45 protein-coding genes (2 of these 45 cut by a window edge) are annotated in these 57,671 nt (G+C 52.7%); 9 read left to right on the top strand and 36 right to left on the bottom strand.

Annotated features, from left to right (window positions below; all coding sequences use genetic code 11):
- Positions 1-1,327: the 3' portion of an aminomethyl-transferring glycine dehydrogenase subunit GcvPB gene (gene gcvPB, locus BLR64_RS09935; protein ID WP_090713958.1), read on the top strand. 134 nt of this gene lie to the left of the window's left edge; 1,327 of the gene's 1,461 nt are visible here — the last part of the coding sequence; its start codon lies off the left edge, out of view; it ends in the stop codon at positions 1,325-1,327.
- A gap of 268 nt (positions 1,328-1,595) precedes the next feature.
- Here the strand turns inward: gcvPB and BLR64_RS09930 are convergent, their stop codons facing one another.
- The gene (locus tag BLR64_RS09930; protein ID WP_090713957.1) at positions 1,596-2,393 is read right to left on the bottom strand and encodes a helix-turn-helix domain-containing protein; all 798 of its coding nucleotides are present in this window, start codon (positions 2,391-2,393) and stop codon (positions 1,596-1,598) included.
- A gap of 172 nt (positions 2,394-2,565) precedes the next feature.
- Here BLR64_RS09930 and BLR64_RS09925 point away from each other — a divergent pair, with 172 nt between their 5' ends.
- From BLR64_RS09925 to BLR64_RS09915, 3 genes are read left to right on the top strand one after another with little or no spacing between them, the layout of a single operon-like run.
- Positions 2,566-3,582: an ABC transporter ATP-binding protein gene (locus BLR64_RS09925; protein WP_090713956.1), complete on the top strand. Its 1,017-nt coding sequence runs from the start codon at positions 2,566-2,568 to the stop codon at positions 3,580-3,582.
- A 21-nt stretch (positions 3,583-3,603) separates the two neighbouring features.
- Positions 3,604-4,410 (top strand): ABC transporter permease, encoded by an 807-nt coding sequence (locus tag BLR64_RS09920; protein WP_090713955.1) that lies wholly within the window; start codon positions 3,604-3,606, stop codon positions 4,408-4,410.
- A 20-nt stretch (positions 4,411-4,430) separates the two neighbouring features.
- On the top strand, positions 4,431-5,228 hold the full coding sequence (locus BLR64_RS09915; protein WP_090713954.1) for an ABC transporter permease: 798 nt from the start codon (positions 4,431-4,433) through the stop codon (positions 5,226-5,228).
- A 75-nt stretch (positions 5,229-5,303) separates the two neighbouring features.
- On the opposite strand, the gene BLR64_RS09910 is transcribed toward BLR64_RS09915, so the two are convergent.
- The 4 genes from BLR64_RS09910 to BLR64_RS09895 all read right to left on the bottom strand — a co-directional run bounded on the left by BLR64_RS09910 (position 5,304) and on the right by BLR64_RS09895 (position 11,897).
- On the bottom strand, positions 5,304-8,312 hold the full coding sequence (locus BLR64_RS09910; protein ID WP_090713953.1) for an efflux RND transporter permease subunit: 3,009 nt from the start codon (positions 8,310-8,312) through the stop codon (positions 5,304-5,306).
- Between the two features lie 309 nt (positions 8,313-8,621).
- The gene (locus BLR64_RS09905; RefSeq protein WP_090713952.1) at positions 8,622-9,779 is read right to left on the bottom strand and encodes an ABC transporter permease; all 1,158 of its coding nucleotides are present in this window, start codon (positions 9,777-9,779) and stop codon (positions 8,622-8,624) included.
- The gene (locus BLR64_RS09900) at positions 9,772-10,941 is read right to left on the bottom strand and encodes an ABC transporter permease (RefSeq protein ID WP_090713951.1); all 1,170 of its coding nucleotides are present in this window, start codon (positions 10,939-10,941) and stop codon (positions 9,772-9,774) included. The genes BLR64_RS09905 and BLR64_RS09900 overlap by 8 nt, the downstream gene beginning before the upstream one ends.
- Before the next feature lie 20 nt (positions 10,942-10,961).
- A complete protein-coding gene (locus BLR64_RS09895) occupies positions 10,962-11,897 on the bottom strand; it encodes an ABC transporter ATP-binding protein (protein ID WP_090713950.1) in 936 nt (311 codons plus the stop codon).
- A gap of 183 nt (positions 11,898-12,080) precedes the next feature.
- On the opposite strand from BLR64_RS09895, the gene BLR64_RS09890 reads away from it, so the two are divergent.
- The gene (locus BLR64_RS09890; protein ID WP_244157657.1) at positions 12,081-13,238 is read left to right on the top strand and encodes a sensor histidine kinase; all 1,158 of its coding nucleotides are present in this window, start codon (positions 12,081-12,083) and stop codon (positions 13,236-13,238) included.
- 110 nt (positions 13,239-13,348) lie between these two features.
- Positions 13,349-14,011 carry a response regulator transcription factor gene (locus tag BLR64_RS09885; RefSeq protein WP_090713948.1) on the top strand — a complete coding sequence of 221 codons (663 nt, stop codon included), beginning with the start codon at positions 13,349-13,351 and terminating at the stop codon, positions 14,009-14,011.
- A gap of 126 nt (positions 14,012-14,137) precedes the next feature.
- On the opposite strand, the gene BLR64_RS09880 is transcribed toward BLR64_RS09885, so the two are convergent.
- From BLR64_RS09880 to ftsE, 5 genes are all read right to left on the bottom strand, one after another.
- Positions 14,138-15,493, bottom strand: a complete 1,356-nt coding sequence (locus BLR64_RS09880) for a PDZ domain-containing protein (protein WP_167360640.1) — start codon at positions 15,491-15,493, stop codon at positions 14,138-14,140.
- Between the two features lie 94 nt (positions 15,494-15,587).
- Positions 15,588-17,057: a S41 family peptidase gene (locus tag BLR64_RS09875; RefSeq protein WP_090713947.1), complete on the bottom strand. Its 1,470-nt coding sequence runs from the start codon at positions 17,055-17,057 to the stop codon at positions 15,588-15,590.
- Positions 17,058-17,170: 113 nt separating this feature from the next.
- A complete protein-coding gene (locus tag BLR64_RS09870) occupies positions 17,171-18,469 on the bottom strand; it encodes a murein hydrolase activator EnvC family protein (protein WP_090713946.1) in 1,299 nt (432 codons plus the stop codon).
- A 61-nt stretch (positions 18,470-18,530) separates the two neighbouring features.
- Entirely contained in the window at positions 18,531-19,445 is a 915-nt protein-coding gene (ftsX, locus tag BLR64_RS09865; RefSeq protein WP_090713945.1) for a permease-like cell division protein FtsX, read from the bottom strand.
- On the bottom strand, positions 19,435-20,121 hold the full coding sequence (ftsE, locus tag BLR64_RS09860) for a cell division ATP-binding protein FtsE (RefSeq protein ID WP_090713944.1): 687 nt from the start codon (positions 20,119-20,121) through the stop codon (positions 19,435-19,437). Before ftsE ends, ftsX begins: the two co-directional genes overlap by 11 nt.
- A 346-nt stretch (positions 20,122-20,467) precedes the next feature.
- Between ftsE and BLR64_RS09855 the strand changes: the two genes are divergently transcribed.
- On the top strand, positions 20,468-21,898 hold the full coding sequence (locus BLR64_RS09855) for a VanW family protein (protein WP_090713943.1): 1,431 nt from the start codon (positions 20,468-20,470) through the stop codon (positions 21,896-21,898).
- A gap of 65 nt (positions 21,899-21,963) precedes the next feature.
- Here BLR64_RS09855 and BLR64_RS09850 read toward each other — a convergent pair whose 3' ends face one another.
- The 8 genes from BLR64_RS09850 to BLR64_RS09815 all read right to left on the bottom strand — a co-directional run bounded on the left by BLR64_RS09850 (position 21,964) and on the right by BLR64_RS09815 (position 30,502).
- On the bottom strand, positions 21,964-22,566 hold the full coding sequence (locus tag BLR64_RS09850) for a DL-endopeptidase inhibitor IseA family protein (protein ID WP_167360637.1): 603 nt from the start codon (positions 22,564-22,566) through the stop codon (positions 21,964-21,966).
- Positions 22,567-22,785: 219 nt separating this feature from the next.
- Entirely contained in the window at positions 22,786-23,385 is a 600-nt protein-coding gene (gene pilO / locus BLR64_RS09845; protein ID WP_090713941.1) for a type 4a pilus biogenesis protein PilO, read from the bottom strand.
- A complete protein-coding gene (pilM, locus tag BLR64_RS09840) occupies positions 23,372-25,018 on the bottom strand; it encodes a pilus assembly protein PilM (protein WP_090713940.1) in 1,647 nt (548 codons plus the stop codon). Before pilM ends, pilO begins: the two co-directional genes overlap by 14 nt.
- A 15-nt stretch (positions 25,019-25,033) precedes the next feature.
- Complete coding sequence (locus BLR64_RS09835) at positions 25,034-25,783, bottom strand: prepilin peptidase (RefSeq protein WP_090713939.1); 750 nt, start codon at positions 25,781-25,783, stop codon at positions 25,034-25,036.
- A 90-nt stretch (positions 25,784-25,873) separates the two neighbouring features.
- Complete coding sequence (locus BLR64_RS09830) at positions 25,874-26,377, bottom strand: type II secretion system protein (protein WP_090713938.1); 504 nt, start codon at positions 26,375-26,377, stop codon at positions 25,874-25,876.
- Between the two features lie 186 nt (positions 26,378-26,563).
- Positions 26,564-27,769, bottom strand: coding sequence for a type II secretion system F family protein (locus tag BLR64_RS09825; protein ID WP_090713937.1), 1,206 nt, complete (start codon positions 27,767-27,769; stop codon positions 26,564-26,566).
- Positions 27,769-28,818, bottom strand: a complete 1,050-nt coding sequence (locus BLR64_RS09820; RefSeq protein WP_279615458.1) for a type IV pilus twitching motility protein PilT — start codon at positions 28,816-28,818, stop codon at positions 27,769-27,771. The genes BLR64_RS09825 and BLR64_RS09820 overlap by 1 nt, the downstream gene beginning before the upstream one ends.
- A 19-nt stretch (positions 28,819-28,837) precedes the next feature.
- The gene (locus BLR64_RS09815; protein ID WP_090713936.1) at positions 28,838-30,502 is read right to left on the bottom strand and encodes a GspE/PulE family protein; all 1,665 of its coding nucleotides are present in this window, start codon (positions 30,500-30,502) and stop codon (positions 28,838-28,840) included.
- Between the two features lie 310 nt (positions 30,503-30,812).
- Here BLR64_RS09815 and BLR64_RS09810 point away from each other — a divergent pair, with 310 nt between their 5' ends.
- Positions 30,813-35,594 carry a choice-of-anchor A family protein gene (locus BLR64_RS09810; RefSeq protein ID WP_167360636.1) on the top strand — a complete coding sequence of 1,594 codons (4,782 nt, stop codon included), beginning with the start codon at positions 30,813-30,815 and terminating at the stop codon, positions 35,592-35,594.
- A 74-nt stretch (positions 35,595-35,668) separates the two neighbouring features.
- Here the strand turns inward: BLR64_RS09810 and BLR64_RS09805 are convergent, their stop codons facing one another.
- Genes BLR64_RS09805 through BLR64_RS09795 form a run of 3 tightly spaced genes read right to left on the bottom strand, consistent with a single transcriptional unit; the run spans position 35,669 to position 38,636 of the window.
- A complete protein-coding gene (locus tag BLR64_RS09805) occupies positions 35,669-37,468 on the bottom strand; it encodes a hypothetical protein (RefSeq protein ID WP_090713934.1) in 1,800 nt (599 codons plus the stop codon).
- Between the two features lie 12 nt (positions 37,469-37,480).
- Positions 37,481-38,062, bottom strand: coding sequence for a PulJ/GspJ family protein (locus BLR64_RS09800; protein WP_090713933.1), 582 nt, complete (start codon positions 38,060-38,062; stop codon positions 37,481-37,483).
- The gene (locus tag BLR64_RS09795) at positions 38,046-38,636 is read right to left on the bottom strand and encodes a prepilin-type N-terminal cleavage/methylation domain-containing protein (protein ID WP_090713932.1); all 591 of its coding nucleotides are present in this window, start codon (positions 38,634-38,636) and stop codon (positions 38,046-38,048) included. Before BLR64_RS09795 ends, BLR64_RS09800 begins: the two co-directional genes overlap by 17 nt.
- Before the next feature lie 166 nt (positions 38,637-38,802).
- Between BLR64_RS09795 and BLR64_RS09790 the strand changes: the two genes are divergently transcribed.
- On the top strand, positions 38,803-39,612 hold the full coding sequence (locus tag BLR64_RS09790) for an alpha/beta hydrolase (RefSeq protein WP_090713931.1): 810 nt from the start codon (positions 38,803-38,805) through the stop codon (positions 39,610-39,612).
- Between the two features lie 184 nt (positions 39,613-39,796).
- Here BLR64_RS09790 and argH read toward each other — a convergent pair whose 3' ends face one another.
- The 15 genes from argH to fliS form a co-directional block, all read right to left on the bottom strand.
- A complete protein-coding gene (argH, locus tag BLR64_RS09785) occupies positions 39,797-41,212 on the bottom strand; it encodes an argininosuccinate lyase (protein WP_090713930.1) in 1,416 nt (471 codons plus the stop codon).
- A gap of 300 nt (positions 41,213-41,512) precedes the next feature.
- The gene (locus BLR64_RS09780; RefSeq protein ID WP_068724664.1) at positions 41,513-42,748 is read right to left on the bottom strand and encodes an argininosuccinate synthase; all 1,236 of its coding nucleotides are present in this window, start codon (positions 42,746-42,748) and stop codon (positions 41,513-41,515) included.
- Between the two features lie 384 nt (positions 42,749-43,132).
- On the bottom strand, positions 43,133-44,101 hold the full coding sequence (gene argF, locus BLR64_RS09775) for an ornithine carbamoyltransferase (protein WP_090713929.1): 969 nt from the start codon (positions 44,099-44,101) through the stop codon (positions 43,133-43,135).
- Entirely contained in the window at positions 44,098-45,384 is a 1,287-nt protein-coding gene (locus BLR64_RS09770; protein WP_244157656.1) for an aspartate aminotransferase family protein, read from the bottom strand. The genes argF and BLR64_RS09770 overlap by 4 nt, the downstream gene beginning before the upstream one ends.
- Before the next feature lie 99 nt (positions 45,385-45,483).
- Positions 45,484-46,287 carry an acetylglutamate kinase gene (gene argB, locus BLR64_RS09765; RefSeq protein WP_090713928.1) on the bottom strand — a complete coding sequence of 268 codons (804 nt, stop codon included), beginning with the start codon at positions 46,285-46,287 and terminating at the stop codon, positions 45,484-45,486.
- Positions 46,288-46,326: 39 nt separating this feature from the next.
- Positions 46,327-47,562, bottom strand: a complete 1,236-nt coding sequence (gene argJ / locus BLR64_RS09760) for a bifunctional ornithine acetyltransferase/N-acetylglutamate synthase (RefSeq protein WP_090713927.1) — start codon at positions 47,560-47,562, stop codon at positions 46,327-46,329.
- A 21-nt stretch (positions 47,563-47,583) separates the two neighbouring features.
- Positions 47,584-48,639, bottom strand: a complete 1,056-nt coding sequence (gene argC / locus BLR64_RS09755; RefSeq protein WP_090713926.1) for an N-acetyl-gamma-glutamyl-phosphate reductase — start codon at positions 48,637-48,639, stop codon at positions 47,584-47,586.
- Positions 48,640-48,791: 152 nt separating this feature from the next.
- Positions 48,792-49,676 carry a YitT family protein gene (locus BLR64_RS09750; RefSeq protein ID WP_090713925.1) on the bottom strand — a complete coding sequence of 295 codons (885 nt, stop codon included), beginning with the start codon at positions 49,674-49,676 and terminating at the stop codon, positions 48,792-48,794.
- 54 nt (positions 49,677-49,730) lie between these two features.
- A protein-coding gene (prfB, locus tag BLR64_RS09745) for a peptide chain release factor 2 (RefSeq protein ID WP_139171941.1) occupies positions 49,731-50,844 on the bottom strand; the annotation gives its coding sequence in 2 pieces (ribosomal slippage) (positions 49,731-50,771 and positions 50,773-50,844; 1,113 coding nt in all).
- Positions 50,845-51,301: 457 nt separating this feature from the next.
- Complete coding sequence (secA, locus tag BLR64_RS09735) at positions 51,302-53,809, bottom strand: preprotein translocase subunit SecA (RefSeq protein WP_090713923.1); 2,508 nt, start codon at positions 53,807-53,809, stop codon at positions 51,302-51,304.
- Between the two features lie 297 nt (positions 53,810-54,106).
- Entirely contained in the window at positions 54,107-54,658 is a 552-nt protein-coding gene (hpf, locus tag BLR64_RS09730) for a ribosome hibernation-promoting factor, HPF/YfiA family (RefSeq protein WP_068724651.1), read from the bottom strand.
- A 253-nt stretch (positions 54,659-54,911) separates the two neighbouring features.
- Positions 54,912-56,348 (bottom strand): S-layer homology domain-containing protein, encoded by a 1,437-nt coding sequence (locus tag BLR64_RS09725; RefSeq protein ID WP_167360635.1) that lies wholly within the window; start codon positions 56,346-56,348, stop codon positions 54,912-54,914.
- Positions 56,349-56,864: 516 nt separating this feature from the next.
- Positions 56,865-57,062 carry a cold shock domain-containing protein gene (locus BLR64_RS09720; protein ID WP_068724647.1) on the bottom strand — a complete coding sequence of 66 codons (198 nt, stop codon included), beginning with the start codon at positions 57,060-57,062 and terminating at the stop codon, positions 56,865-56,867.
- A 222-nt stretch (positions 57,063-57,284) separates the two neighbouring features.
- The gene (gene fliT / locus BLR64_RS09715) at positions 57,285-57,620 is read right to left on the bottom strand and encodes a flagellar protein FliT (protein ID WP_090713921.1); all 336 of its coding nucleotides are present in this window, start codon (positions 57,618-57,620) and stop codon (positions 57,285-57,287) included.
- Positions 57,613-57,671, bottom strand: partial view of a flagellar export chaperone FliS gene (fliS, locus tag BLR64_RS09710; RefSeq protein WP_341833377.1) — the 3' portion only. 334 nt of this gene lie beyond the right edge of the window; only the last 59 of its 393 coding nucleotides appear in the window; its start codon lies off the right edge, out of view — the gene reads right to left on this strand; the stop codon is at positions 57,613-57,615. The genes fliT and fliS overlap by 8 nt, the downstream gene beginning before the upstream one ends.

The following is a 57,671-nucleotide window of genomic DNA, read 5'->3' as shown; positions in this document are numbered from 1 at the left end:
TGTGCTTCTGCCGGAAGTGTCTGAAGTGGATGTCATCCGCCACTACACTGCCCTCTCCCGCCGCAACTTCGGTGTCGATAACGGCTTCTACCCGCTCGGCTCCTGTACGATGAAATACAATCCGAAGATTAATGAGGATGTTGCCCGCTTCCCGGGTCTGGCCAAGATTCATCCGTACCAGCCGGAAGAGAGCATTCAGGGTGCCCTTGAATTAATGTATACTCTGCAAAAAGATCTGGCCGCCCTGACCGGCATGGATGCCGTCTCCCTTCAGCCTGCTGCCGGCGCTCACGGGGAATGGACCGGCCTGATGATGATCCGCGCCTACCACGAGAGCCGCGGCGAGAAACGCACGAAGGTTATTGTGCCGGACTCTTCGCACGGCACCAACCCGGCCAGCGCCGCAGCTGCCGGACTTGAAACCGTAACGATCCCGTCCAACGCCAAAGGCATGGTGGATCTGGAAGCCCTGAAGGCTGCAGTCGGCAGCGACACGGCTGCACTGATGCTCACTAACCCGAGTACGCTCGGCCTGTTCGAGACGCAGATTGTCGAGATCGCCGAGATTGTTCACGAAGCAGGCGGCCTGCTGTATTACGATGGCGCAAACTCCAATGCGATTATGGGCATTACCCGTCCGGGCGATATGGGCTTCGACGTGGTCCACTTGAATCTGCACAAAACAATGAGCACCCCGCACGGCGGCGGCGGCCCGGGAGCCGGACCTGTCGGTGTGAAGTCGATCCTGATCCCGTTCCTCCCGCAGCCAACTGTTGTCCAGAACGAAGACAACAGCTTCTCGCTGAACTACGGGGGACCGGAATCCATCGGCCGGGTCAAAGCTTTTTACGGCAACTTCGGCATTCTCGTCCGTGCCTACGCCTACATCCGCACCTACGGTCCGGACGGCCTGCGCGAGGTATCCGAGAACGCCGTGCTGAACGCCAATTATATGATGCACCGGCTGGCGCCGTATTTTGAAATCCCGTACCCTGGCGTCTGCAAGCATGAGTTCGTCATGTCCGGCCGCAATCTCAAGCAATACGGGGTGCGTACGCTGGATGTAGCCAAACGGCTGCTCGACTTCGGCTACCACCCGCCTACTGTCTACTTCCCGCTCACCGTCGAAGAGTGCATGATGATTGAGCCGACCGAGACCGAAAGCAAGGAAACGCTCGACGGCTTCATCGAAACGATGATTAGAATCGTCAAGGAAGCCCAGGAGACACCGGAGATCGTCATCAACGCTCCGCACACGACCGAAATCAGCCGTCTGGATGAAACCCAGGCTGCGCGCAAGCCGGTGCTGAACTGCTCTTGCGGTTAACCCAATAATAAAAAAAGGCGGCCCGGATATTCACATATCCGGGCCTTTTTATATGCCATCCCACTTACCTAAATGGATAGAACTTGATATAAACAATTAAGGAAAAGTGGCGGAGGGGAATTTTGGAACTGTAGGAGCGGATGCGTCCGCCTTTGTCTGCGGATTTCAACCGCGAACAGCGGTACAAATCAAGAAATCTGCAGACAACAGCGGCCGGAAGTCCAAACATTCTTCGTAGTCACGACCAGACTTAATTTAAAATATCACTTCAATCTATATCGCCTGTAAGCTTCTTAATAAACTGCAATCTATCGCTCACCCGCATTTTACTGTAAATATTCTTCAGTACGTTTCTGACCGTACCTTCGCTGATCCCCAGCTCATTGGATATGTGCAGCGCGCTACGCTCCAGCAGCCACTGCCGGGCTACATCCTGCTCACGCGCACTCAGCTTATAATGCTGCAGTCTGGACTCCAGCCGGTATTCACGGATTGCCGGATTGCGCTCCATCCACTTCCCCGTGATGTTCTCCGCAATCTGCTGTACAAAGGGAATGGCGAATTCGATCTGCTCTTTTTTATGAAAAGAAATATCGACATAGCCATAGGTACGGCCGTCTGCCTGCAGCGGTGCACAGATGCAGTTCCATTCTGCAAAGGCCGGATCGGAATGCTCATCGCCGCGTACGACACCGATGCAGTCCATCTCCATCGCCAGCGACACCGCATTCAGACCCGAATGCTGCCTGCACAGGCTGACCCCTGTACCAAACTCCGTCCTGATCAGCTCCTCACGAAGCTCCGGCGAAGAGCATACCAGTTCCAGAATGACCCCAGCCCGGTCTGTCAGAAATACGGCATACGGAATGGAGATAAAGCTCCCGATCCTGTTCATCTCGCTGCGGATGGAAGCGATCATGGCCTCATGGTAGATCTGTTCCTCCGGCTTCCTATCTGAACCCTTCCTGGTCAGGCCACCGCTCAACCTTTGGCGGAATAATGCAAGCCGTTCTTCCGGCAGGTCAGCAGGCCGGCACCAGGCTCTGGTCTTTTCGTAGGTACTCAAAACAATCCCCCCAGTCGCACCCTATTCTACCTATTATAGTACGTAAAAAACTATTTTTCAGTTTCTGATCTATTCCGCCAGTTTTCGACACCGGTCAAGTGCTATATTTGAACATGGCTTTTGTCAGAGAATCATAATCATCACAATCATGAAGAGTAAAGGAGGAATCGCCTTGAGTATTATAGAAGCCCGTGGACTCACCAAGTCCTTTGTGCAGGCTGTGAAAGAGCCGGGTCTGAAAGGCGCGCTCAAGCATCTCGTCACCCCCAGAAATATTACAAAAGTGGCTGTTCATCCACTGGATCTCAGTATCGAAACCGGAGAAACTGTCGCGTATGTAGGACCAAACGGTGCCGGGAAGTCTACAACAATCAAGATGCTGAGCGGCATCCTGAAGCCGTCCGGGGGCAGCATTTCTGTAAACGGTATCAATCCGTACAAAAAAAGAATGGAGAACGCCGCAAGAATCGGCGCCGTCTTCGGCCAGCGCACCCAGCTGTGGTGGGACATCCCGATTGTCGAATCCTTTTCGCTGCTGAAGGATATTTACCAGATCCCTGATCCGGTCTACCGGAATAATCTGGAGCAGTTTATTGAACTCCTGGGCATGAATGAATTTATTCACTTATCCGCCCGGAAGCTCTCGCTGGGGCAGCGCATGCGCGCCGATCTGGCCGCAGCCCTCTTACATAACCCGCCCATTGTCTATCTCGACGAGCCGACGATCGGGCTTGATGTGTCCGTAAAGCAGAAGATCCGCGAATTCATCAAAAAAATCAACCACGAGCAGCAGACAACCGTCATGCTCACCACCCACGATCTCGGCGACATTGAGGATCTCTGCAGACGGCTGATTATCATCGACCACGGCAGGATTATTTATGACGGCAGCCTGAGCGAGGTGAAGTCGCGTTTTGCCCGCAGCCGGATTATCTTTTTCCAGGTTGGCTCGCCAATGCCGGAGCTGTTCGCAGAGCTGAACCGGACTCCCGGGATCAGGTTTACGCTGCAGAATGATCAGGAATTCTCCGTTGCCTTTGACCGGTATGAATATACTGCAAGCGATGTGGTCAGCCGGGTGATGCGCCATGGCGAGGTGATTGACTTCCGGATGGAGGACGCCAACATTGAGCAGGTGATCAAGGCTGTATATGACGGTAATCTCGACCTCAATCAGCAGGCCCAATAAGAAAGGAGGACCCTCACAGCCATGTCTGCCATTTCACTAAAAAAATACAGAAGCATCGCAAACCGCTCCCTGCAAAATGTGCTGGCCTACCGGACCTCCTACGTGATCGGCTTTTTGGCTAATACCGTGAACCTGCTGGCGATCTACTTTTTGTGGCAGGGCATTTACAGCGGCCGCAGCGATGTCGCCGGGTATAGCTGGGATCAGATGAAGACCTACCTGCTGGTCACCTTTCTGGCCAACTCTGTGCTCTCCTGGTATTCCGAGACATCCATCTCCGGCAAAATCCTGGACGGCAGCGTAGCGATGGATCTGCTGAAGCCGCTTGACTTTCAAAGTGCACGCTTCTCGGAGACGCTGGGGGCCAGTCTGCTGGAGGGCGGAATGAGCGCGGTTCTGCTGACGCTTTTTGCTTCCTTTCTGTCCGGCATTACCCTGCCGCATTCGCCGCTCGTCTATGTGCTGTTTATCCTGAGCCTGATTTGCGCAATCCTGGTTAAATTCGGCGTTGTGTACCTGGCGGCCCTGCTCTGCTTCTGGTCAACAGGATCGCTGGGCATCGTCTGGACACGGATTGCCGTTACCAACCTGCTGTCCGGTGCGCTTGTGCCGCTGGCTTTTTTCCCGGACTGGCTGGAGCGGCTCGCTTTGTGGCTGCCCTTTCAGAGCATCATCCACACGCCGACGATGATCTTTCTGCAGCAGGCCGGTACGGCCGAAAGTCTGAATCTGATCGCTTTGCAGGCCTTTTGGGGACTCGTCCTGTGGTTCGCCGGCAAGGCGATGTGGAACTGGGCAGTCCGCCAGGTAACGATTCATGGAGGTTAGAGTGAAAGGAGTGAGAACCGGTGCGGGTTTCACAGATGTTCTATCTGTACAGGCGGCTGTACGTGCAGCAGCTCAAAGCTATTCTCGAATATAATAAGGATTTCTACATATTAATGTGTTCCGCTGCGTTAACGCAGGTGCTCGGCTTTGTGTTCCTCTGGGTAATCTATGACCGGATTCCTGACATCAACGGCTGGCAGTTTTGGGAAGTGACGTTTATGTATGCGATGATTTTTGTAACGGAGGGGATCGGCTCCCTGTTCTTTGAAGGCACCTGGCGGATGAGCCGGCTGGTTAATCTGGGCGAAATGGACCGCTATCTGCTGCGGCCGGTTCCAGTTGTGCTGCAGGTCTTCTGCACAGGGATCGGGATCAATGGTCTCGGCAATCTGCTGATCGGCGGAGTCATCATCGGGCAGTCGCTCGTTCACGGAAATGTGCACTGGACTCCGGGGAAAATCCTCATTATCCTCCTGCTGCTGATTACCGCGGTCATTATCCGCGTAGCAATTAATCTGGCTGCCAATTCAGCCGCCTTCTGGATCAAAAATGCCGGCAACGCCTTTCCGCTGATGGTCCACAATCTGGCTGATCTGGCCAAATATCCGCTGTCGCTTTTTCCGCAGGCCGTTCGCGTATTTGTATCTACCGTGCTGCCTTACGCCTTTATCAGCTTCTACCCGGCTACTTATATTTTCGGCAAAAGCGGCTGGTCCGGCTGGTGGATGTTGGCTCCGGTAGCCGCACTGGGAAGCATGGCCGCTGCGTACGGCATCTTCCGCTTCGGACTGTCACGTTATGAGAGTACGGGCAATTAAATCAGCCAAAAAAAGCAGGAGCAATGCGGAATTCCGCACGGCTCCTGCTTTTTATACCCTCTTAGTCAGCCATCCTTATAACGCTGCTTCAGCCCTTGTTCCCGCTTCCTTCCGCTCCTTAGCCGATCTGCGGAAATACAGCAGTTCATATACCGCCGGTACAACCAGCAGCGTCAGAACGGTTGCTGCGGTCAGGCCGCCGATTACGACAATCGCCAGGCTCTGGGAGACGATGCTGCCCTGCTCGGAATGTCCGAACAGAAGCGGCAGCATGGCGCAGACGGTGGCAATCGCAGTCATCAGAATCGGCCGCATCCGTGTTCCCGCCGCTTCAAGAATGGCTGCACGGATGGTCATATGCTCTTCATTCTGCTTGATCCGGTCTATCAGCACAACCGCATTAGTAACAACAATACCTATAAGCATCAGGGCACCGAACAGTGCGGTAAAGTCAGGCGTTATGCCCGAGATGATCAAGGCCACAATGGCTCCGATTGCCGCCAGCGGCAGCGAGAACATGATCGCCAGCGGGGCACGCAGTGTCTTGAAGGTCAGCACCATGATCAGGTAGACCAGACCGATCGAGATCAGAGCTGTTATCCCAAGGTCGCCGAAGTCGCCGGCCTGATCAGCAGAGGCTCCCCCGGCAAACAGGGTTACGCCTTCCGGCAGGGTAAGACCGTCCGTCTGCTTTTTGATCTCTGCCCCGATTGCCGACACCTTCTTCGCATCCACCTCTGCAGTAATCCGCACATAAGGCTTGCCGTCCTTATGGTAGAGCATCGCAGGCTGCTCCGTTACTTCAAGCGAAGCCACAGCCGAGAGCGGCTGAGGCCCTCCGGAGGTCATTACCGTAATCTGCTTGAGGTCCTCCTGTGACTGCGGCTGCAGCACCGGCTCCAGCATAACCGCCGCCGGTGAGCCTTCAAGCTCGATCTGGCCTAGCGGAACCGGATTAAGCATGGCTGCAAGCTGCATGGAGATTTCCTGGGCATTTGCTGCTGCAGGATCAACGTTGAAGGCAAATACCGGCTTCGTATCCTCCATATTGCTGCTGACTTTTTGTACACCGTCTACAGCCTCGATCTTAACAATCGCTTCTTCCGCAACCGTCCGGATTGCCGCAAGGTTATCACCGGAAATATCCACATACTCACTTGTAGAAGCAGATCCCATCATACTGGCTTCATTTGCCGTTAGTGTGGCTCCTTCATAGCTGTCCTGCAGACCGCGGACATGATCGAGGAACTGCTGGGCGTCGGCATCCTCCTTCATCAGCACAGTGTAGTCTACCTGAGTCAGCGAGCTCACTGTCCCCCATCTGGCCATATCGGCACTATTCCCGGATTGCATAACAACTGTCTCTGCCTCGGGCCGGCTGATCATCTCCTGTTCCAGCTGTTTGCCCTTCTCCAGCACCTCGGCTACCGGCACATCATTCGGGTATACGAGCTGGACGCTGACCATACTGGCATCCGCTGCATCAAGCGCCCCCTTGGGCATGGCAACGTAAGCGGCGATGGAGCCGGCAAGCAGCACCAGGCCTGCCGTCAGCGTAATCCACTTGCGGTGCAGATTCCAGTCGAGGAAGCGGGAAAACCACTTGGCAGGCTCATGCTCCTTCATGGATGTTCCGCGCAACAGCCATGCGCTCAGCAGCGGCACGACCGTTAGGGCTACAACCAGCGAGGTCAGCAGCGAATAGGTTACCGTCAGCGCAAACGGAAGCAGGAAATCCTGCAGGCTTCCGCGCAGCAGACCCATCGGCAGGAACACCGCAACGGTGGCAATCGTCGATGTGGTGATGGCTCTGGCGACCTCACCAGTTGCGCTGATTACCATATCACGGGACAGCGGCTCCTTTTGCAGCCGGCGGTATATATTCTCAATTACAACGATGCTGTCGTCGACCAGCCGTCCTACCGCAACGGCAACACCGCCGAGAGTAACAATGTTCAGCGTGATGCCGGAAATCTTGAGCAGATACAGCGTCACAGCTAGAGACAGCGGAATAGATACTGCCGTTATCAGTGTAGCCCGGATGTTGCGCAGGAACAGCAGAATGACAACTGTAGCGAACAAGGCTCCCAGCAGCACCTCACGCATCATGCTGTTGACCGAGGTGACGACCATGTCAGAGGTGCTGAAGATAACGGAAAGCTCGGCACCCGGCACACTTTTATTGATCTCATCCGCGGCGTCCCGCACCTTCTCACCGACATCAACCGCATTCGCCCCGGCTTCCTTGGTAATAATCGCGAACAGCACATCCTTGCCGTTGGAGCGGCTTACGCTCTCCTGATCCGCTTTTACCGTAACCGCAGCAATATCCTGCAGCGTTACGCCGGCGGCTAACGGAAGACTCTTTAACGTGTCCAGGCTGTCTATGGAGGACGTAACATTTACATTCCCCGTCTGCCCGCCGATCGTCTGCTCCCCGATAGAAGCCGATACGCTGCGGCCCTGGAGCAATCCCAATACCTGTGCAGTGGAGATGCCCTTTGCAGCCATCGCCTGCGGGTCCAGCTTCACATTCACCTGCGGACTGGTTTTGCCGTAGAGCGCTACACTGGCTACGCCGTCTATCTTTTGCAGCTGAGGAATAATCGTATTCTCGGCAACCTCAAGATTCTCCTTGGTCAGCCCGTCCTCGAAGGATAATGTTGTCTGAGCGACCGGAATCATGGAAGTGTTCAGCTGCACAATGAAAGGATCCATTACCCCTTCCGGAAATTGCAGCGCACCGACCGCCTTTTCAACTTCCTGTGAGGCCTCCTTCATATCGCTTTTTCCGTCAAAATAAAGATCCACCTTCGCATACCCGTCCCCCGAGGTGGACATCTGTCCGGTTTTACCTTTCAAGGCAGCGGTTGCCGCCTCGATCGGCTTCGTAACCATACTTTCCATCGAATGCGCATCCTGGCCCGGACCCAGCACCGTAACGGTCACCTGCGGATTGTCAGCCTCCGGCATAAATTCCATTGGCAGCGTGGTATAACTCAGCATCCCCACTACAAGCGCCATTACGACGAGAAGACCTACTGCCCCTTTATTGCCGAAGGACCATTTTGTAAACCAAGTCATTGTTCCTGTACCCCTTCCACTCTTCTGATTTGAGAAGCCTTATGCCTGCGTCCCTTATGTATGAGCTGCTTTCTTGCTTTAGTGTAGTGTCTTTAAAAGGATGCCAAAACCGCCCGGCGGCTGGTTTGCGGCCCAGTCTCAAGACGGAGCGTGTCTCACTCCCTGGACATAGGAAGGCAGAGGGAGCAGGCTATCTAAGCGAATAAGGCGCAAAAAGCCCCTCTGCATACACAGAGGGACTTACAGAAATCTTGTCCGGAACTCCGCTTATGGGGAATAGCTGCTCGCCCGGGTCAGAAACAACCGCCATCAGGCGCTGATTCCCGCTTCATTCGGACGCAGCGTTGCCGAACCGAGTGCGAGCAGAATGGCCGCCATCAGGCCAAGGACCGCAAAGGGCAGCCACAGCTCGTTCCAGCCGCCGCCCGTAGCCGCAATATCCACCGCCTGGATAGCCCATTTCTGCGGTGTGAAATTGGCCGCCTTCTGCATGTATTCCGGCATAATGGACAGCGGCCAGAAGCATCCGCCCAGCATGCAGGTCGGTGTAAGAATGAGCGCGTTCAGCATTCCCGCATTGCGCGGATTGCGGATCAGGCCGGCCACTGTGCCGGCGATGCCCATCGAGACAAGCATAAATGCGGCCAGCACCAGGAAGTACAGATACATCGGAATTTCATAGTCGTAGCGCAGCACCCATTTGCCAAGGACGAGGACAACGGCAATCTGGATAATGCCGACCAGAAAGCTGCCGAAAAAGTTGCCCAGCGCAATTTCATAGGCGCGGACCGGTGCGCTATACATCCGCATCATTGTCCGGCCTTTGCGGTCATCAATAACCTGATTAACTGCACTTGTCACCAGACCCATCAGGAACATCAGTGTCATTCCGGTTATAACCCCCAGTGTCTGTCTGGGGTACAGGTCATAATCCGTCCGCACACTTCCGGCATTGTGCCGCTCGGCCTGCTGCAGAATGGCGGCAAACTGACCGAGCGGATCACCGGTCCCGCTCTCCTTTACCGTTGCTGCGGTAACCAGCATCTGCCTGGCTATGGCGGCGGCTTTCATTTTTAGCAGAACCGAGTCCTCCGTTATCTTCAGCTCGTATACCGTCAGCTGCGGCTGCTTACCCTCCAGAAGCTGTGCGGTATAATCCCGCGGAATCAGCAGGCCGGCAATCCCGTCCTGGCCGATCACGCTTTCTTTCATTTCCTGTTCGCCGGGGCTCTCTGCCAGCTCGTAATCTCCTGAGCTCCTGAGCTCTGCCAGCAGATGTCTGCCTCCCGCCCCGTTGTCCAGATTGGTATAGAGCAAGGTCGCCTTTGAGCTGTTATCAATGCCTCCAGTGATGGAAATAATCCCCGCAACTACAATACCGGGCAGCACAATATACAGCATCAGCCCTTTACGGGAGCCGATCGTCCGTTTGACCATATTCCAGCCGATTGTCCAGATATTACTCATGATAACCCACCTTCCGGTATGTGAAGACCACTCCGCCGATCAGAACAAGGCACATTGCCGACATCACCAGCAGGTTCGGCAGGATCTGCCCGAAGCCCGAATGCAGCATCATACGGATGATCGCCTGCAGCTCCCAGTGGTTAATCGTAAACGCCCCGACACTGTTCACCCATGAATCCGGCAGGGGAGCCATGCCCCCGCTGAGGAAGGTCATTCCGACCGTTACAATATTAACGATATTCGTAGCGGTTGCACTTGTTTTACTGAACATGCAGACAAGAATCGAGAACGTCATCGAAGCAATGATCATCAGCAGACAGAACAGTATCAGCAGCCACGGGCGGTTCCCCCAATACACTCCGAACAGCAGGTTGGTAAAAATAATAATCGCCGCACATTGCAGCATCGTAATGACGCCGACACCCAGCATTTTGCCGATGAACAGCTGCGAGCCTTTGACCGGCATGGAATGAATCCGGAATAACGTATGATTATCCTTTTCGCTAAAAAGAGAGCTGGTAACTGTAAGTCCACTGTATAGAAGGAACATCAGCAGCATAGACGCCGCGTAGAACTGGGAGGCTGTATAGGTTTTTCCTCCGTTATTGAGATTGCCAAGCTGCACTGCAGGCTGATCCGCCATCGCCGGTATGGCTGCTGTCAGCGCCTCAGGCCCCAGCGTCATGGCTGCCGCCTGCTTATAATTGATTTCGCTGAGAAAGTTGTCGAACACTGTGCCTGCGGTGGTATTGTCACTATGGTTTTTACCGAGGATCAGCTCAAGCTCCGCCTGGCCGCCGCTTTGGATTTCACTGTCGAATCCCTGCGGCACTATGACCGCATAGCCGTATTTTCCCGTACGGAGTCCGCTTTCCGCTTCCTCGCGGGTCTGCACCTCAAACGGGCTGATATAATCCTTAACCTCATCCGATTTCACAAAAGCATCCAGCGCGGCTGATTTCGCCGGGGCTGCAGCTGCCGTATCTACAATAGCAACCTTCACCTGATTTACAGTCTCTGCGCCCTCAACCCCGACTACTCCGGAGAGCGAAGCTCCCAGCAGGAAAATCAGCACCACCGGCAGCAGAATCATATTCAGCAGCCAGGTACGTGAACGCAGCTGCCGGCGCAGCTCATAGGTCATAATAGTCCAGATATTCATATCCTTTTGCAGCTCCTTCCTCAGTCCCGCAGGGTCCGGCCGGTCAGGCTGAGGAACAGCGTCTCCAGATCCGGCTCTTCGATATGCAGGGATACAATGCTTCCTTCATGCCTGGAAAAAATAAATAAGATATCCTGAAGCTCACTCTGCGAAGAAGGCAGATACAGCTCAACCGCATCCTCTACAACCTCTACACGGTTGATCCGCGGATGCTTGCCCAGCTCGCTGATTAGTCCCGGTGTGATGTTGGTTGCTTTCACGACGATCTTTTCTTCATGGGCGACCCGTTCACGCAGCTCCTTTTCGGTGCCGCAGGCGATGATATGCCCTTTATCCATAATCGCTACCCGGTCGCAGATTGCCGCAACCTCTTCCATGTAATGGCTGGTGTAGATGATCGTCGAACCGAGCCTGTTCAGCGCCTTGACCGACTCCAGAATATGATTGCGCGACTGCGGATCAATGCCGACGGTCGGCTCATCCATAATAATCAGCTTCGGCCGGTGCATGATTGCACAGGCGATATTCAGGCGCCGCTTCATCCCTCCCGAGAAGGTTGACGGCTTCTCTTTGGCCCGGTCACTTAGTCCGGTAAAAGCAAGCGCCTCCTCCGTACGTTCCTTGAGCAGACTGCCCCTCAGCCCGTACAGCTTGCCGAAGAAGCGTACATTTTCCGCAGCCGTCATGTTTGCATACAGCGCCAGATCCTGGGGAACGAGCCCGATCCGCCTTTTCACCTCAATCGGATGCTCCTTCACGGATATGCCGTCGATCCGGATCTCACCGGAATCATATTTGAGCAGGCCGCAGATCATGCTGATGGTGGTGCTTTTTCCCGCTCCGTTCGGCCCGAGCAGCCCGAAGATTTCTCCCTCTTCAATATTGACATTTACATGGTCCACCGTAAGCTTCTGATCATACCGTTTAACAACATCACTGAGCACTGCAAGAGTCATCCGCTCATCTCTCCTGTTCTTATCGCTTCTATGGTTTCATTGTAGCGCATGGAGCGTTCCGCCGGAGGTACGCTAAGTCATGAGCTGGTGGTGACTAAAGTCATCTCCTGAACAGGGAGCCGGGTGTGCTAAGATGAATATAGATTCTTAAGGCCTTATATTATGATTCAAAGGATGAATGACTTGACCAGAGAACTGCGTATCCTCCGCTACGGCCTGCTCATTATTCCGGCCGTGCTCTCCGTATATGTCTATGATTATCCGGACTACGGCCTGTTCACCTTCTATTTTCTGATGCAGCTGCTGCTGGCAACTGCCGCCGCACGGCTGCCGAAGCCTTTCCCTGCGCTGGCCGTTACTCTTGAGCTGCTATACAGTGCCTGGATGTGCCGGGAGTACGGGCTGCTGATGATTTTTCCGGCAGTTTCGGCGCTGCTCTGCTATTCTCGGCTGCAGTCCAAAGCGTTGCCTGTCCTGCTGACTGGTCTCCATCTGATCGCGCTGAACGCCGCCTTCAGCCCTTTAGCCCTTCAGTATCTGATCTATATGAATCTCACCTTCCTGCTGGCCGCCGGGCTGAACGAGCTGCTGCGCCGGGCGGGACGCGGCCGGGAAGATACCCTGTTCCTGTATGACGAGCTGCGCAAAAAGCATTTTGAGCTGGACGAGGCCCGCAGCCGGCTGCTGCAGTTCGCTTCCCAGGTGGAGAACGCGGCGCAGGCAGAGGAGCGGGTAAGAATCTCGCGGCAGCTGCATGATGACATCGGCCACCGCCTGATCCGGGTCAAAATGATGGTCGAAGCTGCCATCCATACCCTGCCGGGCTCACCTGAAGCAGGCATGGGCATGATGGGCCAGATCCGTGACCAGCTCGCCGCCAGCATGGACGATATGCGGACTGCCCTGCGGCAGGTTAACCATGCACCCCAGCTTGAGGGGGCCTACGCCCTGGACCGGCTGCTGGAGGAGACCGGCCGGGATACCGGCATTGAAACCTCATATCAGGTGGAGGGCTATGCCTATCCGCTCTATCCGAGCATGCAGGTGGTACTCTACAAAAATGCCCGGGAGGCGCTAACCAATGCTTTGCGGCACGGAAAAGCGACGGTTGTCTGGATCTCTGTTTTCTATAGCGAGCGTGAGGTTGTTATGGAGGTCGGCAACAACGGGCTCCTGCCGGAGGAGGATCAGCTGCGCAGGCTTCACGCAGGCGGCGGAATGGGGCTGAAGGGGATGAACGAGCGTACCAGCCTTGTAGGGGGAACGCTGGAGGTGCGCGCCGGAGCGCCGTTCACTGTGGTTACAAGACTGCCGGTTTACCGGCAGGGTGAGCTGAAGTAAAGGAGTGGAATGGGAGTCCAGACATTTCTAGCCAGCAGCCGTATGTGATGAAACTATAGATTCCATTTATAAAGCTACATAATTCAATCAAGCCGAGGTGAGCTTTCTGTATGATTAAAGTTGTAATTGTAGACGACGATCCTTTCATCCGCGAGAGCCTCAAGGTGCTGGTTGGCCTGGATGCGGAGATTGAAGTAGCCGGCTGCGCAGGCGACGGTGCCGAAGCGCTGACGCTGCTGCAGGGTCTGACCCCTGTTGCCGATGTTGTCCTGATGGATATCCGGATGCCGGGCTGCGGAGGGGTTGAAGGGACGCGCCGGATTAAGGCGGCTTTTCCGCAGGTATCCGTCCTGATGCTGACCACCTTTGATGATGATGAATATATCATTGAGGCGCTGAGGGGCGGGGCCAGCGGGTATCTGCTGAAGAATATTCCGCCGGACCGGATTATTCAGGGAATCAAAACGGTATATCAGGGCAACATGCTGATCCACCCCGATATTGCCCGCAAAATGGCGGGATTTCTCCAGTCTGCAGCACCCGCGGCGCTGCCTGTACGGGAGCATCCGTCCCTGGAATCCTACGGCCTGACCAAGGCGGAGCAAGGCATTGTTGCCTCTATTTCGGAGGGGCTGACCAATAAGGAGATCGCCGCCAAGCTGTTCCTGAGCGAGGGCACCGTCAAGAACTACATCACCGACATCCTCAGCAAGCTTGGCCTGCGTGACCGCACGCAGATTGCGATTTTTTATTTGAAGAGCCAGCGGGAGTAAGGGTGATTCCGGTCACCTGCGCCGCGCAAGGGTATGCTATAACAAAATAAGGCCAGCTCCCGCAATTACAGCGGGAGGCTGGCCTTTTGTTATAGGCGAATAATAGCCGGCTGGGAATCCGGTTGGTCAGGCATCCAGTGTCTCCGTATTAACGGTCCCGGCTGGCCGCTGCTTCTCATTACTGCCCGGCGGCTGATCCTCAGCGGATTTGGCCCGCTTCAGCCCGGCCGTTGTAATTCCTCTGCGGCGGGTGCGGGTTCCCGTCTTCATGCCGATGATGCCGAAAATGCCGCTCGGCTTCGCAGCTGCAGTGACGGCCTCATCCGGGTCCGGTACGAGAATCATGCCGAGCTGGTGATGGTCTCCGGCGTAGATCGGGCGCTGCAGATATTTGCTCTCCCCTTCCCGGTTCTGCACCTCCAGCTTGCAGTATGCCGGGTTCATGCGCAGCGCATCATGCAGCTGCGCCGCTTCGGTCAACAGCACCCCGTTGACCTTCAGCAGCACTTCGCCCGGCAGGATGCCCAGCTCCTCCGCCGGGCTGCCCGGCAGGACGGCCAGCACCTTGCGGCCGGCCGGCGGATGCACGAAGCTGGGGCTAGTGCTGCGCTCCTCCAGAGCGCTGTACCAGTTCATGCCTTCGTGCAGGAGAAGCGCGAGCAGCGCCGCAACCAGCGTCAGCGGACTCCAGGCGTAAGCCAGCAGGCTTACGCCCAGGAGGACAACGCTGTACGCCAGCAGCCGGCCTGCGGTGCGGGCTGCCTTGCGCGCCGGCAGCAGGCTCTGGGTCATCTCGCTGAAGCCGATGATGACCGGCAGCGACACCAGCCCAAGTCCGCCGCCGAGCAGCGGCTGCCAGGGCAGCTCCCCGGTTCCCGCTGCGGAGGGAAGCAGCAGGAACAGCGGCAGCGGCCAGAAGGCCTCCAGCTGGTAGCCGCCGACGACCTTGCCGCGCTTGCCTTCCAGGAAGAGCGGCGATGCCAGCCGCGCGCCCTGCCAGCGTGCGAGCAGCGCTTCCGCGAGATGCAGCAGCCCGGCCAGTACGAGCAGCGCCGGAATGTCCATCTCCCGCAGCGCGGTTACCAGCCGCCCGGCAGTTCCAGCCTGCAATGCATCCGGGAAGAGGGAGAAAATAAACTGTATGATACCGAGCAGCCCGATAGAGTAGGCAAAGCACAGAAAGCGCACGCGGAATAGCATCAGGACCAGGCTGACAATCCAGATGCAGATTACAGCATCCGGAGGCACCGAAATGCCCAAAGCAACCGCTGCCACTGAAACGAGCAGCCCCATCACCAAACCGCTCCACACCGTCCGCCACGTTTCAGGGCCCCAGCTGTGCTGCTTTACATGGATCAGCTTGCGCTCCAGCGCCACCTGTCTGCGGTAATAGAGGACAATAAACAGAAGAGCAATATAATAATAAGGCTGAATCAGCAGATGTATGACCGCTGTGCCCAAGCTTGTAAGCAGTTCTAGCATCTCATTCAAACTGTCGTCACACTCCTTCTACTCGCTTTATGTATTAAATGATAGCAATGCAGCTTATAAAAAAAGAAGGCTGAATTCAGCCTTCCTACTTGTTCGACGCGGCTTTCTGGATTTCCTTCCGCACCTCTTCGATTCCCCGGTTGCGCTGATTGTCATTGGCCGGGTCCTGAATGACCTTGATCAGAGCCAGCTCCAGCGCTTCCGCGGTCTTGGCATCGATGGCGCCGGTTGCCTGCAGCTTGGAGGCACTCTGGAATTTCTTCACCGCTTCTTTCGTCCCAGCGTCGAAATATCCGTCCTTGCGTCCCGGCTTATAGCCAAGTCCGTCCAGCATCGTCTGGGCGCTCTTCACATCCGAGCTGTTCATATTGTATTGCAGCGTTACACTCTTGTTAATCGGCGCCACCGAGAAATAGTCCGGCTGGGCTACCGCAATGTCCGGCTCAATTCCTTTGCCGTGAATCCATGTGCCGTCCGGTGTCAGCCACTTGGCGATCGTAATCTTCAGCAGGCTGCCGTCACCCAGCTCCTTCTCGAAGCTGGTCTGTACCGTGCCCTTGCCGAAGGAATGCTCACCGATCAGCTTGGCTCCGGCTGACTGCTGCAGCGCTCCGGCCAGAATCTCCGAGGCGCTGGCGCTTCCCTTGTTCATCAGCACGACAACCGGATAATCCTTGCTGGAGCCCTTGGAGGTGCTCACCTCGCGTGATTTATCCTTGTTCTCTACCTGTACAATGGTTTTGCCTGCAGGCACGAACTGCTCTGCCATCTCGATAACCCGCTGCAGCACACCGCCCGGATCATTCCGTACATCGATGACAAGCCCTTTCATGCCCTGCTTCTCCAGATTGTCCAGCTCTTCCTTGAACCGTTCAGCGGTATTCATGGAGAACTGGGTCACCTCGATTACACCGATTCCGTCTTTCTCCATAGTGGCATAGACGGTCTCCAGCTTCACATCATCCCGGGTGATCACAAATTCCAGCGGCTCCGCTGATCCGGTACGCTGTACCTTGAGCGTTGCCTTGCTGCCCTTTGGTCCGCGGATTTTGGCGACTGCATCATTCAGCTCCAGTCCGTCCAGCGTTTCGCCGTTGACAGACAAGATGATATCCTTGGCCTGGATTCCGGCTTTTTCGGCCGGTGCTCCTTTGATCGGTGAAACAACGACTACCTTGCCGTTATCCGAGGATACCTCTGCACCGATTCCGGAGAAGGAGCCTTCAATGCTCTCTTCAAACTTCTCTGCCGTTTCCTTGCCCATATAATTGGAATAAGGGTCGCCGAGTGCTTCCATCATACCGTTGACGGCACCGTCGATCAGCTTGTCCCGGTCTACCGTATCATAATAGTTATCTTCAATCAGGTTCAGCGCGGTGCCCAGCTTCTGCGATTCCTTATCCTGCAGACCGCTTCCCGTCTGCAGAACAGCCGCAACCCCTTCCCCCGCAGCTTGTCCGACAACCTGCATATAACCGGTCACGCCCAGCGTTAGAAGACTGCCGCAGAGCAGTGCAGCGACGATCATAAAGACCGCCGTGCTTTTCTTTAACATGATGTTACCACCGTCCCTTCTGTTCCTCTCATCAAGCCCGCATCCGTCCAGAAAAGACGGTATCTCTTCCAGTATATGCCGCTGGGCGGATTAATATTTATGGGTCCGCAAAATTACAGGTATGGCATCGGATCAACGGTCTTGCCGTCTACCCGTACTTCGAAATGAAGGTGTGGTCCTGTGGAGCGTCCGGTTGAGCCGGACTCGGCGATCACCTGGCCTCTGTCTACCTTATCCCCGGCGGAAACTCTGAGCCCGCCCTCACGGATATGGCCGTACAAGGTCCACACGCCGCCGCCATGGTCGATAATGACACAGTAACCGTAACCGCTCCACCATTCGGCTACCAGCACTGTTCCGGAATCAGCAGCATGGATGCTGGTGCCCTGCGGAACGGCAAAGTCGACGCCGGTATGCATTTTGCCAACCTCACCCGTCACCGGATGCGTCCGCTTTCCGTAGCCCGACGAGATCCGGGCCGAGCCCACCGGCAGCAGAAACGGCCCGTCGCCGCCCGCATATTCCGAGGAGGAGCTCACGCTGCTGACACTGCTGGAAGCCCTGGCCTTCGCTTTGGCCGCTGCGGCTGCCGCTCTGCGCGCCGCTTCAGCTTTGGCTGCCGCTGCCTTGCGTGCTGCTTCTTCCGCCTTCAGCTTGTCCTTCTGCGTTTCGAGTGCGGAACGCTCGCTGGCCAATTGCACCAGCTTGGCTTCCTGCTCCTCGGAGATTTCGCCCGAAACAAGAATCTCTTCATCATAGTGGGCGATGAGCTCCTGCTTCTCCGCTTCCTTCTCTTTGAGGACGCTGCGCTTATCTTCCAGTTCAGTGTACAGCTGCTTGGCATTGGCATACTGCCCTTCCAGCTCGATCTTCTTCGCTACCACTGTCTCTTTATCCAGCTTGTGCTGCTCGAGCAGATCCTGGTCCTGGTCTACGATCATTTTGAGGGAATCGGCCCGGTCCAGGAAATCCGAGAAGCTGGTCGAAGACAGCAGCACGTCAAGATAGGAGACTGCCCCATCGGTATACATCAGCCGGACGCGGGATTCCAGCAGCTTTTCACGCGAAGCAATCCGCTCCTCCGCTTCACTAAGCTCGGTTGCCGTTACATTCAGCGACTCCTCGGTGCTGGCGATTTTGCCGGAAATGGTCGTCATTTCACTCTTTACCTGCTCGATCTGGCCCAGAACATACTCGAGGTTCTGTGTCGTTTTGTTCTTATAGTGCTGCGCCTCCTGAGAGCGGGAAGCCGCCTTCTCCTGCGCGGCCTTGGCCGCTTGTACCTCTTGCTGCAGCTTCTTCAGCTGCTGATCTATTTCAGCGACAGTTGTCTTTTTGGCATATCCGTCAGAGGGTCCTACTAAAGTGACAGCCAGCAGTGCTACGGCTATTCCGGCGGCAATCTTCTTCAACTCGCACTCCCCATCCTTTTAATCCGTAATTTATAATGTCATTTCATGTCAGTAACGGTACTTACACCTTCAAAAACTTGCGGATCGACACGGTACTTCCCCAAATGCCGATCAGCATCCCCAGTCCCACCAGCAGTCCGCAGAGCAGCACCCAGATTTCATCGAACGGGATCATCTGCAGCCCCAGCATCGGGTCTCCCTGTACGGAACGGGTCAGACTGCTGTAACCAATATACAGAACTCCGGAAGTCACAAGTGAGCCGATCAGCCCGATCAATGCCCCTTCCACAAAAAACGGCCAGCGGATAAAAGCGTTGGTCGCCCCTACCAGCTTCATAATGCCAATCTCCTTGCGGCGGGCAAGAATCGTTACACGAATCGTATTGGAGATCAGGAACATGGACATCAGGGCCAATCCCGCCACAAAAACAAAACCGATATTGCGCACCGCGCGCGTAATCTTGAACAGCGTCTCTACTGAGCCTTTACCGTAGTTCACTTTATATATCGGCTGCTCGTCATGCGTTTTGTTTAGTGCTTCTATCTTATCTGCTACAAACGGGACTGTAGTCGGCTCAATCACTTCGACCAGCAGCTTGTCCGGCAGCGGGTTATTATCTTCGTCAAAGCCTTCCAGCAGCTCGGCTGCATCCGGCCCCATATCCTCACGGAACTCAATCAGTCCCTGCTCCTTGGATACAAACTCTACCTTGCTGACTTCCGGCATGCTGCCGATTTCGTTCTGCAGGGTTTCCCGCATCTTCTGGTCGGTATTAAGCGTCAGATGCACATTGATCTGCACCTGGCTGTCCGCCTTGTCGGCGATGGAATTTACATTGAGTACAAGCAGAATAAAGACACCGAGCACGAATAGGGAGACGACGATAGATGTGATGGAGGCCACCGACATCCAGCCGTTGCGGAATACATTTTTGAAGCCTTCCCGCATATGGCGCAAGAAGGTTTTAAAACTCATAACCGTATTCCCCTCTCACCTGGTCTCTGACAATGTTGCCATGCTCGATTGCCAGCACCCGTTTGCGCATTTTATTAACAATATCCCTGTTGTGGGTAGCCATTACAATGGTTGTGCCGCGAAAATTAATTTCGTCCAGCAGCTGCATAATGCCCCACGAGGTCTCCGGGTCCAGGTTGCCGGTAGGCTCGTCCGCAATAATGACCGACGGATTGTTGACAATCGCCCGGGCAATCGCAATCCGCTGCTGCTCCCCGCCTGAGAGCTGGGAGGGTTCACGGTTCGCCTTGCTGCGCAGTCCCACCAGATCAAGCACCTCATTGACGCGCTTCTTGATAATTTTCTTGGGAGCCTCAATGACCTCCATCGCAAAAGCGACATTCTCATACGCCGTCAGCTTAGGCAGCAGCCGGAAATCCTGAAATACTACGCCGATATTGCGTCTTACGTAAGGAATTTTACGGGGCTTAAGCTTGCCGATGTTGAATCCGCCTACTGAAATCTGGCCTTTTGTAGGCGTCTCTTCTCTATAAATTAATTTCATGAACGTTGATTTTCCGGCGCCGGACGGTCCGACGACATACACGAATTCATTGCGGTCGATCTTCACGGATATTCCCTGTAGAGCATGGGTCCCGTTAGGGTATGTCTTCCATACATCCTGCATTTCGATCAAAGTTATCACTTCCCGATTTTGTCATATTCCGCCGGCCGGCCGTCAGGTCAGGCACCAAACCGCGAAAGTTTACATAACTGCCCATTATCACAGGCTTATCTATTGTAACAAATCTGTAACCAAATGAGTACCCCGAAAGTTTTCCCGGACACGCTCATATACATAAAACAGGCCCCTACATGACGGGCTGCCGTTCTCTTGTAATACATTCGAGCCTCTACTGAGAAAATCCTGCCAGCCGCTGCCCTACCTCTATATATCGGCTGGAAAACATGTTCCGTAAGTCTGTAACTTTGGCATGCGCTGCTGCCCTGCGCAAATATGACGCCTCGAAGGAGATCTTCTGATGAAAAAAATCCGCCTCGCCCTTATTGCGGCTATCGCGCTGCTTCTGACCGGCTCCCTGCTGGCCGGCGGGCTTCATTTATATGCGGGCCAGCAGACCCTGCCCAAGGGCACCCGGCTGGCGGGCTGGGACATCGGCGGCCTGAACATGGCCGAAGTGCGCAGCGGGCTGACGGACCGGCTGCACACGCTCGAAACCCTCCCCCTGATGCTCAGGGCAGGAGCCAATACGGAGTTGACCGTCAGCTTGCAGGAGGCCGGTGTGTCCTATGAAGCCGAGAGCTTCCTTCAGGGCTTAAAGTCATTGTCCGAAGGCAACATGCTCGAGCGGGCCAAAGCCCGCCGCCGCTTTGCCGCCAGCTGGGACCTGGGTATCCACCTGGAAATGGAACATCTGCAATCCAGCTTAAGCCCGGCCTGGGAAAGAGAGTCCTTCGGCCATACGGTCGATGCGACCCGGCGTATTACGGAAGATGACCGGGTGGTCTACACCAAAGAAACCACCTCCTATGAGGTGGACTGGCACGGGCTGGAGCTCGCACTGCAGGCGGCTCTGCCAACAAAGCTGGGCAGCCCGGACATTCTGCCGGGTAAGAGCATTACCCTGGAGGTTCCCTTGACTGTTAAAGAGCCTGCTATTACCTTAAAGGCTCTTCAGGATCAGGGAATCGAACGCAAAATTACGCAATTCAGCACCTCACTGGGCTTAAGCGGTCCGGGGCGCACCTTTAACGTTCAGGCCGCCGCCAAGGCGGTGAACGGTACCATCCTGCCGCCGGATGCTGTTTTTGATTACGGCAAGGCCATTGAAAAGGCCCAGCGGGAATCCGGACTGCGCGAAGCACCGGTTATTGTCAACGGCAAGCTGCAGCCCGGCACAGGCGGGGGCATCTGCCAGGTATCCAGCACCCTCTACAACGCAGCCCTCAGGGCCGGACTCGACATTGTGGAGCGGCGCAACCACTCCCTGCCGGTCAGCTATCTGCCAAAAGGCCAGGATGCTACGTTTGCCCAGGGCTATATCAACTTCCGGTTCCGCAACAATACCGGCAAATATCTGATCATCAAGGCGGCCGTTGAAGGCCGGACATTGACCGTGAAGCTGTTTGGCACGTTCCCGAAAAACGTCTATTATAACGTTCAGTCCCAGACCGTTGAAATCCTGCAGCCTGCAGCCCGGTACGTCAGTGATCCCTCGCTTCCCCGCGGAGGCACACGCATTCTCCAGAGCGGCAAGGTCGGTTATGTAGTAGAAACTTATATCACTCGTTATGTCGACGGCAAAGCGGTGGAGAAAACAAAGCTGTCCCGCGATGTCTATCCGGCCCAGAAGCAGGTCATTGCCATTAACCGCGGCGGCATGAGCAAGGCTGTCCAGCCTGAGCCCGTTAAGAAGCCTCTGGTCGAGGACGGCGTGCGCAGCAATGAATAACACCTGCAAAAGACGGCCAGAATCAGCTCTGACCGTCTTTTTTTAAAACTACTGTGTAATTCACCTTAGAATAGAGTATCCGGTGACATATCAATTCTCCAATAGCCGCTCACCTTTTTCAGTTTTACCACAACCGCTGCATTCTCCCCCTGCCCGCTCTCCTGGGGCACACTGAGCTCGAATACTGCTGTGGTTGCTGTTTTGGAGACCATTACTGCGGTGGCTTTATCGAACTGGAGATGATTCCCTACATCTGCGTTGACCTGGGCCATTCTGCCTTTCATTTCAAGAAATTGCGTTTGAACATAGAAAGCAGCCGCGTTGTGCGTGAATCCTCTTTTTATGTAATTCATCAGCTGCTGCCTGGTGCCGAGATCACTGGAAAGATAGCGGTACTCGAGCCCGTTGTAGTCAAATTTTTCAGCCCCCAGGAAATTGCCTGATCCGCTCGCATAGGTGTACAGCTTCTTGGCATGGACCAGGAGCGGAATAATGCTTTTCGTCGTCAAGTTATTGATGGTGGCAGGTCCCTCTTTACCGGGTGCAGAGGCTGCTACTGTTTTTATTGCCGTATCTCCTGCCGCAGGCGTAGCCGCCAGCGCCCCGCTTCCCGCCGAAACCAGACCAAGCGACAAGGCCAGCGTACCGATCATCCACTTTTTGTTCATCCTAAGTTCCTCCTCTTTATTCTGCTTCATAGTAGAGTGTGTTACCTTCCATTGCTGCGTTCACTACTATACCTTACGGCAGCCTGTAAGCTAAAATACCCATTCCTTCCAATAATGAAAACGGATTTTCCGTATGGGGAGTACAAAAAAAACTCCGCCTTCCCGAAAAGGGAAAACGGAGTATACTACACCATTTATTTGCTGATTTGAACCCGGTGATTATTCGGGTGTATCTGCCTGATAGTAGGCCGTGAAAGCCACGTTTGCCGTCAGGATGCTGCCGGGATTCTGTGCAGTCGGAAATTCATAAGGCTGCTGAAAAGCAAAGGAATCAACTGTTACCAGTCGTGGCATCTTATTCAGCTGCTTCAGCCACTCATGAATCTCGGCATATCCGCCTTCAATGATAGCTGTCATCTTGATCTCCTGCAGTCCGGCTGCAGAGGCCTCCGCTACTCCCGCCCAGGTACTTGCTGTACTTGTGTCTGTCAGCGAGAAGCCGATGTCCTTCAGTCTGGCATGGGAGCTGTCGCCGATCGCCTTCAGATCATTGATCAGCGCCTCGCTGCCGTCGCCGGAAGGAATAGCGGCCAGCGCCGTCGCTTCGTCTGCACTTAAGCTATCTCCGGCACCTTTAAGTTCGTTGATTTTGTTCTCGATGGCGGATCTTTCCAGCTCCAGCATGGAAAGCTCGCTGCTCTGCACCGCAATATCACTGCTTACCGGACGGATCGCCAGCATATAAAAAGCAAACAGAATCAGAAACAGAATGAGCATCCCCATCACAATCGGCGAGCGGTACTTGTTAATCTGTTCCACTGATATCCGCTCCTTCCTCCGCAGCAGGCTGCACATCCGCCGCTGACGGGTCTACGACTTCTGGTGCCATATTCACACGGTATACTGCCGTGTATTTAATCAGATTGGATACACTGCCGCCAGCTGCCCCGGTTCCTGCTCCGCCTTCGGTTAACTTTTCAATGGCCACTTCTCGTGCGAACGGCATCCCCCGGAGAGAAGTCAGGTACGCTCCGCTGTGCGCCATATCTGTAAAGTTCACGGTCAGCAGCAGATCTCCGCGGAACGAAAAGCTGATCTCACGGATTGCTGCGGCGTAAGGCAGCTTCGACTGCAGCTCATTAAGCACAGCCGCGGCATTTACCCGGCTCCTGGATAAAGCATCAATAATGACAGCCCGGTCAAAGCTTCCGCTTCCGGACCCGCTATTGTTCAGACTGGCCAGCTCAAGCTGCAAGGCTGCATTCTGTTCCTGAACACTCTGTATTTGTGCACGCTGCTCATCATACTCTCCGCGGACAGAAGCGTATAAAATCCCTGTTCCGACAGCGCCCAGCACCCAGACGGCTGCAAGCGTGACTGCCAGATACGGAAAGACAATGGTCTCGCGGTCCTCACGCGGCAGCAGATTAATATTGCGCAGCTTTGGATCGCGCAGCGCGGCTCCGGCAGCCACCCGGTAATCGTTCAAGCTGTTGTCCGGCTTCACGCCTGCCGCGAACTGGTCAACGGCAATCGGGGCAATGGCCAGCTCCGGCAGTGCCGCCTGCAGCTCCTGCTGCAGCTCTCTGCGCATGTCAGGCGCTCCTGTAATCAGCAGCTCCGTAATCCGCGTTGAGCCGTCATGCAGGCTGTACTGGTAAAAGCTCAGCATGCGCGAGATTTCCGCTGTAATTTCCACGATCTGCTCAGCGGACAAGTGATCCTGTGAGGCTGTCGCAGCAGCTGCTTCCGCCTCGGCTTCAGCGGCAAACGGCTGCTCTTTGCTTAAATCGAACGGCAACGGCTGCGGCCGGCCCAGATCCACCAGATTGATTGTCCGCATAAATACCGGATTTCCGCTGCGGAACATATAAATATCGAGCAGCGACTGCTCGAGATGAATCAGCATCGTCTCATTAAAGGAGTGCCCGTAGCCGGCAACAATACTGCGTGCCAGCGCGGTAGCCGAAACCTCGACGCTTTTGATTTTCAGGCCGGCATCTTCCAGCACATCCACGTAGTCCTGAACCACCTTGCGCGGCGCGGCAAAAATAATCAGCTGGCTCTCGTTCTCACTCTGCCCGGTAATGACATAATCGTACACCGGATTCTCGAAGGGCAGATGCAGGCCGGTCTCGACCTCCAGCTTCACCAGCTGGTCGATCTGCTTCTCTGCCGTGCTCGGAATCGTCATTTTGCGGATGATCATCTGTGAAGGGGGAATTGACAGGTTCACTGCGCTGCCGCGGAGCCCCTTGGTCTTCACCCATTGTTTCAGCCGGTCCAGCAGCGCCCCGCTGTCAGCCACCTGATTCTCTACAATCATTCCCGGCAGCAGCGGCATGAACCTTTTTTTATGGACTTGCTTCGCCTGATTATTCTTGAAGCTGATATAGCGGATACCCGTCTGCTCAATGGAGACTCCGGCCGCTTTGTTACCTATTCCAAACATGCTATAAAGTTCCTCCTAACGGATGAGCGCGAGATAACCGCTGATAAGTTGTGAACCGTAAGCGAATGCAATCAGTGATCCGGCCGCCAGCCACGGTCCAAACGGAACAGGCTGTCTGCGCTTCACCTTTCCCAGCAGCATCAGCACCACACCGGCAATCGTTCCCAGTGCACAAGCTATCATAAACGCCAAAATAACATTGGGAAAACCGACCACCCAGCCCAGCAGCGCGAACAGCTTCATATCCCCCATGCCCATACCCCCGAGCAGTGCCAGCACCAGTATTATAACACCCCCGGCTACGCCTCCCAGCAGATGAGACCATAATGACCCTTGCGGAAACAGCATCACCAGCACCAGAAGCAGCGGCAGAAAAAACAGCAGTACCTTGTTCGGGATCAGCATGTATTTCAGGTCAGCTACGGTCACGATTACGGCCAGGCTGACGAGCACAAATCCGGTAATCCCCTGACCGGTTAGCCCAAACTGCAGATAAATCCATAAGAACATAAGCCCCGTTGCCGCCTCACCCAGCATATACAGCGGTGACACCTTTGCCCCGCAGTGCCGGCACTTGCCTCCGGCCAGGATGTAGCTTACCACCGGCAGCAGATCCCGCGCCGTCAGCCGCGTCCCGCAGCTCGTGCAATGCGACGGCGGCCGCACCAGCGACTCCCCCGCCGGCACCCGCAGCGCTACTACATTATAGAAGGAGCCCAGAATCAGGCCGACAAACGTGATGTATACTGCGATAACAATGGTCATGGGGTTTGGGTTCCTGTTCTGTGGATTTTAAAAAAGGAATCGGGAATTCCGATTCCTTTTGATTAAGAAAAACCTTTATATAGTCATTAATTACTTAGATGGGTCAACAGCCATTACTTTAGCCGCTGAGAAGCTATGCGTTCCTGAACTTGTTACTAAATCGACTTTAAGAAGATCACCTGTAGTGGTGAACTCTACCGTACCAGAAGTTATTTCAGTTTTATCACTAGGCAAATAAATCGGTGACTCTAGGAAACCAGTACTTTGCAAAGTTACATCTGTTGCTGTAGCTGAGGCTACTGTCAAAATCAATCCATGACTTCCTGATGCTCCCGCTCCAGTGTTAGCTATACTTTCAATAAAATCACCATTTTTTTCACTTACAACATATAATCGAGCTGCATCATAAACTTGCCGTGCTGTTGCGACATCCGAGTTGTTTTTCGATTTTTCAATCACATTACCAATTAGAGGAATCGCAATAACTGCAATAACCCCCAAAATAACAATAACCGCCAATAACTCAATCAGCGTAAACCCCTTTTCCTCTTTACCCGCCTTGCCCAGCTTCTTGCGAATTGCCTGTGCCAACATGATGATTCCCCCTCATAATTGATGTTATTGAATAAGACCGATACTCCGTTATCTGTGGAGTTCCTAGCTGTCCTGTTGCTGTCATCCAATGTACTTGTCCTATTCCAGCAGGTTCTGGAGCCTGCTTCTGCTCCCGGTCCGCCTGCCCGGCGTCACCCCTCTCAATCTATGCAAGGAGCACATGGCTCACATATTACTGTACAGACTGAACATCGGCAGCATAATCGCCGCTACAATCACACCTACTACACCAGCCAAAAAAGCTATAAGCAAAGGCTCCAGCAGCGACTTCAGCCGGTCCACCGTGTTCTCTACATCCATCTCGTAAAAGTCCGCTACCTTGGAGAGCATCTCATCAAGCGCTCCGGTCTCCTCACCAATTGCAATCATTTGTGTGACCAGCGGCGGGAATACCCAAGCCTTCTTAAGCGGCTCCGAGAGCGGCTTCCCCTGTCTAAGGGAGTCCGCAGCACTGCGGATATATCCGCCGATCACCTTGTTTCCGGCAACCTCCTCCACAATAGACAAGGCCTGGAGAATGGGGACCGAGCTCGCATAAAGCGAAGAAAAGGTCCGCGTAAACTGTGCAATTGAACCCTTCTGATTCAATTTGCCGAATACAGGAATTTTGAGCTTGGCATAATCGAGTGCGTAAGCACCCTTTTCAGTCCGTTTAGCGATCATAAAACCAGCCGCAAGCAGAATGATAACGATCAGCCATATATACCATTGCCCCTGAATGCTTTTACTGAGCGCCAATACCATCTTGGTTATTGCCGGCAGCTCGGCATTCATGGATTCGAACATACTGACAAACTGGGGCACGATAGCCCACAGCAGATAGACAACAGCCGCTACAGCCATCACGGCAACAGTCACCGGATAAGTCAGTGCTGACTTAATCTTTTCTGTAGTGGTATGCTGCTTCTCAAAATAAACCGCCAGCCGCTCAAGCGTCCCTTCCAGATCACCCGATTCTTCCCCAGCCCGGATCATGCTGATGAACAGCGGCGGAAAAATCTTCTTATGATCCTGAATCGCCTGTGACAAGGCTACCCCGCGCAGCAGACTGGAGTTAACATCCTGCAGCGCTTTGCTGAGCGGCTTGCTCTCAGTCTGCTCTGCCAGAATTCTTGTAGCATCTACAATAGATACTCCAGCGCGCATCAAGGTGGCAAACTGCCGGCAATAGATAATAAAATGAATGGTCTTCACCGGATTACCAATGTAGATTTCCATCGACAGGATGGAAGACTTCTGTTCGACCAGGGAGAACACGGTCAGTCCCCGCTTGCGCAGCTCCTCCATCGCTGTTCCTTTATCTGAAGCAGTAAGCTTGCCTTTAAGCTGCTTGCCCGCGCTGGTCCGGACCTGATACTCGAACTGGGGCATCAGCCGCTCACCTCCGTGAGATAACCTCTGGCAGCTTCAGGCTGGATCAGCCCCAGCTGTAATTGCTCGCGTATATTCATCTCCAGGGTGTGCATGCCGATCGCACGGCTGGTCTGCATTACATTTTTGATCTGATGGGTCTTCTCCGTCCGGATCAGATTAGCCACCGCCGGTGTATTAATTAGCAGCTCGGTAGAGCACAGCCGCCCCTTGCCGCCAGCCCGCGGAAACAGCCGCTGCGAAAGAACCGCCAACAGCACCGATGCCAGCTGCGAACGAATTTGCCCCTGCTGATGCCCCGGGAACGTGTCGATGATCCGGTCAATCGTCTGCGGCGCATCGGTTGTATGCAGCGTAGCCATGACCAGATGTCCCGTCTCAGCCGCTGTAACCGCCGCAGAGATCGTCTCCAGATCACGCATTTCTCCGACCAGAATGACATCCGGGTCCTGGCGGAGCACCGCCCTTAAACCGCTGGCAAAGCTGCCGGTATCACTGCCCACTTCCCGCTGATCAATCAGGCATGTCCCATGACTGTGCAGGAACTCTATCGGATCTTCCAGCGTAACAATGTGTTTGCTGGCCGTCCGGTTAATATAATTCAGCATGGCAGCAAGGGTTGACGATTTGCCGCTGCCTGTAGGGCCAGTCACCAGAATGAGACCTTGGGGTTTCATTGCAAGTCCGGAAAGCACTCCCGGCAGTGACAGCTGCTCCATGCTGGGAATCTGAGCCGGTATGGAACGTGCAGCAATGCTGACCTGACCGCGCTGCCGGTATACATTCACGCGGTATCTTACTCCGTCATCCAGCGGATAAGAAAAGTCGAATTCCCCTTTATTGCGGAACTCCACGCTTCTCTCACTCCCCAGCAGCAAATCAGCCATATAAGCCGCTTCCTCCGAACTAACCCTTTCTCCTTCTAGCGGCAGCAGCTTTCCGTCAATCCGCATGACCGGAGGTGAACCTACAGAAATATGCAAGTCAGAAGCCTTGGAAGCAAAGGCCATATATAGCAATTGAACAATATCCCATGAAAAGGCTGGCACTTTTGTCTCCCCCTAAGCTCTAATGCGACACCGTCTCACGCATAACCTCCTGCAGGGTGGTTATGCCTTTGGAAACCTTGAGGAATCCATCTTCCATCAAATGCACCATGCCCTGAGCTCTGCCAGCCGCCCGAAGTTCCTCGACGGATGCAGAATCAGTAATCATCTGGCGCAGATGATCGTTAATGGTTAATACCTCATGAATCGCGACCCGGCCCCTAAAGCCGGTATTATTACAGCTGCCGCAGCCTCTGCCGCGATAAATAACCCGGTCTGGCAGGCCGTACCGGCGCAACATGATCGATTCCTGCTCGGTCGGCGCATGCTCTTCCCGGCAATCCGGGCAGATTTTGCGGACCAGACGCTGGGCAACTACCCCCAGCAGCGAGGAGGCGATCAGATAGGGCTCTACGCCCATATCCCGCAGCCGCAGAATCGTACTCACCGCATCATTCGTATGCAGCGTGGACAATACCAGATGCCCGGTAAGCGAGGCCCGCACAGCAATTTCAGCAGTGTCGGTATCGCGGATTTCCCCTACCATAACGATGTTCGGGTCCTGCCGCAGAATGGAACGTAGTCCAGCGGCAAAGGTCAGACCGATCGCCGGATTCACGTGTACCTGGTTGACCCCTTCCAGCTGATACTCCACCGGATCTTCGATTGTTATTATATTGGCGCTTTCGGTATTTAACTGATTAAGTGCCGCATATAGCGTAGTAGATTTACCGCTGCCTGTAGGCCCGGTAATCAGGATAATACCGTAAGGCTTGCTGATCATATCCTGAAACGCTGCGGCATTCCAGTCGCTGAATCCCAGACTGTCGATCGTCTTCACCCCGGTGCTCAGATCAAGCAGCCGGAGTACAATCTTCTCGCCGTGCATCGTCGGCAGCGAGGATACGCGGATGTCGACCATTTTATAATCAAACTGCATCTTGATCCGGCCGTCCTGCGGCAGGCGCCGCTCGGCAATGTTAAGCTTGGCCATGATCTTGAGTCTGGCTGTAATGAACCCCTGCATCTGCTTCGGGATGATCCGCTCTGTACGCAGCGTTCCATCAATCCGGTAGCGGATGGACAGGTTATTTTCACCCGGGTCCACATGGATATCCGAAGCTCTGAGCGAAACGGCCTGCTGAATCATCTGGTTCACAAGCCGCACAATCGGCGAATCTTCATCCGTAATCTCGGTTTCTTCGATCTCTTCCTGCGAGGGCAGCTCCACCATCATCTGGCTCATCGAATCCCGCATGCCGTAGTGGCGGGCAATCGCCCGGGTCAGCTCGTCCCGGCTGGAAATCGCAGGCTCGATGCGGAAGCCGGTGCTCATGCGCAGATCCTCAATTGCAAAATAGTCGAGCGGATCAGCCATCGCCACCATCAGCTTGCCGCCCTCTTTCATGAACGGGAGCACCTGATAACGTTTGGCCATGCTCTCAGGAATGATCTGCGTGATGGCCGGATCGATCTGATATTTGAACAGGCTGACATGGGGAATTCCAAGCTGGAACTCAAGGACCTCAATGAGCTGCTGCTCGGTAATATAGCCCTGGGTGATCAGAAGATCGCCCAGTTTGCGCTTGGATTTGCGCTGTTCCACCAGCGCTTCTTCAAGCTGCTCCTGAGAGATAATTCCGTTTTCGACCAGCAAATCGCCCAGCCTTTTTTTCATGATAGCCATACCCTTTTCACTCCAGAGCGCTTAAATTTTGTCGTATACAGCCTCTCCCGGACCCGGCCGGCAGTCCTGCTTAATTCAACCTATGTATATTGTAAAAATATTTCAAATTTAATAGTTATTTAGTCTCACTTTTCAGCAAAATACGCATATCTTTTAATTGCCTATCTACTAAATATGTCCTAGAATGATATATAGCATAGATTGGTACTTTTTACAATGAAAACACCCTACAGGGAATTCCAATATATGACACAATGCAATTACTTTTGACAGGAAGCATGAATTATATATCGGCCAGGGAGAGATGATGATGAAGCGTATGAAGAAGAAAAGATTGTATTTTGTTTCAGGCTTGGCCCTGCTGATGCTGCTTGCACTTCCTGTATGGAGCCTGCTTTCCAGGATCGACGCTGATCAGAATGTTTATCCGATTCGCATCCTCGAAGTAACACAAGACGGAATAAGCCAGCTAACCTCCCACACCTCCGGTATTCCTGATCTTACTGTTGTTACCATGAGCATGAAGAAATTTGTTGCTCTCCGCGATGATTTGGACGGTCAATATGATGCCTTATATATCGGTAAGGGTGCTTACAGTCCCACTACACTTGGTAATATTAAGGATAAGTCTGTAGATGAACGGGCTAAGGCCATGGATACCAGCTTAATCCAGAATGACATCACTAAACTTAGAGCGGGTGAAATCACTAATCTCTTTATTAATAAGGGGTTATATGTTATTTTCCATGACCAGACTTTCATCGATAAGGAAGCTCAGCCGGCAAACGCCAGAGGAAATCTGTATGACACATTCAACTCTCTTCGCACCAGCAACTCCAAAACCAATGTATTTTTCTGGAACGATGCCAAGCTTACCGAATTTTTTACAGACCTGAAGAGCAGCAGCTCCAGGTATCTCGCCGGACTTAAACAGCGCCCGCAACTGCAGATTACCAATAGCAGTGAGATCGGCAACTATAATCCTGCCGCCGCAAACGGGAAGGTCTATAAGCCCGGAGACAAGCTTGCTTTCAACTTTAATATCAGTAATGCCGCTAATCTGGCCAATAACCCGTTAACGGTTAAATTGTATATCAATCTTGATAAATCTATCGCTATGGGTGAGCAGCAGGTAGTAGCTTCCGCCAAAATAAACCGTAACAACGGAACACTGGAATACACACTTCCCCGGACCTTCTCCGGACTCCTGTACTGGAAGCTGGAAATCAGCGATCCTGCCAGTGCGCAGCAATTAAAGGATTTTGAACAGGGGAGCATTCGTTACCGCGGGGAGAAAACGATTGTAAAGGTGCTTCAGATTACACCGGGCACAGATCAAAGTAATCTGACGAGCGCGGCCAACATGCAAAGCGCCTATCTGAATAAAGAGGATTACGAGCTGCAAATCAACACCATGACAATGGCCAACTTCAATACCTATATCAAGGACACCTATACAGCCACAGGCCAGTACGGCCTTAATGGCGTCTATGATATGCTGCTCTTCGGATTCCGCGATGAATATTACAAGTATGCTATTCTGTCTTCCCAGGCTATAACCGCAGTTAAAGATTTCATTGAGGTCTCCAAGCAGAGTGCCATGTTCACTCATGATACTGTGATTAATATTTACGGTGACAACACCTGGGTAAGCAACTTCAAGAATATTACCGGGCAAAAGGAGCCTGTGGTCAATTTCGGCCATAATGCGCTGAATATGTCGACCAAGGTCAAGCCGGTAAATGACGGCCTGCTGATGCAATATCCTTTTTATCTCAGCAAACAGGATGCCTCCGGCGCCCAGGTCAGCATTGCTGAGCCTAAGGTAGCTCCTACGCATAATCAGTATTTCACACTTGACCTGGAGGACCGTGAAGTCATTCCTTGGTATAACATTCTCAGCGAGTCGAACAACGCATTAGGCGGCACCTCTAACAATACGTATAAGCGGACTCCTGACGACAGCTGGAACCATTATTATACTTACTCCAAAGGAAACGTAACGTACTCAGGCACCGGCCATCTTTTCGAATCCGGGCTTAAAAGCAGCCTTGCTGTCTTCCCTGACTGGGAACAGCAATTATTTGTCAACACGATGTACAGAGCCTTTATGGGTGCCAATCATGCACCGCAAATTACGGTATATACTCCGGCGCCTGAAACGGTTATTCCGTCTTATCAGGATAAACTGACTGTCAGCTATTCGGTAGCCGATCTGGACTTTAAGGACCGCACGCTAACCACTGGCATCAAGTTTATGGTAAACAATCAGGAACTAACCGATATGACCGTTACCGGACAGCAGATTTTCTCGGAAGAAGTGGTGACCAAGACCTTCAAAAATCCGCTGCCGGAAGGCGGAAACGTAGAAATTGTAATTACCGCAAAGGATGCGCAGGGCGCAATGGTATCTACAACGATACCTGTTACAATCCGCAAAGCGGATGCTTCCCTGTCCATTAGCCGCAACCAGTCGGCCACCACAATTGAAAAAGGCAAGCCTGTTACGATTGACTACAGCATTTCACCAAATGCCATCAAGTCTAATCTGGTCCAAACAGACTACCGGGGCAAGCAATCCCTGGTTATTTCCAACCTGCAGTATGTAGAGCATTTCCCGGCCAATCTGGAATTTAGCGGTACCCTGCCGGATTATCTGGTCAAAACAGGCACTTTACAGGAAGGCTACACGATAACTGGTAACTTCCCGGATATAACTTACAATTTAACTACTGACGCTAATGGGGAGCAATACTATAAACCGGTTAACCCTGCTGATTCTACTGTTCCTTTAGTTTACAAATTCACGTTAACTGCAGTACCGCAGGAAAAGAAATCCTATATCATGGATAATTCCAAAATAACCTTTAACGAAATTCATGCGCCTGCTTTGCCGGCTGCTACAGCTACACCAATAGCTACAGCTGAATCAACACCGACGCCGACACCAACGCCAACACCCGCTCCTACGCCGACGCCGATTGTATTTCCGGGATCATCTGAGCCGATAACATCGCTTGGAGTTGCCAAGGACTATTCCATTTATATGCTGGAGGATATCGACTACTCGCCTACCTCGTTTCAGAATAAAGGGCGTACAGCGGCCGGGGGATCTATAACAGCCCAGGGGTTAACTTTAGGTGGTGGGCTGCCAGCCAACCAGACAGGGCCAGTGCTCATAGCCGGCAAAAATATAGATTTGGGCAATTGGGGAGGATCTATAAACGGGAAGGCTTATTATGGGGGCACTGTTAAGGGACCTGACTATATTGTAAAAAATGCTGAACCCAATACCTCATTCCCATTTGCTAAAGTCAATGAAAATTTAATAAAGCTCTCAGCCTATTTGGCCACGCTGCCGGGCACTAAAGTAGATGCTGTTATTGCAAATGACCGTAATGATTTTACAGTTACGGGTACAGATCCAAAGCTTAATGTTTTCTACGTCACCCTTAAGGATAATTCTAAATACATTAGTGCGGTCAAAGTTGATGCTCCCGCAGATTCAACCGTAGTCATCAACGTCGTGGGTACTTCAGCCAAGTTCGGGAATGGTTCCATTACGCTGGTAAATGTTAAGCCTAATAATGTCCTGTTCAATTTCTATCAGGCCACTTCTGTGCTGTCAGAAAGCTATGCGATCAAGGAATCCATTCTTGCTCCTAATGCAAATATTCAATTGACCGGCACCTACGAAGGAACCATTATCGGCAGAAAGCTGTCACCGGTATGGAGCAACGGAGTAGATATCACTTACGCCTACCCGTTTACCGGCTCCTGGCCGGCGATGCCTGCACCGGAGGCTACAACAGCCCCAACGGCGACGCCAGCTGCAACAGTGACACCGGCACCGACGGTTGCTCCAACTCTTGCTCCAACGGCAACACCGTTACCGCTTATACCGGTAACAATGAACTTTTCAAGAATTGATCTGGAGGCCATTGTGAAGGTTAGCTCGATTAATCTGACAGGCGGTACGATTCTTGTTAACACCACCCTGAAATTACTGCCTGAAGTTTTGCCCGATGATGCTAACAATAAAGATGTAGACTGGAGAATTGTAAACGGCAGCAGCGTTGTAAGTATCGACAGCACCGGGCTGGTTACCGGACTTGCAGCAGGGACCGCGGAGATCGAGGCAGTTGCCAGAGACGGCAGTAATGTTGTCAGCAACCCCGCTATCATTACTGTTACGAATCCGGAGCCTGAACGCACCGTGACGATTTCGGCAAATGATGGACAGGTTAATCAGCCTATCAATTTAACTGCAACATATAATAGTACTCAGACCGAAGACGCTATTCAGTATTCCTGGGAAGTTAAAGACTCTGACGGGAACTTATTGCAGAACCTGCTTAGCGGTGCTAATCAGAATCCGGCAATCTTTACAGCAACTCAGACTGGAAGCTACACTATTACTGTAACTGTCACTAGCAGTAGTAATACCAAAGGAACTACGGATAGTCACGTAATTAACATTACGAATCCTTTGACAGACTTTACGATCAACAGTAAGGATAGCGTGATGGTGGGTAAATCGATCGATCTGACACTTACCGATTTCAAACCGAATAACGCTGACCAATATCAGATTTCCTGGAGTCTTCCTGGTACTGGTAACAATTATGCGCAATTGACTAAGGCGGAAGGCAACACTGATAACACTAAATATACTCTGAAGGGTACTGCAGCAACTGATTCGCTTACAGTTACCATCACAGCCGGTACCATCACCAAAACCAAAGTAATTAAGATCCTGCAGCTTACTTCAATGGCATTCTCCAAGGATGTATTCGAAATTACGGTTGGCGGAGCTCCTCTGGATCTCAATAAAGAGCTCTGGTTTATGCCGCGGGATATTACGATTGATGATGTAAGGGATAAGCTGAAATGGGAAATCACCTACCCCGGCATTGCTTCGTTTGCAGATCCTGTTACAATGAGCAATCAAGGAATTATCATTGGTAAGCAAAAAGGAAGCACTCTGGTAACTGTGACCTATGATAGTGATCCTAATGATCCTGACAATCCGGTAATCAAAGCGAGCACATTAATCAAAGTCTTACCGCTCACCAATGATGACCGTTATTAACAAGTCCGCATGTAAATAAGAAGAGCCCGCTGTCCCAGATCATTCCTGGAGGCAACGGGCTCTTTGGTTATTTGTTAATTATTAATCAGCTGCAGCGGGCCTACATGCACATTCACACTCGCCACTCTGGGCAGACTGGACTGCTGATTTTCATAAATATCATATTTGTAATCAATGACAAAGCGCTTCAGATCAACTCCCTGATTAATTAGCAGCTTACCGCCTCCCGCCGGTTCATCAACCCTTCCAATTACTGCATTTACCGTTAAATCCCCTTTTGCAAAAAATCCGCCCTTCAGCCGGAACATTGAACCTACACCGTACAGCTCCCCGCTGGAGTCCGTGTAGAAGAAGGCCTCCATCGTATCTGAAGCTGATGGTTCGCTGACAGCAAAAGCGTTCAGCCGGTTTACCAGCACGCTCCCTTTTGAGATCAGCACCAATTCTTTGGTTTTACCACTTAGCTGTAATCCCTTAATGTTGGCATCCTCGATAATCGTCTTGCCCAGAACGAACATAGTTGAATCGAATCTGACGTCCCCTTTAATCTTCACATCGCCGGTAACCAGAATATTGGCCCGCACATTTAAGAAGTCATTAAGATTATAGTTATTCAGCTCCAGATTACCTGTAACAATGAACCAGCTCGGTGCGGCCCCGCTTTTAGGATCGGGCTGACCGTTTGCCCCCTGCGGATAAAACAGCTTCTTGTATTGCAGTCCGTCGACTATTAAATTCCCGTTAAATACTACGGTAGAATGCAGTTCCTCCAATTTTTGCAGCTCGCTGTTATATTGGCTTAGCTCAACGTTATACTGATCTATTTGTGCTTGGGTAGACTCATCCGGGTTTATTTTGACTGGAGCTACAGGCATACCATTAATGTGTGTGACACCAGTACGGCTGTTCAATATGTTGTTCAAGGCTGGTATTCCAGAATTATAGGCATCACGGAGATCGTCCCGCAGATTTTTCTGTACAGTCTCACTTTGACCCACCAGCAAACCTTGTGACAGCTTGTCCAGGAACGATTCCTCGACATTGATCTTCACGAATTTTTTTTGCTCTTTAATCTTGATTTTATCCGGAGTAATATGCAGAATTTCAGCTAAAACCTTATCTCTGTCACTTTCACGCTGCGGAAGGTGGGCAGTTGCTGTCCGGTTCTTCTCATATTCAATGCTGTCCATAGATTGTACATGCACCTCGCCCAGCGCATTGGCATCACTCCCCATGGTTACTGTAGGGAAGTCGTTAATCGTATGGTCATCATAGAATTGGTTCTTGTAGATATACTCCGGTGTGTTGGTTACTACCAGCTTATCACCGGCATAGATGTTGCCCTGAAGCAGAGGGGCCCCGTTTAAAGTCAATGTCTGTTCCGAACCAAACGCATATTTAAGAAAATCCGGGTAGCTGTCAATTACAATCTGCTGTCTCAGCTTCCGCTTAACTCCGTTAACCATGGCCGAAGAGGTAACATTAATCGTATATTTGATAGACTGCGTATCAATCTCTTTACCTACAAAATCAATTCCCTCTACTGCACCGCTGCTGGTAGATTCAAGCTCTGTGCTCACCTTCAGACTGGATTTATTATTATTGAGCGTACTAAGAATCGTCTCAAGCTGTTTCGGATCGAGATTCTCAAGCTGTAAGCCGGTCAACTGAGACTGGATATAGGCCGTCGCTTCACTAAGACCTTTTTGGGCAAGATGCAGGGACTGTACGTCATTTTCCCTCGTTTCACTTCTTGCAGCCCCGCCAATCGTCGCGCTAAGAACCCCCAGGCCAAGTATCGTGAGCAGCAGTACGAGAAACATAACCAGTACCAGAGCAGAGCCATTTTCATCCTTTTTTATGCGAATTCCCATATGGTTACGCTCCTAAAATCCAAATTTACTCTCCAGATTGAGCCTGCGGCTATCATCTCCGCGCTGCAGTATCAGGGACAGATTAATATTAATGAGTCCGCTCTCACAGGGCTCTATGGAATTGGCACTGCATTGCAAAGTAATAGCGGATGGGGAAGCCAGCTGGGAAGTAATGGAGGTACGTACATCATTTCCGCTTACAGCCGGGGTTACAGCATTGTCCACAGTACCGGCAGGAACCTCTTTTATTAAAAGCCCGCCTCCCGAAATGCCGATCTTCACCTTCTCCGTTCCCCCGCTTCCGTCATCCCGCTGTAGAAAAATCGCCGTATCGGTCACGCCATTATTTGAGCTTGTACTGGAATAGACCGTTGTCGGAGCAAAGGTATAGATTTCAGTAATGATTGCCGACATCAGCAGGTCACCTTCATCCCGCAGTGTATTTTCCATGGTAACTCTCTCGTAGCTCTGAATACCGAACATCATCACACCATAGATCAGTCCGACTACCAGCGAGAATAAAGACAGGGCGGCAATAAGCTCTATAAGGGTTAATCCCTCCTCGCGGCGAAGGCGGTCAGCGAATCGTTTCATCGGTAATATATCCCTCCACAACGGTTTGTCTGACATTGGCTCCGCCTTTGCCTGAGTCCCTAACTATAACCCGTACAGGCAGAAGATACTTCGCGGTAGCCGCCTCAACCGGATCAATCATTTTTGAATGTAAAGCAGCTTGATATTCGATGTCTATGTGGTAAGCAATTCCGTTAATTGTAGGATTCAGCACATTAGCTAAGGTCTGCACATCCGACACTGCACTGCTATAGTCACTGCAGCTCACTGTAGCTGAAGTTACAGGTACGCAGCCAGAGGCGTTAATACTGGAGTGGCCCGGTATTGCGGGATTTGCTCCCTCAGCCTTCTTCCCTTGAAAATACAGGCTCAGTGCCTGATAATCCTGCTTCTCCATATAAAACAGCGCATTACGGGCCAGATTCACCATAATGGTCTTGTTCTGGTTTGATTTTGAATAGGATAAGGCACTACTGAAGTAGGAGGTAAGTACCAGAGATACAATTGACAGGATGACGATGGCCGCCAGCACTTCAATTAAAGTGAACCCCCGTTCCCCTACCCGTTTCAATCTATGATTGTCTTTCCTGGACATCCTGCTCACTCCCGAAGGTTATCTAATAGTTCACAATACCTATATCCATTATATTCTTTCCCCTCTTAACCCAGCAATCCTATTAGACATAATAATTCCAGCGATTTCTACTCTATATATCGGCTATGCGCTGTGCTATCATTTGTGCTAGAAGGAGGAAATGACAATGGCTCTGATAGAATGCAGATTTTATTCGGATGTGCTTGGCCTCAGTACCTCAATGACGGTGATTTTGCCGCAGCAGACGACGACACAAATTGGACTTAACAATGTCAAAAGAGGAGAGCTTCACCCGACGCTTTACCTGCTCCACGGCCTGTCGGACGATGATTCGATCTGGCTGCGCCGGACTTCGATAGAACGGTATGTAGCTGAGCTGGGGATAGCGGTGGTTATGCCGCAGGTGCACCGGAGCTTTTATACGGATATGGCAGACGGGGGCCAATACTGGACCTTCATCAGCGAGGAGCTGCCGGCGCTTGCCCGTTCGTTCTTCCCGCTCTCCTCTAAGCGTGAGGATAATTTCGTGGCCGGGCTCTCCATGGGCGGTTACGGGGCGATGAAGCTGGGACTGCGCAAGCCGGAGGCTTTTGCCGCTGCTGCCAGCCTGTCGGGGGCGCTCGATATGGCGCATCATCTCATGAACCCGGAGGACCCTGCCAAGAGGTCAAAAGAATACGCGAGGATCTTCGGTAATGCGGACATCGCCGGCACTCCGGATGATCTGCTGTGGCTGCTTCAGGAAGTTAATAAATCAACGGGGCCTAAGCCGCTTCTTTACCAGTGCTGTGGCACTGAAGACTTCTTGTATGAGGACAATCAGGTATTCCGTGCTGCCTGCGACAAAACCTCACTGTCATTAACCTATGAAGAAGGTCCAGGCGAGCATGAGTGGGGTTATTGGGATGCCAAAATCCAGGATGTTCTGAAATGGCTGCCGCTAGGCAAATCATCCTCCGATTTGTGGAGTATATAGGACGAGCATTATTATTTCTGGTAGCGCATACAGAATGTTATAGCGGCAAATAGTCGCTCGAACCCGATTGGCTCTTGCATAATAAAAGACTGTCCTTCCCGCTTATCATAACAGCGGTGAGGACAGTCTTTTTGGTTTTCAGTCTGAATACATCCGTTTCTGCAAAGAGCCTTGGACAAAATGCTTATTCAGCGGTACCCGCATGCTGTGTTACCCACTTACCCGCTTCAAGCAGGGAAGCTTCAGCCCGCTCAATGGCCGCTTTGACCTGTACAGTCGCTGTACCGCCATATACGTTACGTGCGTTCACTACAGCTTCAGGCTGCAGGACGGCATAGATCTGGTCGTCAAACAGCGGGGAGAACTGTTTGAATTCATCCAGGGTCAGATCAAGCAGGAATTTGCCTTCGTTGATGCAGTAGAGCACAGTTTTACCGATTACCTCATGTGCCTGGCGGAAAGGAAGACCTTTACCGACCAGGAAGTCAGCGATGTCGGTCGCGTTGGAGAAGTCAGTGTTGACTGCTTCACGCATCCGCCCCTTATTTACCTTCATGGTGGAGATCATCGGTGCGAACAGCTGCAAGGCGCCTGTCAGTGTAGCTACGGTATCGAACATGCCTTCCTTGTCTTCCTGCATATCCTTGTTGTAAGCCAGCGGCAGCGATTTAAGCACAGTCAGCAGGCCGATCAGGTTGCCGTAGACACGGCCTGTTTTGCCGCGTACCAGCTCAGGTACGTCAGGGTTTTTCTTCTGCGGCATGATGCTGCTGCCGGTACAGAACGCATCGTCCAGCTCCACGAAGCTGAACTCGGTGCTGCTCCACAGTACCAGCTCTTCGCTGAGCCGGGACAGGTGGGTCATGATCAGCGCTGCATTAGCCAGGAATTCGACGATGAAGTCGCGGTCGCTGACAGCGTCCAGGCTGTTCTCATACACACTGTCGAAGCCAAGCTGCTCAGCGACAAAATGACGGTCGATCGGGAACGTCGTTCCAGCCAGCGCCCCGGCGCCCAGCGGCAGTACGTTAATCCGCTTGTAGCTGTCTGTCAGGCGCTCCGCATCGCGGCGGAACATCGACACGTAAGCCAGCAGATGATGGGCGAACAGGATCGGCTGGGCACGCTGCAGATGCGTGTAGCCCGGTACAATCGTGTCCACATTGTCTTTGGCTTGTTCAATTAAGGCTTCCTGCAGTTCATGCAGGAGCCCTACGAATTCCACCACCCGGTTGCGGAGATACAAATGCATATCTGTCGCTACCTGGTCGTTGCGGCTGCGTCCTGTGTGCAGCTTGCCGCCGACCGGACCCACTTCCTCAATCAGGTTCTTTTCAATATTCATGTGAATGTCTTCATCCGCTACGGAGAATTCAATCTCGCCTGCACGGACCTTTTCCAGCACCTTGTTCAGCCCGGCCTTGATCGTCTCAACATCCTCCTGCGGAAGAATACCGCATTTGCCCAGCATCGTGACATGGGCCAGACTGCCCTGTACATCCTCTTCAGCCAGTGCCTTATCGAATCCGATGGATGCTGTATACTCCTCCACCAGCTTGTTTGTTCCTTTGGTAAACCGGCCGCCCCAAAGCTTGCTCACTAGATATGTCCTCCTCTAATGGACGATAGAAGGGCCGCTCCTGTCCTGTCGGAGGAACGGCCTTCTGGTGTCCGCTTATGTTATGTTCCTGCTATGAAATACCTGTACTTTCTATTCCGGGATAAACGTGACTCCAGAGAATGTTTGGACTTCCGGCCGCTGTTGTCTTCCGATTTCTTGATTTAAGCCGCAATTAGCGGTAGAAATCAGAAGACAAAGGCGGACGCTTCCGCTCCTACAGTTCCAAAATTCCCTTCCGCCACTCTTCCCTTTTATAGGTTTCCAAGATCAATTTATAAACTACTTATTAGACTCTGCTACGCCGGAGGAAACCTTCAGCCGCAGTGCATTCAGGCGGATAAAGCCTGTTGCATCACCCTGATCATAAGCCTGTGTCGGATCGGCTTCCATTGTAGCAATATCCGGGTTGTACAGGCTGACCGGTGATTTCACGCCGGCGCCGATGATGTTGCCTTTGTACAGCTTCACACGTACTGTACCAGTTACGTTCTTCTGGCTCTCGTTCACGAGTGCCTGCAGTGCAAGGCGCTCAGGAGCGAACCAGAATCCGTTGTACACCAGAGTACTGTAACGGGTGATCAGGCTGTCGCGAAGGTTCATCACTTCACGGTCCATGGTGATGGATTCCATTTTGCGGTGTGCAGTGAACAGGATGGTGCCGCCTGGTGTCTCATAGACGCCGCGGCTCTTCATGCCGACAAAACGGTTCTCAACCATATCCACGCGTCCGATCCCGTGCTTGCCGCCCAGCTCATTCAGCTTCTCCATTACCTGCAGCGGAGTCAAGGCTTCACCGTTCAGGGCTACACAGTTCCCCTTCAGGAAGTCCAGCTCCAGGTATTCCGCTTCATCCGGAGCATCCTCAGGAGCGTTGCTAAGCAGGAACATTTCTTTGTTCTCCGGTGCGCTTGGGTCAAACCAAGGATCCTCCAGCACACCGCTCTCATAGCTGATATGCAGCAGGTTGCGGTCCATGGAATACGGCTTCGCAGCCGAAGCCTGTACCGGAATTCCGTTCGCTTCAGCGTAGGCGATCATTTCCGCCCGGCCCGGGAACTGGTTGCGAAACTCTTCCAGCCGCCAAGGTGCAATCACCTTGATGTTCGGCGATAACGCCGCCGCATTCAGCTCGAAGCGGACCTGGTCATTGCCTTTGCCGGTTGCGCCGTGGGCAATGGCTGTAGCGCCTTCCGCGATCGCAATGTCCACCATACGCTTAGCGATCAGCGGACGGGCAATACTGGTGCCGAGCAAATATTGGCCTTCATACAAAGCGCCCGACTGGAACATCGGGTAGATGAAATCACTCGCGAACTCATCGCGCAGATCGTCAATGTAGACCTTCGATGCGCCGGTAGCCAGCGCTTTTTCCTCCAGGCCGTCCAGCTCTTCCTTCTGGCCGATATCGGCAGTGAAGGCAATAATCTCTGCATCATAGGTTTCTTTCAGCCATTTCAGAATGACCGAGGTATCCAGCCCGCCGGAATAGGCGAGTACAATTTTTTCTTTAGGCATGGGGGTGCAACTTCCTTTCGGTGTGGGGGTATAGGAAGGTTACCGAAATCTGCTTATAGAGCTCCGGTGCCCGGACGCAATCTGCGTGAATGTTTGGACTTCCGGTCGCTGTTGTCTTCAAATTTCCTGATTTGAACCGCTATAAGCGGTAGAAATCTGAAGACAAAGGCGAACGCTATCGCTCCTACAGTTCCAAACTTCACTCCGTTGCTTAGCACCGGAATCTAACGCATAATTCAAAAACCATCCTATATAGTGTTTTATATAGTATAAGACCTCAAAGGCCTTTGCAGGTTCAAATCTGCAATTTCTTAAATCAACGCTCTAGCAAGCGCTTGTAGCTTTCCTCTCATCCCGGGCTTCGCCCTAGATGACAACCCTACCTTAGCCCATCAAAGCAGCCATCAGCGCCTTCTGCGCATGCAGGCGGTTCTCAGCCTGGTCGAAGATGACCGAGTTCGGGCCGTCGATCACGCCCGTGCTGACCTCTTCCTCACGGTGGGCTGGCAGGCAGTGCAGGAACAGGTAGTCGCTCTTCGCGCCTTTTACCAGCTCCTCGTTGACCTGGTAGTCCTTGAATGCCGCTTCACGTGCCAGCTGCTCGGCTTCAAAGCCCATGCTCGCCCACACGTCGGTGTAGATCACGTCAGCGTCCTGTACCGCTTCCTGCGGGCTGCGGGTGATGACGATGTTGGCGCCTGTTTCCTTGGCGATCTCGCGAGCCTCAGCAACTACAGCCGTATCAGGCTCATAGCCTTCCGGTCCGGCAATCGAGACATGCACGCCCAGTTTGGCGCCGCCGATCAGCAGGGAATGGGCCATGTTGTTTCCATCGCCGATGTAAGCGAGCTTGAGGCCTTTCAGCTTGCCCTTGTGCTCATATACGGTCTGAAAGTCAGCCAGCACCTGACAAGGGTGTGCCAGGTCGCTCAGGCCGTTGATTACAGGCACAGAAGCGTAACGGGCCAGATCCTCAACCTTATCATGGCCGAAGGTACGGATCATGATGCCGTCGAGATAACGGGACATGACCTGGGCCGTGTCACCAACGGTTTCGCCGCGGCCGAGCTGGATATCATTTTTGCTCAGGAACAGCGCATGGCCGCCGAGCTGATACATGCCGACCTCGAAGGACACGCGTGTGCGGGTCGAGGATTTTTCGAAAATAAGTCCGATCGTCTTGCCCTTAAGCGGCTGATAAACCTCACCGTTTTTTTGCTTCTTCTTCAGCTCGATAGCCAGATCAATCAGGTACGTGATTTCTTCCGGGCTGTAATCGTTCAGCTCCAGCAGATCACGGCCTTTGAGCTGCTCTGCAATCGCCAGCTTCCCGCTGTGTACACTCTGGCTCATGAAAGTGCCTCCCCGTTTTCTTTATTAGCATAAGTATGAATGAGCGGAACAAGAATGTCCACCGCCTGGCGGATCTCATCCTGGCTCACATATAGATTAGGCAGCAGCCGGATCACGTTCGGTCCGGCCTGCACGAACAGCAGTCCCTGCTTCTGGCCGGCCAGTACTATATCCCCTACCGGCTCCGTGCATTCGATTCCGATCAAGAGCCCCTTGCCGCGCACCTCTTTCACGAACGGCGTATCCGCCAGCTTCTCTCTCAGCAGACCGCGCAGATATTCGCCCATCTCTTCGGCCCGCTGCGGCAGCTCGTCTTCGAGCATCGTTTCGATCGTTGCTTCCATCACCGCTGCCGCCAGCGGCGTGCCGCCGAAGGTGCTGGCATGACTGCCCGGACTGAACGCTTCGCGCAGGTAACCTTTGCCCAGCATAACGCCGGCCGGGAACCCGCTGGCTACGCCTTTGGCCAGGGTGAAAATATCCGGCTCAATGCCATAGTGCTGATGCGCAAACAGCTTGCCTGTACGGCCCATGCCGGTCTGCACTTCATCGACAATCAGCAGCAGGCCATGCTCGTTGCACAGCTCAACCACAGCATCGAGGAACTCCTGCTGTACCTCCAGCACGCCGCCTTCGGCCAGGATCATCTCCAGCATGATGGCTGCAGTATTATCCGTAATGGCCGCCTTCAGCGCCGGCAGATCATGCAGTGGCACCGTCTTGAAGCCCTCCGGGAGCGGCAGGAAGCCCTCTTTTACCTTCTGCTGTCCGGTAGCTGTCAGCGTCGCCAGAGTACGACCATGGAAGGACTGCTCAAAGGTAATAATTTCATAGCGGCCTGTGCCCTTCACCTTCTGGTGATAGCGGCGGGCCAGCTTGATCGCAGCTTCATTCGCCTCCGCACCGCTGTTGCAAAAGAATACCTGATCCGCACAGCTGTTGCCTGTCAGCAGCGCTGCTACCCGGTCCTGGCCCGGAATGTGAAACAGGTTCGAGACATGCCACAGCGTATCAATCTGCGCCTTCAGCTTCTCGCCGACCTTCTCGGGAGCGTGTCCCAGACTGGTTACCGCCAGCCCGCACATGAAGTCGAGGTACTTGTTGCCCTGGTCATCCCAGACCCAGCTGCCTTTGCCCTTAACCAGACTCAGATCATATCTGGCATAGGACGGGAATACCGCACTCAGCTTGGCAGGAGCAGCCTCCTGAACCTTCGTTTCCCCTGAACGGGTATCCGCAGCCCCTGTTAAAGAATCTTTTTCCGCCTGTGTAAGCTCACTCATTCTTAGTCACTCTCCCACCATGCTGCTTCCGGTAAACCGGCAGCGCTATATTTTGAATAATACCTGACTTCCGGCTTGTCTCCACTCTACCTTACCAAGCTAAGAACGGATAATCCTCGTCCCCAGCTTCTCCCCGCCCAGCACCCGGCTGAGCACCTGAGGCTCTTTGCCGTCTACGATGACAACCTCGGACACACTGCCCTGAATGCAGTCCATCGCCGCGCGCACTTTGGGGATCATCCCACCGTAAATTTCACCGCTGGCAATCAGCTCTTCAATCTGCGTCACTGTCACCGATGGAAGTACAACCTTTTCACCATCGATTGTGCGCATAATACCCGGAACATCCGTGACCACAACCATCGAAGGCGACTCGACAAAAGAAGCCACCGCCCCCGCCGCCGTATCCGCATTAATATTGTAACGCTGCCCTCCGGCATCTACACCTATAGGTGCGATAACCGGAATGTAGCCGAGTGCGAGAATTCCTTTTATGATCTCCGCCTTTACTTCCGTAACCTCGCCGACCTGCCCTACTACATCACTGTTCGCCACAGGCCGTGCCAGTATCAGGTTGCCGTCCACACCGGACAAGCCAAGGGCTTGCCCGCCGCTGCCCTGGATTCTGCGGACAATCGCCTTGTTGATGCTTCCAGCCAGCGTCATCTCTACAACATCCAGCACATCCTCCGTCGTCACCCGCAGGCCGTTCACAAAGCTGCTCTCAATCCCCAGCTTCGCCAGATTATCCGAAATCGCCGGTCCGCCGCCATGTACAATGACAGGCTGAACCCCGCTGGCCTGCAGCTCCCTTAAATCCTCAAAAAAAGAATCCGGCAGCGCAGCCAGCGTACTCCCGCCGCATTTCATCACAAACAGCTTTTCTATCTTTTGCTCCGTCATAATATAAGTAGCCTCCTTATGGATCTATGCCAGCCGCGTTTAGGTACGGTATGCAGCATTAATCCGCACGTAATCATAAGTGAGGTCACAACCCCATGCCGTAGCTTTGCCTTCGCCGTCCGACAGCACCACGGTAATCACTACCGTATCGGTCTTTTGCAGATAATGCAGAGCCTGTTCTTCGTCAAAAGCCACCGGCCGCGACTGGCGCAGCACCTCGATCTCACCAAGCGAAATATCCACCTTCTCCGGCGATACCGGAACACCGGCGCGTCCAACGGCAGCAATAATCCGGCCCCAGTTGGCATCCGCCCCGAAAATCGCCGATTTCACCAGACTCGAGCCTACTACCGTTTTCGCAATCGCACCCGCAGCCTCATCATGCACCGCACCGCTGATCTGTACCTCAATCAGTTTGGTCGCACCCTCACCGTCCCGGGCAATCGCCTTAGCCAAGTGCTGACACACATGGGTAAACGCCGCAGCAAAAGCATCCCAGTCCGCATGCAGACGCGTCAGCTTCTCATTCCCGGCCAGGCCGCTGGCCATCGTCACCAGCATATCGTTCGTGCTTGTATCCCCGTCAACTGTGATCATATTAAAAGTAGTATTAGTAGCGGTACGCAGCAGGCTTTGCAGATCTTCCCCGTCAATCAGGGCATCCGTCGTCATGAAGCCCAGCATGGTAGCCATATTCGGATGAATCATCCCCGAGCCTTTGGCCGCACCGGCAATCGTTACTTTCTCTCCACCGACGAGCACTTCGACGCAGCATTCTTTTTTCACCAGATCGGTTGTCAAAATAGCCTGGCTGAACTCCTCCGCTCCCGCAGCGCCTCCATCCAGCTTTTCCGGCAATCCGGCAATTCCGCTGCGCACACAGTCCATCTTCAGCAGCTCACCGATTACTCCGGTTGATGCTACTGCAACATTCTGTTCGTTCACGCCAAGCGCTTTGGCTGCAGCTGCACGCATCTCATATGCATCGGCTTCGCCCTGCTCGCCTGTGCAGGCATTGGCATTTCCGCTGTTGACGATAACCGCCTGCAGGGTGCCGTCCGCCAGACTCTCCCGGGTTACTTTAAGCGGTGCAGCCTGGAATACATTCGTCGTATACACAGCCGCAGCCGTTGCCGGAACCTCACAGAGAATGACTCCAAGATCGTTGCGGGTTGTTTTTTTGAGGCCGCAGTGCAGTCCTGCAGAGGTGAAACCCTTTGGTGCGGTAATGCTTCCGCCTTCTACGACGGTATATGTTGCCTGATTTATGCTCATTGTATGTTTGACCGCTGGACCTTACGGATACACTGGTGTATAACCGAGACCGCGGGTTTCCTCCCATCCCATCATCAAATTCAGGTTCTGGATCGCCTGCCCTGCTGCGCCTTTAACGATGTTGTCAATGACAGACACAATCGTTACCCGTCCTGTACGGGCATCTGCGGAGAAGCCGATATCGCAATAATTCGAGCCGCTGACCTCTTTGGTCGCCGGAAGCACTCCAGCCTCACGGATCCGCACAAAGGATCTGCCTGAATAATACTTACGGTATAATTCCACAAAATCCTGCTCGCTATATGCGCCGTTCATCCCGGCATACATCGTACTCATAATCCCCCGGGTCATCGGAACCAGATGCGTTGTGAAGGTCACGGTTACTTTTTCACCGGAAACATCGGTAAGCACCTGTTCAATCTCCGGAATATGCTGATGCTTGTTAACCTTATAGGCCTTGAAATTCTCATTGAGCTCGGCATAATGAACGCCCAGATTCACACCGCGTCCTGCGCCAGAAATGCCTGACTTCGCATCGATAATAATGCTCTCCGGCTTGATCCAGCCAGCCTCTACCGCAGGGATCAGCCCCAGCAGCGTAGCGGTCGGGTAACAGCCCGGATTGGAGATAAAATCAACTCCTGCAGCGCGTTCACCATATACTTCACATAACCCGTATACGGCCTGCTCCAGATATTCAGCGGGCGGAGCCGTGTGCTTATACCACTGCTCATACTCCGCGCCGTCCTTCAGACGGAAATCTCCTGACAGATCGACAACCTTCAGGCCTGCTTCCAGCAGCTGTGGCACCAGCTTGGCACTCACACCCGACGGTGTTGCCGTGAATACCACATCAGCCCTGCCCGCGATCTCCGCCGGTTCAACGCCATCCAGCTTCCGCTCCACAATTCCCGTCAAATGCGGAAACCCGAGCTCAATCGGCTCCCCTGCACTTGATGAAGAGATTACCGATGTAATTTCTATATCCGGATGGTTCTGCAAAAGCCTGATCAGCTCCACGCCCCCATACCCCGTCGATCCCACTATCGCCGCTCTCAGCTTGCCTGCCACTGTCATCCCCGCTTTCTGACTCTTTCATGAAATGCATACCGTCCCGCAAATATGTATTATTATACGACCGAATTAATATAAATACAACATGTAACGTTAACTTTATTGGCGGAATTGTTATATGAAAAAGAGAAGCGTTGACTTCTCCAATGGAGCATCTACGCTTCTCTTTTAAATCCTTCACCGAGCACCTCATGGGCCTCAGTAATGATAACGAACGCGCCCGGGTCTACAGACCGGACGATCGCTTTAAGCCGGGTAATTTCGTTCTGGCCGACAACCGCCATCAGCACTACCCGGTTGTCACCGGTATAGCCGCCCTGTGCGTTCAGCTTGGTCAACCCGCGGTCCAGATCATTCAGAATCGCCTGGGATATCGCCTCTGTATGATCTGAAATGATATAAGCCACCTTGGTTACACTGAAGCCCATCTCCAGCGCATTGATTACTCTCCCGGTCACGAACAGACCGATCAGTGCATACATCGCCTGCTCCATGCCCAGCACAAACGCAGCCAGTGTAATAACCGTACCGTCCAGCAGCACTACAGACAGCGAGAAGCTGAAGCCGGTAATCTTTTGAATAATCTGCGCCAAAATGGTCAGTCCGCCCGTGGATCCGCGTCCGCGGAACACCAGCCCCAGACCAAGCCCGACTGCGATCCCGCCATAAATCGAGGCGAGCAGCGGATTCGTGGTCGGAACCGGACCGTCTTTAGTCAGGTAGATAAACAGCGGCAGCACAAAGCTCCCCAGCAGGGAGCGCATGCCGTATTGCTTACCAAGAAAAATAACCCCGAGGATAAATAACGGGATATTCAAGGCCCATTGTGTAAAAGCCGGCTCGGCGCCGAACCATGCCTCAGCAAGCACCGACAACCCGGATACTCCCCCTGAAGCGATCTGGTTCGGCAGAAAAAACAGATTAAACCCCAGACCAGTTATCAATGAACCGATCAGGATTAACGCCACATCCACTGTATGGCGCAGCGGCCCGTTCAGCGGAATCAGCGGCGGTTTGTTGCGTGAATTTTCTTTTTGCATGTTCTCTAGCTTCTCCTTACTACACTCCGAGGACGCGTAGAAATCCAGTTATGCTTATTCAACTTCTGTCTTGATCTGGCTGCGCAGGTAGCCGTCGATGAACAGGTTAATATCGCCGTCCATTACAGCCCCCACGTTCCCGGTTTCCACGGAAGTACGGTGATCCTTCACCATGCTGTAAGGGTGGAATACATACGAGCGAATTTGGCTGCCCCAGGCAATATCGGATTGTTCGCCGCGGATCTCGTCCAGCTGCTTCTGCTGCTCCTGCAGCTTCTGCTCGTACAGCTTGGAGCGCAGCATCTTCATCGCCTGCTCCCGGTTCTTGATCTGCGAGCGTTCATTCTGACAGGTTACCACTACACCTGTAGGAATATGCGTAATCCGCACCGCCGAGTCCGTCGTATTGATATGCTGACCGCCCGCGCCGCTGGCCCGGTAGGTATCTATTTTCAGATCCTCTGTACGGATCTCCACTTCCACATCATCGGTAATCTCCGGCACCACATCACAGGAAACGAACGAAGTATGGCGTCTCCCGGAGGAATCAAACGGCGAGATGCGCACCAGCCGGTGTACACCCTTTTCCGCTTTCAGATAGCCGTAGGCATTGAAGCCCTTAATCAGCAGCGTAACACTCTTGATGCCCGCCTCATCACCCGGCAGGTAGTCGAGCACTTCAACCTTGAAGCCGCTTTTCTCCGCCCAGCGTGTGTACATGCGCAGCAGCATCTGGCCCCAGTCCTGGGACTCCGTTCCGCCTGCACCCGGATGAAGCTCCAGAATGGCATTCAGCTTATCATAGGGCTGATTAAGCAGCAGCTGCAGCTCGAATTCATCCACCTTGCCGCTGATTGTCCGGATGTTTCCGGCAACCTCGGCAGCAAGCTCCTCGTCGCCTTCCTCATCGGCCAGCTCTACCATCATCGCCGCATCATCGTACTCCTGCTGCAGCTTCTCAAACTGGTCTACCACGGATTTTACTGCATTCATCTCGCCGATGACTGCCTGGGCCTGCTCATTGTCATTCCAGAAATCCGGCGCTGCCATCTTCTCTTCAAAGTTCGCAATGACTTCCAGCTTCAGGTCTAAGTCAAAGAGACCCCCTAAGGTTTGTTAGTTTCTTGCCTATTTCACGCAGGTCCTGCTTCACGCTTGCATCGATCATGGGATCACTACACCTTTCAAAATAAAATATTGCGCGGGGCCGCTGATTGGAGTTTGCATCGTCCCAGGGAGTAGAGCACGCATGGCTCCTTGCTCCTCAATCTTGCACCTGGCGTATTCCGCAGCTCCAGGGAATGTTTGGACTTAAGGCCGCTGTTGTCTTCAGATTTCCTGATTGGAAACGCTGTTCGCGGTAGAAATCTGAAGACAGCGTATGCTTCCGAAGTGAGCTTTTCTGCGAAAAGCTTTCAGGCGGACGCTGACGCTCCTACAGTTCCAAACTTCCCCTCCACCGCTTCCACCTTAGTTTTAGATTTTTTGAGAACGCACTGCTCATCCTTTGCAGCTACACCGCCAAATCCCCAAAACTCCAAAAAAGCGGCAGGGCCGCAAACGGGGGGAACCCCGGGCCCAGCCGCTTTTATTATCATTATAAGCCTGAGACGCTTCGGATATCCTTATGCGTTCTGGCCGTGGCAGTTCTTGTACTTCTTGCCGCTGCCGCATGGGCAAGGATCGTTACGGCCAATCGCCGCTTCGACATGCACCGGACGCTTCTCAGCCGGCTCAGCGTTGGTCGAGATTTTATCTTCCTCGACTACAGACTGGCGTTCCTGGTTGGCTTCGATGTGCGCCTTCATAATGTACGTAGCGACTTCCTCCTGAATGGCGGCAGTCATGGCGTTGAACATCTCAAAGCCTTCAAACTGATATTCACGCAGCGGATCGGTACCGCCGTAAGCACGCAGGTGAATCCCTTGACGCAGCTGATCCATCGCATCAATATGATCCATCCATTTGCTGTCTACGGAACGGAGCACGATAACCTTCTCGAATTCACGTACCAGCTCAGCGCCAAGGCGCTCTTCACGTGCATCATACTTCTGCATAACACGTTCAAAGATGAAATCAACGATTTCTTCTACTTCCTTGCCCCACAGCTCATCACGGGTAAGGGCGCCTTCATCAAGCAGCTTGCTGTTGACATAGTCAGCAACCTCCTGCAGCTCCCAGTTCTCCGGAATATCATCACTGCAATGTGCACGCACTACACGGTCAATAACCGGCTTGATCATCTCGGTTACAACGCCTTTGATGTTCTCGGATTCGAGAATTTCACGGCGCTGTTTGTAAATGATTTCACGCTGCTGATTCATAACATCATCATACTGAAGAACGACCTTACGAATATCGAAGTTATTGCCTTCTACCCGCTTCTGGGCCGATTCAATTGCGCGTGTAATCATGCGGCTCTCGATCGGCTGGTCTTCTTCAAAGCCCAGACGGTCCATCATGTTCAGCACGTTGTCCGCACCAAACCGCTTCATCAGCTCGTCACCAAGTGACAGATAGAACTGTGTCGAGCCCGGGTCACCCTGGCGTCCGGCACGTCCGCGCAGCTGGTTATCGATGCGGCGGGATTCATGACGCTCTGTACCAATAATATGCAGACCGCCAACATCTCTGACACCGTCACCAAGCATAATATCTGTACCGCGGCCGGCCATATTGGTTGCGATGGTCACGGTTCCTGGCTGTCCGGCCTGGGAAATGATCTCCGCCTCGGATTCATGATGCTTGGCGTTCAGCACCTGATGCTTGATTCCTTTGCGCTTCAGCATTTCAGATACGCGTTCGGAATTCTCAATGGATACTGTACCAACCAGTACAGGCTGGTTCTTCTTGTGGCGTTCTACAATCTCGGATACCACTGCGTTGAATTTGCCGTTCTCACTCTTATAGACAACGTCAGGCATGTCTACACGCTGGTTCGGTTTATTCGTCGGTACCTGAAGAACCTCCAGGCCGTAAATTTTCTTGAATTCTTCTTCTTCCGTCTTAGCTGTACCTGTCATACCGCCCAGTTTGCGGTACATCCGGAAGTAGTTCTGGAAGGTAATTGTAGCCAGTGTCATGCTCTCGTTCTGTACCTGGATTTCTTCTTTGGCCTCAATAGCCTGATGCAGACCGTCGCTGTAGCGGCGGCCCGCCATCAGACGTCCGGTAAACTCATCGACAATGACAACCTCATCACCGTTCACTACATAATCGACATCACGGCGCATGATGACATTAGCCTTAAGCGCCTGGACGATATGATGATTCAGCGTAACGTGGCTGTGATCGTACAGGTTCTCAACACCAAAAGCGCGTTCAGCCGTAGCCACGCCCTTCTCAGTCAGAGCTACCGACTTCACTTTAATATCTACAGTGTAATCTTCTTCAGCCGTCAGCTTTTTAACAAAACGGTCTGCTGCATAATACAGCTCTGTCGACTTCTCGGCTTGCCCCGAGATAATCAGCGGAGTACGGGCTTCGTCAATCAGAATGGAGTCCACTTCATCAATAATACAGAAATATAGCGGGCGTTGTACCATCTGCTCCTTATAGAGCACCATGTTGTCACGCAGATAGTCGAAACCAAACTCATTGTTGGTACCATACGTAATATCGCAGGCATAAGCGTCTTGTTTATCAGCATGGTCCATGCCGTTCAGGTTGACCCCGACCGTCATGCCCAGGAAGTTATAGATTTGTGCCATTTGGGCGCTGTCGCGCTGGGCCAGATAGTCATTCACCGTCACCACATGCACGCCCTTACCGAGCAGTGCATTCAGATAGACTGGCAAAGTACCTACCAGTGTCTTACCTTCACCTGTCTTCATCTCGGAGATCCGGCCTTCATGCAGCGCCATACCTCCAACAAGCTGTACGTCAAAATGCCGCATGCCCAGCGTCCGTTTGGAAGCTTCGCGTACGGTTGCAAATGCCTCGGGGAGAATCTCCTCCAGAGTCTCGCCTTTTTCAATCCGGGCCCGGAATTCTTCTGTCTTCGCCTTGAGCGCCTCATCCGAGAGGGCTACGAATTCAGGTTCCAGTCCGTTAATAACATCGACCGTCTTCATGAGACGTTTGACATCGCGTTCGTTGGTGTCGCCGAATATTTTCTTTACAAGTCCTAGCATGGTTAACCCCTTTCATGCAACACAGATGGTGGAACCGAGCCCATCCTTAAATAAATATTGAAAGGGCCATATATTATTTCGATTCCGCTGCTTCATAAATTGTAACAGTTTGTAAGACAAGCCGCAATACGAGCAGCCGCAACCTTATTTTGCAAAATAGAAGAAGCGGCAAATTGTCACCCTTTATATACGAGTAAGAGCCCTATCCGCTTCAAGCGAATAGGGACTCGGCTGATTTTTTGAAATTAATACTGGCGGCAATAACCATCAAGTATAAACCTGTGCCTGATTATCAGATTAGTCTTGTTCGATCAGGCCGTACTTGCCGTCATTGCGTTTGTAAACAACGCTTACTTCAGAAGTCTCAATGTTGGAGAATACAAAGAAATTATGTCCAACCATGTTCATCTGCAGAATGGCTTCCTCGACATCCATAGGCTTCAGGGTGAAGCGCTTGTTCCGCACTACTTCCAAATCATCGTAATCCTGTTCTTCAACGGCGACGCTACTCGCCGGTTCTTCCACAAAGATGGTCTTCAGGCTGCCTTCCTGGCGGAACTTACGGTTGAGTTTGGTTTTGTGCTTGCGGATCTGCCGTTCCAGCTTGTCCACAACAGCATCAATAGATGCATACATGTCGTCGCTGCGGTCTTCTGCACGAAGTGTCACGCCGGCCAGCGGAATCGTTACTTCCACCGTATGAAGGCCGCGGACTACGCTAAGCGTCACATATCCTTCTGAGGTAGGGGGTGCATCGAAATACTTCTCAAGTCTGCTGAGCTTCTTATCAACATAATCTCTCAAAGCATCTGTCACTTCAATTTGTTGACCTCGAATGCTGAATTGCATAGGGCACTCCTCCTTTGTTTACGTTCCCATTATACCAAATTGTCAGCGCTAAGTAAAAAGCAATTCGTTACAGACTTTACATTTACCTAACATTAATCTACAGCTTTCTATATTTAAAAATAAACAAAGTCCGGACGGGGCAATCAGGCTGCCCTCATCCGGACCATGTCTAGCCGCTTATATTATTCCTAGACGGCCCGAATTTATAATAGCAAATTCCTTACAGAACGCCAGATTCGGGCTGTATTAAGCTTTAAGGCTGTTTCGTATGAATCCGTAAAATTTCTACCGGTGACCATGATGTTCCGCTGCCTGCAATGACATACACTTTATAACCAGTATCAGCCGTCAGACCACTAAGAGCCAGTGTCTGTCTTACTCCCGGCACCGGTGTAAGGCCGCCGCTCCAAGGTGCAGCAAGCTGTACACCGGAACTGTTTTGGCCTGCTGCAATCTGTGCTGCAGTAGGCTGGGTAGCGTCAGCAGGAAGCACCACATACCGTACAGGTGTGGCTACACCGCCCGTCTGGCCGTAGGTTACATAAACATCAGCCGTTACTGTCCCCATTGTGCCGGGGCTAAGTTCAGTGATGGCTCCACCGCTGGCAGAGGCAGTAGTTAACCGGAGAGTATAAACCCCTGACCAGCTGCCTGCAGTATCAGTAACCGCAATATAGGCCGCGTACTCAGTACTTGCCTGCAATCCGTAAACCGAGAATGACACAGTGCTGCCGGCGGTAGCATCCGTAGAACCTGCATTCACACCTGCCGTGCCGGTTGCAGTCAGACCGTCACGAACCTGCAGATGGTTAGGCGCGACCGCTGTACTGCTGTACGGGGCAACAACATAATAAACGGCTCCTGTCACTGAAGGGGTCATATATACATCTGCCGTAACAGAGCCCACATGTCCATAAGTTATTCCGCTAACGGTTGGAGCAGTGCTTCCACCGCCACCTCCGCCACCTCCGCCACCTCCGCCGCTACCTCCTCCAGCCGGGCTGGTAGGGGTTGCCGTCGGAGTTGGAGTGGCCGTTGCAGACGGGGTAGCTGTAGGTGTAGGAGTTGGCGTGATTGTACCGCCTGGCTTATTCGCCGCCGAGTTCCCGATGATACCTACTGCTTCAGCTCTGGTCAGAGCCTTTTTCGGACCGAAGGTTCCATCCGGATAACCGTTAATGATACTCTTGGCAGCCGCGGCTGCGACTGCTCCTTTAGCCCATGAGGCAATTTGAGCACTATCCTTGAATGTCAGCGTTGTGGTGCTAGTATTCAAACTGAGGAGCTTGGCAGTAATCACTGCAGCTTCCTGACGGGTAATTGGACTGGTAGCACGGAAAGTATTATTCTCATATCCGCCAATATATCCGGCTCTTACAGCTTTGGCCACTTCGCTGTAAGCCCAGTTGGTGCTCTTGAGATCTGTAAACGTGATTGCTGCCGTGTCCGTAAATCCAAACAGGCGGTTTACCAATGCAACATACTCGCCACGGGTAATCGCATTATTCGGTTTTACCGTCCCGTCAGCATAACCTTGCAGGTACCCTTTATCGAGCCAGTCCTGTAGCTGACTCTGTGCCCAGTGTCCCTGAATATCCTTGGCCGTTGCTGCAGAGACACTTCCAAGAGCCCCGAACAACATGCTGATTCCGAGTATTCCAGTCATCAAACCGCGCCACATCTTCTTCATTCTGCTATCCATCCTCCTAAAAGTTTGATTGCGCATCCCTCCATGGCTGTAACCATTGGCTTGCAATTATCATTCTTGGAAGCATGCGCTTACATTTGTGGACCTCCGCGTTATTAAATCCGTTTTATACAACATATCTGCTTCAGGAAGCATACTCTACGTACTGACAGCTTAGGCAGCATAGTGTAATTCATTCCTTTATGTGTAGACACATTTCACTGTACTGCAGAAGGGCATTAGCTTCACGATATCGCTTTTCACACCTTTCTCAACCATACGCCTAAGCTACGAATAGTCTGCATCGAGGCAAGATCGTAGGCCCAACATCCGTTATTACCCATTTTTTTCATAACCCTAACAGATTATTGGGAATTCATGTTAGCTTTGACGTTTTCGCTGTAGGATTAGCGCTTTCAGAACAATAAAAAAAGACCCCGGGAGAATCCCAGGGTCCCTGCTAGCGTTGTCTAAATTGCTAACCATCTACCATATATGTAGGTCGGCTGCGCCGGATGATTATAATTTGATGACGTTAGCTGCTTGTGGTCCGCGTGCGCCTTCAACGATGTCAAACTCTACGGATTGACCTTCATCCAAAGTTTTGAAGCCTTCAGTTTGGATTGCGGAGAAGTGTACGAATACGTCGCCACCATCGGCAGTTTCGATGAAGCCATAGCCTTTTTCTGCGTTAAACCATTTTACTTTACCTTCCATTGATTAAACATTCCCTTCGTCATCAGATGAACGTGAGTCTTGCCCACAACTCGACTATACCACCGCAGCTTCTTCATTGTCAATTGGAAAAGTAAATGTTTACTTTCAATAATTTACCACCCGCAAATTTAAACAAATCAGCTTCAAGTGTGATCATTTCATCAAAAAGGAGCAGACGCTATATAATACCCGCCTGCTCCTGAGCTGAAACATTAAGAAATATTATTTTTTGCGGTCCATTAGAATGCTGTCAGGGGTGTAGGCGGCCTCGTAGGCGTTGCGTTGAGCTTTGGCTTGGTTACGTTTCAGCAGCCAGTCCCGTGCCTCTAACCGGTGGGCATTCATTCGAGCCATAATAGCAGGGTCGTGTTCCAGGATCCGACCCAATACAGCTTTTTGCGCAGAGGTCATTCGACATTGTTCGGCTTCATTTGCTATCGAATCTACAAACTTCTGTCGTCTATATACAAACTCTTCCAATTCCTCATGTGGGCCATCTATGGGTCTTGAAACGATCTCAACGGTAAGCTGCTCCAGTTCCTCCAGCAGCTTATCCATGCTGCTGCGTTTGACCTGCAGACATCTTTGCAGCTTGTGCAAAGGTCTGGC

The sequence above is a fragment of the Paenibacillus typhae genome (genome assembly GCF_900099765.1).
Lineage (GTDB): Bacteria > Bacillota > Bacilli > Paenibacillales > Paenibacillaceae > Paenibacillus_AQ > Paenibacillus_AQ typhae.
This window is presented reverse-complemented; position numbering and strand designations above follow the sequence as displayed.

What these genes read in the sequence shown, in the direction of transcription:
- BLR64_RS09920 (WP_090713955.1), top strand. Translation starts at nt 3,604, where the DNA reads ATGTCTGCCATTTCACTAAAAAAATACAGAAGCATCGCAAACCGCTCC.
- BLR64_RS09910 (WP_090713953.1), bottom strand. Translation starts at nt 8,312, where the DNA reads ATGACTTGGTTTACAAAATGGTCCTTCGGCAATAAAGGGGCAGTAGGT.
- BLR64_RS09905 (WP_090713952.1), bottom strand. Translation starts at nt 9,779, where the DNA reads ATGAGTAATATCTGGACAATCGGCTGGAATATGGTCAAACGGACGATC.
- BLR64_RS09900 (WP_090713951.1), bottom strand. Translation starts at nt 10,941, where the DNA reads ATGAATATCTGGACTATTATGACCTATGAGCTGCGCCGGCAGCTGCGT.
- BLR64_RS09895 (WP_090713950.1), bottom strand. Translation starts at nt 11,897, where the DNA reads ATGACTCTTGCAGTGCTCAGTGATGTTGTTAAACGGTATGATCAGAAG.
- BLR64_RS09885 (WP_090713948.1), top strand. Translation starts at nt 13,349, where the DNA reads ATGATTAAAGTTGTAATTGTAGACGACGATCCTTTCATCCGCGAGAGC.
- BLR64_RS09880 (WP_167360640.1), bottom strand. Translation starts at nt 15,493, where the DNA reads ATGCTAGAACTGCTTACAAGCTTGGGCACAGCGGTCATACATCTGCTG.
- BLR64_RS09875 (WP_090713947.1), bottom strand. Translation starts at nt 17,057, where the DNA reads ATGTTAAAGAAAAGCACGGCGGTCTTTATGATCGTCGCTGCACTGCTC.
- ftsX (WP_090713945.1), bottom strand. Translation starts at nt 19,445, where the DNA reads ATGAGTTTTAAAACCTTCTTGCGCCATATGCGGGAAGGCTTCAAAAAT.
- BLR64_RS09855 (WP_090713943.1), top strand. Translation starts at nt 20,468, where the DNA reads ATGAAAAAAATCCGCCTCGCCCTTATTGCGGCTATCGCGCTGCTTCTG.
- BLR64_RS09850 (WP_167360637.1), bottom strand. Translation starts at nt 22,566, where the DNA reads ATGAACAAAAAGTGGATGATCGGTACGCTGGCCTTGTCGCTTGGTCTG.
- pilM (WP_090713940.1), bottom strand. Translation starts at nt 25,018, where the DNA reads ATGTTTGGAATAGGTAACAAAGCGGCCGGAGTCTCCATTGAGCAGACG.
- BLR64_RS09835 (WP_090713939.1), bottom strand. Translation starts at nt 25,783, where the DNA reads ATGACCATTGTTATCGCAGTATACATCACGTTTGTCGGCCTGATTCTG.
- BLR64_RS09830 (WP_090713938.1), bottom strand. Translation starts at nt 26,377, where the DNA reads ATGTTGGCACAGGCAATTCGCAAGAAGCTGGGCAAGGCGGGTAAAGAG.
- BLR64_RS09825 (WP_090713937.1), bottom strand. Translation starts at nt 27,769, where the DNA reads ATGCCCCAGTTCGAGTATCAGGTCCGGACCAGCGCGGGCAAGCAGCTT.
- BLR64_RS09815 (WP_090713936.1), bottom strand. Translation starts at nt 30,502, where the DNA reads ATGGCTATCATGAAAAAAAGGCTGGGCGATTTGCTGGTCGAAAACGGA.
- BLR64_RS09810 (WP_167360636.1), top strand. Translation starts at nt 30,813, where the DNA reads ATGAAGCGTATGAAGAAGAAAAGATTGTATTTTGTTTCAGGCTTGGCC.
- BLR64_RS09805 (WP_090713934.1), bottom strand. Translation starts at nt 37,468, where the DNA reads ATGGGAATTCGCATAAAAAAGGATGAAAATGGCTCTGCTCTGGTACTG.
- BLR64_RS09800 (WP_090713933.1), bottom strand. Translation starts at nt 38,062, where the DNA reads ATGAAACGATTCGCTGACCGCCTTCGCCGCGAGGAGGGATTAACCCTT.
- BLR64_RS09795 (WP_090713932.1), bottom strand. Translation starts at nt 38,636, where the DNA reads ATGTCCAGGAAAGACAATCATAGATTGAAACGGGTAGGGGAACGGGGG.
- BLR64_RS09790 (WP_090713931.1), top strand. Translation starts at nt 38,803, where the DNA reads ATGGCTCTGATAGAATGCAGATTTTATTCGGATGTGCTTGGCCTCAGT.
- BLR64_RS09780 (WP_068724664.1), bottom strand. Translation starts at nt 42,748, where the DNA reads ATGCCTAAAGAAAAAATTGTACTCGCCTATTCCGGCGGGCTGGATACC.
- argF (WP_090713929.1), bottom strand. Translation starts at nt 44,101, where the DNA reads ATGAGCCAGAGTGTACACAGCGGGAAGCTGGCGATTGCAGAGCAGCTC.
- BLR64_RS09770 (WP_244157656.1), bottom strand. Translation starts at nt 45,384, where the DNA reads ATGAGTGAGCTTACACAGGCGGAAAAAGATTCTTTAACAGGGGCTGCG.
- argB (WP_090713928.1), bottom strand. Translation starts at nt 46,287, where the DNA reads ATGACGGAGCAAAAGATAGAAAAGCTGTTTGTGATGAAATGCGGCGGG.
- argJ (WP_090713927.1), bottom strand. Translation starts at nt 47,562, where the DNA reads ATGAGCATAAATCAGGCAACATATACCGTCGTAGAAGGCGGAAGCATT.
- argC (WP_090713926.1), bottom strand. Translation starts at nt 48,639, where the DNA reads ATGACAGTGGCAGGCAAGCTGAGAGCGGCGATAGTGGGATCGACGGGG.
- BLR64_RS09750 (WP_090713925.1), bottom strand. Translation starts at nt 49,676, where the DNA reads ATGCAAAAAGAAAATTCACGCAACAAACCGCCGCTGATTCCGCTGAAC.
- secA (WP_090713923.1), bottom strand. Translation starts at nt 53,809, where the DNA reads ATGCTAGGACTTGTAAAGAAAATATTCGGCGACACCAACGAACGCGAT.
- hpf (WP_068724651.1), bottom strand. Translation starts at nt 54,658, where the DNA reads ATGCAATTCAGCATTCGAGGTCAACAAATTGAAGTGACAGATGCTTTG.
- BLR64_RS09725 (WP_167360635.1), bottom strand. Translation starts at nt 56,348, where the DNA reads ATGAAGAAGATGTGGCGCGGTTTGATGACTGGAATACTCGGAATCAGC.
- BLR64_RS09720 (WP_068724647.1), bottom strand. Translation starts at nt 57,062, where the DNA reads ATGGAAGGTAAAGTAAAATGGTTTAACGCAGAAAAAGGCTATGGCTTC.
- fliT (WP_090713921.1), bottom strand. Translation starts at nt 57,620, where the DNA reads ATGGATAAGCTGCTGGAGGAACTGGAGCAGCTTACCGTTGAGATCGTT.